This is a genomic window from Brevibacterium yomogidense, assembly GCF_900163715.1.
Classification (GTDB): Bacteria; Actinomycetota; Actinomycetes; order Actinomycetales; family Brevibacteriaceae; genus Brevibacterium; species Brevibacterium yomogidense_A.
The window spans coordinates 115343-173013 of record NZ_FWFF01000014.1; the positions used below are offsets into that span (position 1 = coordinate 115343).

Below are 57671 nucleotides of genomic sequence, written 5' to 3' on the forward strand. Positions count from 1 at the left end.
CCTCCGCTTCGTCCTGCTCGACGACGTGGGCGCACCGGTCGTGACGGAGGTCCCCGACGACGCGATCCTCTTCTCCGCGTACCAGGAGATCGGCGAGCAGTCGCCGACCACCACACTGGGTCCCGTGTCGCTCTGACCGGTTCCCCGCACGGTGGGCCCCACCCGCCTTGCTACACTCGATCCGCGCACGCGCGCGGCCCACGCTCTCAACGCAAAGGACACGATCTGTGGCTACGACCAACGACCTGAAGAACGGCATGGTTCTCAACCTCGACGGACAGCTCTGGCAGGTCCAGGAGTTCCTCCATGTGAAGCCCGGCAAGGGCCCGGCGTTCGTGCGCACGAAGATCAAGAACGTGATGAGCGGCAAGACCATCGACAAGACGTTCAACGCGGGCACGAAGGTCGAGACCGCGAACGTCGACCGCCGCGACATGCAGTACCTGTACCACGACGGCACCGACTACGTCTTCATGGATTCGTCCGACTACGAGCAGGTCATGCTCTCGCCGCAGCTCGTGGGCGATGCGTCGAACTACATCCTCGAGAACCAGGAGCTCCAGGTCGCCTTCCACGACGGCACCCCGCTGTACGTCGAGCTCCCCGCGGCCGTCGAGATGACCATCACGCACACGGAGCCGGGTCTGCAGGGCGACCGCTCGTCCGGCGGCACCAAGCCCGCCACCGTGGAGACCGGGCTGGAGATCCAGGTCCCGCTGTTCCTCGACGAGGGCGTGAAGGTCCGCGTCGACACCCGCAACGGCGACTACCTGGGCCGCGTCAAGGAGTGAGCGCGCGCACCCGCGCCCGCCGTCGGGCGCTCGAACTGCTCTTCGAATCGGAGGCGCGCAGCATCGAGATCGGTGATCTCGTGCCGCTGCGCTCCAGCGATCCCGATTACCCCATGAAGGCGTACGCCGTGGAGATCGTCGAGGGCGTGGGCTCGCACCGCGACGAGATCGACGAGCTGATCCGCACCTTCGCGCGCGGCTGGACGCTCGAGCGGATGCCCGCGGTCGACCGTGCGATCCTCAGGCTCGCGTCGTGGGAGATCCTGCACAATGCGGACATCGACACACCCGTCGCGATCAGTGAGGCCCAGGCGCTCGCGCGGGACTTCTCCACCGAGGAATCGGCCGGCTACGTGTCCGGCGTCCTGTCCCGCATCGCCGGGCTAGACTCGTAGGGCGTCCACAGCGAATCCTTTAACGCCGTCCGGAGAGACGGGGAAGGAACACACATGAAGCAGCGAACCGTGCTCGATGGACCTGAGATCCATCGCGCGCTCACACGCATCGCGCACGAAGTGCTCGAAGCCAACAAGGGGCCGGAGGGCCTCGTGCTCCTGGGCATCCCGACACGGGGCGTGCCGCTGGCCGCACGCCTTGCAGAGGCGATCGCCCGTATCGAGCCGAGCGCGGACGCGTCCGCTCTCGCCGGGGCACTCGACATCACGATGCACCGCGATGATCTGCGATCGGGCCGCCTCCGCTCCGCAGAGCCCACACGCATCCCCGGCGGCACGATCGACGGACGGACGGTCGTCCTCGTCGACGACGTCCTGTTCTCCGGCCGCTCCGTCCGCGCTGCGCTCGACGCGGTCTCCGCGATCGGACGCCCGGAGGCGGTGCGGCTCGCCGTGCTCGTGGACCGCGGTCACCGGCGGCTGCCGATCCGCGCGGATCATGTCGGGAAGAACATCCCCAGTGCACTCGACGAACGGGTCGGCGTGCTCGTGCAGGAGATCGACGGTGCGGACGCCGTGACGATCACCGGCCCGGATCCGGACGGCGCAGCGGACGGATCCGCACAGGGGGAGTCACGATGAAGCACCTGCTCTCCACCGCCGACCTCTCGCGCACCGAGGCGATCGACCTGCTCGACACCGCTGAGGAGATGAGCCTCGTCTCCACCCAGGAGGTGAAGAAGCTGCCGGTGCTGCGCGGCCTCACGGTGGTCAACCTCTTCTTCGAGGATTCGACCCGGACCCGGATCTCCTTCGAGGCCGCTGCGAAGCGGCTGTCGGCCGACGTCATCACCTTCTCCGCGAAGGGCTCGTCCGTGTCCAAGGGCGAAAGCCTGCAGGACACGGCTCAGACGCTCTCCGCGATGGGCGCGGACGGCGTCGTCATCCGCCACAGCGGCTCCGGCGCCCCGCACAGGCTCGCCACCTCAGGATGGATCGACGCACCCGTCGTGAACGCGGGGGACGGGACGCACGAGCACCCCACGCAGGCGCTCCTGGACGCGTTCACGCTCCGCAGGGTGCTCGCCGGACTGCCGGCATCGGGCCCGGCGGACGGCGCCCGGGGACTGGGACTGGACGGTGCGGTCGTGGGCATCGTCGGAGACATCCTCCACTCGCGCGTCGCACGCTCCAACGTGCACCTGCTCACGACCCTGGGCGCGCGGGTCGTGCTCATCGCGCCTCCGACCCTGCTGCCCATCGGGGCGGACAGCTGGGACTGCGACATCGCCTACGACCTCGACGAGGCCATCGCAGAGCACTCCTTCGACGCGCTCATGATGCTGCGCGTGCAGCAGGAGCGCATGCAGCAGGCGTTCTTCCCCACCGCACGGGAGTACGCGCGCCGCTGGGGACTCACGGACCTCCGCGTCCGCGCGCTCCCGTCGCACTGCGCGATCATGCATCCGGGCCCCATGAACCGCGGGTTCGAGATCGGCGCGGCGGCCGCCGACTCCCCACGGGCGGTCGTGCTGGACCAGGTCGCGAACGGCGTGAGCGTGCGCATGAGCGTGCTCTACCGCCTCCTCACAGGACAGTCGGCCGCCACGGGCGGTCGGGAAGGACAGTCGTGAACTCCACACTCATCCGTGCAGCGCGGATGCCGGACGGCACCCGCGCCGACATCGCGATCGTCGACGGCGTCTTCGCCGACCCCGCCGATGCGGCGTCCCCCTCCACGGTGGTCGACGCCGACGGGCTGCTCGCGCTGCCCGGCCTCGTCGACATGCACACGCACCTGCGGGAGCCCGGGCGGGAGGACGCGGAGACCATCCTCACCGGTTCCCGCGCCGCGGCGGCGGGCGGCTACACCGCCGTGCATGCCATGGCCAACACCTCGCCCGTCGCAGACACGGCCGGGGTCGTCGAGCAGGTCCACCGGCTGGGCCGCGCCGCGGGCTTCACCCAGGTCGTCCCCGTCGGCGCGGTCACCGTCGGACTCGCAGGCTCGACGCTCGCCGAGCTCGGTGCCATGGCGGACTCCGAGGCCCGTGTGCGGATGTTCTCCGATGACGGGCACTGCGTCTGGGATCCCCTCGTCATGCGCCGGGCCCTGGAGTACGTGAAGGCGTTCGACGGGATCATCGCGCAGCACGCGCAGGAGCCGCGGCTCACGGAGGGCGCGCAGATGAACGAGGGGGCCGTCAGCGCGCAGCTCGGACTTCCTGGCTGGCCTGCGGTGGCGGAGGAATCCATCATCGCCCGCGACGTCCTGCTCGCGGAGCACGTGGGCTCGCGCCTGCACGTCTGCCACGTCTCGACCGCCGGCAGCGTCGAACTCATCCGCTGGGCGAAGGCCCGCGGCATCCGGGTCACGGCGGAGGTGACGCCGCACCACCTGCTCCTCACGGATGAGGAGGTGCGCAGCTACGACCCCGTCTTCAAGGTGAATCCTCCGCTGCGCACGGATGAGGACGTCCGCGCACTGCGCGCCGCACTGGCGGACGGCACGATCGACGTGGTCGGCACCGACCACGCACCGCACCCGGCAGAGCACAAGTGCGTGGAATGGACCGCCGCGGCCATGGGGATGGTGGGGATGGAGACCGCGCTGCCCGTCGTCGCCCACGCGATGGCGGACCATGACTTCTCCGCAGCCGACCTCGCCCGCGTCATGAGTGCCCGCCCGGCGCAGATCGCAGGTCTCGCGCACCACGGCTCGCTGGAGATCGGCACCGGAGCCAACCTGGTCCTCGTCGACCCCGACGCGGCGCACACCGTGGATCCGGACGCGCACGCGACGATGGGGCGGAACAACCCGTTCCGGGGGCGGACCCTGGGCACGCGCATCGTGGACACCTTCCTCTTCGGCCGGCGCGTCTACGCGTCCGGGGCCCTCGGCACACCTCTCGAGTTCGCGGAAGCAGGGCCATGGAACGACTGATCCCAGCGGCCGCACTCCTGCTCGTCGTCATCGTCGTCTTCCTCCTCATGCGACGGGGCTGGAAGCAGAGGACCGCCTCGCAGGCGGGCGTGCCCGTGCCCGCGCGTCCGCTCGAGGGGACCCCCGTCATCCACGGACCGGTCGACGGCATGTACGTCGCGACCACCGCGGCCGGGGACCCGTACGATCGCATCGCGGTCCACGGTCTGGGCCTGCGCACCGCCGCAGACGTCGTCGTGACCGATGCGGGCATCGTCATCGACCGTGCCGGGACCGGCGACTTCCTGATCCCCTGGGCCGACGTCACCGGCGTCCGCAGCTCGCAGGGGATGATCGGCAAGTTCGTCGAGCCGGACGGCCTCGTGGTCATCGGCTGGACGCTGGGCGGCATAGCCCTCGAATCCGGCTTCCGCACCCGGGCCGCCGACACCCGCACGCCACTCATCACTTCCATCCGCCGCCAGATCGAGGAGGACTGACATGTCCCTGCTCTCACGTCCACCCGCGGTCCTCGTCCTCGAGGACGGCCGCACCTTCCGGGGCCGCGCATACGGCGCGTCGGGCCGAACCGTCGGCGAAGCGGTCTTCGCCACCGGCATGACCGGCTACCAGGAGACGCTCACCGACCCGTCCTACTACGGACAGATCGTCGTTCAGACCTCTCCCCACATCGGGAACACCGGAGTCAACGACGAGGACGACGAGTCGAACGGCTACTGGGTGAGCGGATACGTCGTCCGCGAGGCCTCCCGACGCGTGTCGAACTGGCGCGCGACGGAGAGCCTGGAGGACCGGCTGCGCCGCCGCGGCATCGTCGGCATCAGCGGTGTCGACACCCGTGCCCTCACACGCCACCTGCGCGATCGGGGAGCAATGCGCGCAGGGATCTTCTCCGGTGACGAGCTCCAGCTGGACGCAGCGGCGCAGCTGGTCGCGGTGCGTGACACGCCGCCCATGGCCGGATCGCGCCTCGTCGACCGGGTCACGACCGCCCAGGCGTACACCGTGCCGGCAGTGGGGGAGAAGCGGCTGACCGTCGTCGCCTACGACCTCGGCATCAAGTCGGCGACGCCCGAGCTGCTCGCAGCACGGGGCATCGAGGTGCGGGTCGTGCCCGCCTCCACCCCGTTCGAGGACGTCGAGGCGATGGATCCCGACGGCGTGTTCTTCTCCAACGGACCCGGCGACCCCGCAGCCTCCGATTACGAGGTCGACGTCATCCGCCAAGTGCTCGGCGCGGGGATCCCGTTCTTCGGCATCTGCTTCGGCAATCAGCTGCTGGGCCGAGCACTGGGCTTCGGGACGTTCAAGCTCGCCTTCGGCCACCGGGGTGCGAACCAGCCGGTGCTGGACGTCGCCACGGGGAAGGTCGAGATCACGTGCCAGAACCACGGCTTCGCGGTCGACGCTCCCATCGGCGATCCGGTCACCGCGCCGCAGGAGTCCTTCGGCCGCGTCCAGGTCAGTCACATCGCACTCAACGACCGTGTCGTCGAGGGCCTGCAATGCCTCGACATCCCGGCGTTCTCCGTCCAGTTCCACCCCGAATCCGCCGCCGGTCCCCATGATTCGCAGGGTCTGTTCGACCGCTTCGCGGACATGATGACCGGCCGCCGGACCGCTACCCGCGCCTGAGACGCACAAGGAGACCCGAGAAGTGCCCATCAGAGACGACCTCACATCAGTACTCGTCATCGGCTCAGGACCCATCGTCATCGGTCAGGCCTGCGAGTTCGACTACTCCGGGACGCAGGCCTGCCGCGTCCTCCGCGACGAGGGACTCCGCGTCATCCTCGTGAATTCCAACCCCGCGACGATCATGACCGATCCGGAGATCGCCGACGCCACCTACGTCGAGCCGATCGATCCCGACGTCATCGAGTCGATCATCGTGAAGGAGAGGCCCGACGCCCTCCTGCCGACCCTGGGCGGGCAGACCGCGCTCAACGCCGCGATCGCACTCCACGACTCGGGTGTCCTCGAGAAGTACGGCGTCGAGCTCATCGGCGCCGACGTCGAGGCGATCCAGCGCGGTGAGGACCGCCAGAAGTTCAAAGACGTCGTCGAATCCGTCGGCGGCGAGTCCGCGCGCTCGCTGATCTGCACGTCCATGGACGAGGTCATCGCGGGTGCGGAGGTCCTCGGCTATCCGCTCGTGGTCCGCCCGTCCTTCACGATGGGCGGACTGGGATCGGGCCTCGCCCACGACGAGGAGGACCTCCGTCGGATCGCGGGCGACGGACTGCACGACTCCATCACCAACGAGGTGCTGCTCGAGGAGAGCATCCTCGGCTGGAAGGAGTACGAGCTCGAGCTCATGCGCGACCGCAACGACAATGTGGTGGTCATCTGCTCGATCGAGAACGTCGACCCGGTCGGGGTGCACACCGGCGACTCGATCACCGTGGCCCCGTCGCTGACCCTCACGGACCGCGAGTACCAGCGGATGCGGGACATCGGCATCGCCGTCATCCGCGAGGTCGGAGTCGAGACCGGCGGCTGCAACATCCAGTACGCGGTCGACCCCGCCACAGGTCGGATCATCGTCATCGAGATGAATCCGCGCGTCTCCCGGTCGTCCGCCCTGGCCTCCAAGGCGACCGGCTTCCCGATCGCGAAGATCGCCGCGAAGCTCGCCGTGGGGTACACGCTGGACGAGATCCCCAACGACATCACCGAAGTGACTCCGGCCTCGTTCGAACCGGCACTCGACTACGTCGTCGTGAAGATCCCGCGCTTCGCGTTCGAGAAGTTCCCCGCAGCGGATCCCACCCTGACGACGACCATGAAGAGCGTCGGCGAGGTCATGGCACTGGGCCGCACCTTCGGACAGGCGCTGCTCAAGGCCATGCGGTCGCTCGAGCAGTCCGATGCGGAGTTCGACTTCTCGTCCCGCGTCGACCTGTCCGATGCGCAGGTGCGCGACGACCTCACGGCGAAGCTCGCCCACCCCACGGCGGACCGCATCCACTCCGTGCGCCTCGCCCTGGCCTCGGGGATGTCCATCGACGACGTGTTCGCGGCCAGCTGGATCGACCCGTGGTACCTCGACCAGATCCTCCAGCTCCAGGAGGTCGCCGACGAGGTCGCCGGCGCGGACGCGCTCACCCAGGAGCTCCTGGTGCTGGCCAAGGAGACCGGATTCTCCGATCACCAGATCGCCGTGCTGCGCTCCCTGGACGAGACGGTCGTCCGCGGCGTGCGCCACGCCCTGGCCGTGCGCCCGGTCTACAAGACGGTCGATACGTGCGCCGGTGAGTTCGAGGCCCGCACCCCGTACCACTACTCGACGTACGAGGAGGAGTCCGAGGTGCTGCCCCGCGAGCGCGAGGCGGTCATCATCCTGGGCTCCGGACCCAACCGGATCGGCCAGGGGATCGAGTTCGACTACTCGTGCGTCCACGCGACGATGGCCCTGGGCGAGGCCGGCTATGAGACGGTCATGGTCAACTGCAACCCGGAGACCGTCTCGACGGACTACGACACGGCCGACCGCCTGTACTTCGAGCCCCTCACGTTCGAGGACGTCATGGAGGTCTACGCCGCGGAATCCGCCGCGGGCCCCGTTGCAGGAGTGGTGTGCACCCTGGGCGGACAGACGCCGCTGGGACTGGCCGCCGATCTCAAGGCCGCGGGCGTGCCGGTGCTCGGCACGCAGCCCGAGGCCATCGATCTGGCCGAGGACCGCGGAGAGTTCGGACAGGTGCTCGCCGCTGCGGGCCTGCAGGCACCGCAGCACGGCACGGCCACGACGTACGCCGAGGCGGTGGAGATCGCGGACCGCATCGGATACCCCGTGCTGGTGCGCCCCTCCTACGTGCTCGGCGGCCGAGGCATGCAGATCGTCTACGACGCGGAGCAGCTCCTCGGCTACATGGAGACCGCGACGGAGGTGTCGACCGACAGGCCGGTGCTCGTCGACCGCTTCCTCGAGGACGCCATCGAGATCGACGTCGACGCGCTGTACGACGGCCATGAGGTCTTCATCGGCGGCATCATGGAGCACATCGAGGAGGCTGGGATCCACTCCGGCGACTCCGCGTGCGTCCTGCCTCCGCTGACCCTGGGCGAGGCGGTGCTCGAGCGCGTCCGCACGGCGACGGCCGGAATCGCCGAGGGCACCGGTGTGCGCGGCCTGCTGAACATCCAGTTCGCACTCGCGGCGGACGTGCTCTACGTGATCGAGGCGAACCCGCGCGCGTCGCGGACAGTGCCCTTCATCTCGAAGGGGACCGGCACGCAGCTCGCGAAGGCCGCAGCGCTCGTCGCGGTCGGCCGGACGATCGCTGACATGCGCGGAGGCCTGCTGCCGTCCGAGGGCGATGGCTCGCGCCTGCCCCTGGACCACCCCATCGCCGTCAAGGAGGCGGTCCTCCCGTTCCGCCGGTTCCGCACGGTCGACGGACGGTCGATCGATTCGATCCTCGGTCCGGAGATGCGCTCGACGGGAGAGGTCATGGGAGTCGACCGGGACTTCCCGCGCGCGTTCGCCAAGGCGATGCTCGGCGCATCCACCGCGCTGCCCACGTCGGGCACGGTGTTCGTGTCAGTCGCGGATCGGGACAAGCGCGCGCTGATCCTGCCGGTGAAGCTGCTCACGGACATGGGCTTCACGATCGTCGCGACGTCGGGCACCGCTGCGGTCCTGGCGCGGTACGGCATCGCGGCGGAGACCGTCCGCAAGCACTTCGAGACCGCGGGCGACGAGAAGTCGGCGCTCGATCGGATCGTGGAGCGCGAGTTCGACCTCGTGGTCAACGTGCCGGGCGGGCGGCAGGAGCGTGCGGACGGCTACGAGATCCGCGCTGCGGCCACCGTGTCGAACACCCCGCTCCTCACGACGGCCGACGAGCTGTCCGCGGCGGTGTCCGCGATCGAATCGCTCCAGTCGGAGACGATGGACGTCCGCTCCCTGCAGGACTGGGCGTGACATCGGCTCCTGAGCGGCTGCGCGCCGCTCTCGCCGCGAGCCCGCTCTGCGTGGGGATCGACCCCCACGCGGGCGAGCTCGCGGCGTGGGGCCTCGAGGACACGGCCGCGGGTGCCCGCGTGTTCGCCGACCGGATCCTCACCGCGGTCGCCGACTCCCCGGCTCGGATCGTGAAGCCGCAGGTCGCCCTCTTCGAGCGGTTCGGCTCTGCGGGCATCGCAGTCCTCGAAGAGATCCTGGCCGCGGCGAGGAGCGCCGGACTGTTCTCCATCGCGGATGCGAAGCGCGGAGACATCGGCTCGACGATGTCCGGGTACGCCGCCGCGTGGGTGCGGCAGGACTCGCCGCTGCGGGCGGACGCTGTGACCGTCTCGCCCTACCTGGGCTTCGGCTCGCTCACCCCGGTGCTCGACCTGCTCGAGGCCGAGGACGCGATCGCGTTCGTCCTGGCGCTGACGTCGAACCCGTCCGGTCCGGACGTCCAGCACGCCCGCGGCGCGGACGGAGAGTCCGTGGGCGGCGCGATCCTGCGGCACGCGGCGGAGGCATCGGCGACACGCCCGGGGCGCATCGGAGCCGTCGTCGGCGCGACGATCGGCTCTGCCGCGGCAGACCTCGGCATCGACCTCGGCTCCTTCCCGGGACCCATCCTCACCCCCGGGTACGGCGCGCAGGGGGCAGGGACCGCGGACCTGCTCGAGCTGTTCGGCCCGCACGCCCGCGGTCACCGCCTCCTGGTGAACGCGTCACGCGGCGTGAGCTCCGCCGGGCCGTCGCCCGAGGCCCTGACCGGGAGGATCGCAGAACTCACAGGTGAACTCCTGGGCGGCCTCGGCGTAGACTGAGCCGACGAGAGCTTCCAGGCGGGAGCTCACCGGACCCCCGGACGAGGAGACACTGCCGTGGCACTTCCGCAGCTGACCCCGCAGGAGAGGGAAGCCGCCCTCGACAAGGCGTTCGCAGCCAGACAGGCGCGCGCTGAAGTCAAGGCGGCCCTGAAGAACGGTGAGACGACGCTCGCCGCAGTGCTCGAGAGAGCCGCGGCAGACGAATCGCTCCGCAAGATGAAGGTCCACGACCTCCTGCGCTCCCTTCCGGGCGTGGGCGACCGTCGTGCCACAGCACTCATGGAGGAGTTCGGCATCGCAGCCTCACGTCGCATCAAGGGGCTGGGTGTGCACCAGCGCGCCGCTCTGCTGGACCGCTTCGCCGGATGAGCCGCCTCACCGTCCTCGCGGGTCCGACCGCCGTCGGCAAGGGCACAGTGAGTGCGCGCATCCGCGAGGCGTTCCCGGACGTCTGGTTCTCCGTGTCGGCGACGACGCGCGCTCCGCGCCCGGGGGAGGTGGACGGCGTGCACTACCGGTTCCTCAGCGACGAGCAGTTCGACCGGATGATCGCGGACGGAGAGCTGCTCGAGTATGCGGTCGTCCACGGGCGCAACCGCTACGGCACGCCGCGCGGTCCCGTCGACGAGCAGATCGCGGCCGGGGGATCGCCGCTCCTCGAGATCGACCTCCAGGGTGCTCGGCAGGTGCGCGAGGCGATGCCCGATGCGCTGTTCGTGTTCCTCGCTCCGCCCAGCTGGGACGAGCTGGTGCGCCGCCTCGTCGGTCGGGGCACGGAATCGGGTGAGGAGCAGGAGCGCAGGCTCGCGACCGCGAAGAGGGAACTCGCCGCCGAATCGGAGTTCGACGTCACCATCGTCAACCACGATGTGCACGCCGCAGCGGCGGAGCTAGTAGACTTGATGGGAGTCTCCCGACCCGCCTAGGGTCGGCACACCCATTCACCGCACGGCCCGATGGTCGTGCGCGCATCCGAACCAGAGGGAGAATCTGTGGCACACACACCCGAGGGAATCACGTTCCCGCCGATCGACGACCTGCTCGCCGTGACGGATTCGAAGTACGAGCTCGTCGTCCAGAGCTCGCGCCGTGCCCGCCAGATCAATTCGTACTACGCACAGCTGCAGGAGGGCCTGCTCGAGAACGTGGGGCCGCTCGTCACGCCTGAGGCGAACGAGAAGTCGCTGTCGATCGCGCTGCGCGAGATCCACGAGGGCAAGCTCATCATGCGTGAGCCCACGGAGGCCGACTTCGCTCCGGTGACGGACATCGAGTACCCGCACAACTTCGCCTACGACGAGGCATTCGGCGCAGACGCGTTCACCTCGCCGATCTCCGAGGAGCCCGCACCGGAGGCCGGCACCGAATGAGGATCGTCCTCGGTGTGACCGGGGGCATCGCGGCCTACAAGGCCGCACACGTGCTCCGGGGCCTGCGCGAGCGCGGCCACGCCGTGCGCGTCGTGCCGACGGAGGCCGCGCTGAGATTCGTGGGCGCTCCCACCTGGGAGGCGCTCAGCGGCGAACCCGTCTCCACGACCGTGTTCGAGGGCGTGGAGAACGTGGAGCACGTGCGCATCGGGCACGAGGCGGACCTGGTCGTCGTAGCACCGGCGACTGCGGACCTGCTGGCCCGCGCCCGTGCCGGCATGGCCGACGACCTCCTCACCGCCACCCTCCTCACAGCCACGTGCCCCGTGGTCGTCGCGCCCGCGATGCACACCGAGATGTGGTTCAACGCCGCGACGGTCGACAACGTCGCGACGCTGCGCGCCCGCGGCTGGACCGTCATCGAGCCGGCGTCCGGCCGCCTCACGGGTGCGGACACGGGCCCCGGTCGCCTGCCGGAGCCCGACGACATCATCCAGGCGGCGCTCGCGGCGACCGGTCGTTCGGCAGCACCCGACTCAGCCGACGCCTCCACGGTCACTCCAGTTGCTCCCGCCGATGACTCCCGGACAGACGAGTCCCGGGCAGACGGCGCACTGTCCGGCGCCTCGGTCATCGTGAGCGCAGGCGGAACGCGCGAACCCCTGGACCCCGTGCGCTTCCTGGGCAACCGCTCCTCCGGGAAGCAGGGGGCGGCTCTGGCGGCCGCAGCCGCGACTGCGGGCGCCCGCGTCACCCTCATCGCCGCGAACGTCGACTCCGATGTGCTCGCCTCGCTCCCCGCCGGCGTCGACATCGAGCATGTGAGCACCACGGCCGAACTCGAGGCGGCGTGCACGGCCCACGCGTCGAGTGCCGATGTGATCGTCATGGCCGCGGCCGTGTCCGACTACCGGCCCGCCGCCGCAGCCCAGCACAAGATGAAGAAGACCGGCGACGACCTCACGATCGCGCTGGTCGAGAATCCCGACATCCTCCGCGGGCTCGTCGAGCTCCGCGACGCGGGACGCACACGCACGGGCCAGCTGCTCGTCGGCTTCGCGGCGGAGACCGGTTCGCATGACACCTCCGCGGAGTCGCTCGCCCAGGCGAAGCTGCTCCGGAAGGGCTGCGACCTCCTTGTCTTCAACGACGTCTCGGGCGACCGCGCGTTCGGCCACGACGACAACGCCGTGGTCGTCTACCGCGCAGGTGCCGACGGTGCGGAGGAAGTGGCACGCAGCGAGGGCTCCAAGGCCCACGTGTCGAACGATGTCATCGCCGCAGTCGCGGCCGAACGCAGTCGATAGGATCAACAGGTGACTTCTCCTCAACTCCGCCACTTCACGTCCGAATCCGTCACCGAGGGCCATCCCGACAAGATCTGCGACCAGATCAGCGATGCGGTCCTCGACGAGCTCCTCCGGCAGGACCCGACCTCGAAGGTCGCCGTGGAGACGCTCGTGACGACGGGACTCGTCCACGTCGCGGGGGAGGTGACCTCATCCGCGTACGCGGATGTGGCGAACATCGTGCGGGACACGATCACCGGCATCGGCTACGACTCCTCCGACAAGGGCTTCGACGGCCACAGCTGCGGGGTCTCCGTGTCGATCGGCGCGCAGTCGTCGGACATCAGCGCAGGGATCACCACCTCGTTCGAGCGCCGGTCGGGTGCGTCCGACGACACCGACCACGGCACGTCCCTGGGCGCCGGCGACCAGGGCCTCATGTTCGGATACGCGGATGACTCCACCGACGTGCTGATGCCGCTGCCCATCCACCTCGCGCACCGCCTCTCGGAGCAGCTCGCCCAGGTCCGCAAGCAGGGTGTGCTGCCCCATCTGCGCCCCGACGGCAAGACACAGGTCACGATCGGCTACGACGGCGAATCGGCGGTGTCCCTGGAAGCCGTGGTGGTCTCCACCCAGCACTCGCGCGACTACACGCACGCCCAGCTGAGTGCGGACATGCACGAAGCGGTCATCGAGCCCGTGCTCGCCGACTTCTCGCTCGACAGCTCCGGGACGGAGTACTTCATCAACCCGGCCGGCGACTTCGTGATCGGCGGCCCGATGGGGGACGCGGGGCTCACGGGACGCAAGATCATCGTCGACACGTACGGCGGGTTCGCCCGTCACGGCGGCGGCGCGTTCTCCGGCAAGGACCCGTCGAAGGTCGACCGCTCCGCTGCGTACGCGATGCGCTGGGTGGCGAAGAACGTCGTCGCCGCAGGCCTCGCGAAGCGCGCAGAGGTCCAGGTCGCCTACGCGATCGGCCGCAGCGAACCGGTGGGCCTCTACGTGGAGACCTTCGGCACGGAGCAGGCGGATCCGGTGAAGATCGCGTCCGCGATCCGCGAGGTGTTCCCGCTGCGCCCCGCAGAGATCATCCGTGAACTGGATCTCATCCGTCCCATCTACTCGCAGACTGCGACGTACGGGCACTTCGGCCGCACGGGCGACGCGTTCACGTGGGAGCGCACCGACAAGGCGGAGGCCCTCGCGGCGCTCGTCGGCTGATGGACTCCCAGCCGTCGCTCCTGGGCGACGGAGAGCTCGCGGCGAGAGGCACGGGCATCAGGCTGCGAGGCGGTCTGACTCCCGCTGCGGCGCAGCCCGTCGCCCGCGTCATGCTCGAGACCGCGGTCCCGCACCTCGCACGCACCTTCGACTACGGCGTGACCCAGACGCAGGACGCCGAGGCGGTCCCCGGTGTCCGTGTCCGCGTGCGGTTCTCGGGCCGTCTCGTCTCCGGATTCCTCCTGTCCCGTGCGGAGGACACGGACGTGGCGGGGGAGATCGCACCGCTCGAGCGCGTGGTCTCACCGCTGCCGGTCGCCGACGAGCGGCTCATGCCGCTGGTCCGCGAGGTGGCCGACCGCTGGGCGGGAACCGTCCCGGACGTCCTGCGGCTCGCGGTGCCGCCCCGCCATGCTGCGGGCGAGCGCTCGGCCCTCACAGCAGTGACCCGGCATCATGCGGAGGCTCCTCCCGTGCCGGGACCCGACGAGTTTCCCACACCGTCCGGTGCGCCCGCGTCGTATGAGGCCTTCCTCGCGGCGCTCACGGAGTGGCTGAGCCCGGCAGACGACGGCGAGGACGGCCCTCGCGCCGCGTACGCACTGACGCCCGGGGGAGAACCGGGCACCGGGTGGATCAGCGCGGGCCTGCGGGCGGCGGCGATCACGATCGCGGCCGGCCGGTCAGTCCTCTGGCTGGTGCCGGACCACCGCGAGCTCAGCGCGCTCACCGCGCGGCTCGGCCCGCTGGCCCCGCACACCGTGCGGCTGTCGGCGGATCAGGGTCCGCAGGCTCGCTGGTCCGCGTGGGTCCGTGCCCACGGCGGTGCGGCCCGGTTGGTGATCGGCACGCGGGCCGCCGCGTTCGCACCGCTTGACGACCTGGGGCTCGTGCTCCTCATGGACGACGGCAGCGACCACTTCGCCGAGCAGCGGGCGCCCTACCCCCATGCCCGCGAGGTCTGCCTCGTCCGAGTCCGGCAGACGGGCGCGGCCCTTCTCCTGCTCGACCACACGCGCACCGTGGAAGTGCAGCGGCTGGTCGAGACCGGCTGGGTCGGATCGATCGACATGGCCCGTGAGGACCGCAGGGCCACGGCCCCGCTCGTCCTGCTGCCCCACGCGGACGGCGCCTACGAGCGCATGCCCCCGGAGGCGTTCGAGGTGCTGCGCGGCGCACTCGGCCGCAGCCGGCGCGAGACCGCGCACGGTCCCGTGCTGGTCCAGGTGCCGCGCGCCGGATACCTCCCCGTCGTCGCATGCGCACGGTGCGGTGACCTCCTGGACTGCCCGCGCTGCGGTCGGAGGCTGTCCGCGGCGGGGGCCGCAGGACCCTTCGCGTGCGCGGGCTGCGGACTGCGTGAGGAGCGGTGCCCGTGCCAGCGGTGCGGTGCGACCCGTGTCCGCGCGGTCGTCCGCGGTCTCGAGCGCACCGTCGAGGAACTGCAGCGCGCATTCGCCGAGGTGCCTGTCATCCGCTCCGGCGGCGAGGACATCGTGGGGTCGGTCGGCCCGGAGCAGGCCATCGTCGTCGCGACGACGGGGGCGGAGCCCTATGCGGAGGGAGGCTACGCGGCGGCCGTGCTGCTCGATTCGCTCTGGCCGGGACCCGGCCTCGACGGAGTGGGGAAGGCGATCGCCCGCCGGCTGAGGGCCCTCGCACTGGTCCGCGCATCCGCTGACGGCGGCCGCGCTCTGGTGCTCGATGACACGGACGTCGTCGTCCGGGTGCTCCAGACCTTCGACCCGGTCCGCTTCGCGCACGGCGAGCTCACGGACCGGCGGGCCACGCGACTGCCGCCCGTCGTGCGCACTCTGCGTCTCAGCGGTGCGCGCCGCGACGTCCTGGACGTGCTCGGCCGCCTGACCGCCGAGCTCGGAGAGGGCTTCCTCACGCCGCTCTTCGGTAACGACGGCGAGGACGACGTGCACACGCGGCTCCTGGCCTTCGAACTGACCGACTCGACCGCGGTCTCCGCAGCGCTGCGGGCGATCGCCGCGCACCGGTCCGCGTCGGGAGCGGCAGTGGTCAGGCACGTGTTGGACCCGCTCAGCGCGCTCTGAGGCCGCCGCGGCCCTAGACTGTCGGGCGTGAGAATCGTCTTCGCCGGCACCCCGCCCGCCGCAGTCCCGTCCTTGGAGGCCCTGCACGCCGATCACGACATCGTGAGCGTGCTGACACGGCCGGACGCCCCCGTCGGGCGCAAACGCGTCCTGACGCCCAGCCCCGTCAAGCGCCGCGCCCTGGAGCTGGGACTGCCGGTCCTGGAGGCGGCCCGCCTGCGCGGAGACGTGCTGGGACAGCTCGAAGCGCTCGACGCGGACGCGGTCGCAGTCGTCGCGTTCGGCGCGATCGCGGGCCCCCGCGCCCTGGCGACGTCGCGGCTGGGATGGTTCAACCTGCACTTCTCGCTGCTGCCCGAGTACCGCGGTGCGGCCCCCGTGCAGCGCGCGCTCATGGACGGGCGAACGCACTCCGGGCTCACCGTCTTCCGGATCGATGAGGGGATGGACACCGGGCCCGTGCTGCTGCAGCGCACGCTCGACCTGCCTGCCGCCGATGCCGGCGCGGTGCTCGCCTCCTACGCTCGCGAGGGCGCCGGGCTGCTCGCCGAGGCGTTCTCGCTGCTGGCCTCGGGTGACTGCGCACTGACCGACCAGGTCGGCGAGCCGAGCCACGCGGCGAAGATCGACCCGGAGGAGGCGCGCCTCGACCTCACCCGCCCCGCCGCCGAGGTCCTGGCCCGGTTCCGGGGCGTGTCTCCGTCCCCGGGCGCCTGGGCGACCATCGGGGGCCAGCGGACGAAGCTCGCGGGGCTGTCCGAGGCCGGGCCCGACGACGCAGTGCCCGGGCCGGGTCGTATCGCGGCGGTCCACGACGGGGTGGTCCTGGGAACGGGGGACGGCGCCGTGCGGGTCGCCGGCATCCAGCCCTTCGGCAAGCCGATGATGGACGCCGCGGACTTCCTGCGCGGCCGGCCGGACGCGGCGTTCGACATCCTCGACGACGATGAGCAGAGCGGAGAGAACGATGAGTGAGCGCAGGGGCGGGAGGCAGGGCGGGCCCGACCGACACGGCAGCAACGACCGGCAGGGCAGGAGCCCGCGGCAGGGCAGGAATCCGCAGCAGCGGGGATCCGGGGGAGGGCCTCGGGCGCGGGATGCCGTGCGGCAGTCCGCCCGGGACGTGGCCCTGAGCGTGCTGACGGAGGTCGATGAGGCGGACGCGTACGCGAACCTCCTGCTGCCCGCGCGCCTGCGGGACGCGGGGCTGGACGCGCGGGATGCGTCGCTGGCGACCGAACTGACCTACGGGACCCTGCGCGGCCTCGGCCTCTACGACGCGGTCGCGGAAGCGGCTGCGGACCGGCATCCGGCGGATCTGGACCCGCGCACCGCCTCGGCCGTGCGCATGGGCGTCCACCAGCTGCTGAACATGCGGGTGGCCGACCACGCGGCGGTCTCCGAGACCGTGGAGGCCCTGCGCAGGGCGGGCGGCGGACGCTCCAGCGGTCTGGTCAACGCCGTGCTGCGGAGGGTCTCCGCGCACGACGCGGACACCTGGATCGAGGAGCTCACCGCAGGCCGCGGAGCGGACGAGGCGCTCGCGCTGCGGACCTCGCACCCCGCGTGGATCGTGCGCGCCCTGCGGATGGCGCTGCGCGGCCACGGACGCGGGGGAGACGGGCTGGAGGCGGCACTGCGGGACGTGCTCGATGCGGACAACGCTCCGGCGAAGGTCAGCCTCGCCGCGCTGCCCGGGCTCGCGGACCGGGACGACCTCGCCGCTGCCGAGGACGCGCAGCTGACGCCAGCGGACCTCTCGCCGATCGGACTGGTGCTCGAGACCGGCGACCCGCGGGACGTCCCCGGCGTCGCGGACGCGCACGTGCGGGTCCAGGACCAGGGCTCGCAGCTCGTCGCGCTCGCGCTCACAGCGGCGGACACCGCTGCGAATCCGAGCTGGCTCGACCTCTGCGCGGGACCGGGCGGCAAGACCGCGGTGCTGGGTGCCGTCGCGGCAGGACGGAACGGCCGCGTGCATGCGGTCGATTCCTCCGAGCATCGGACGCGGCTCGTACGCGAGTCCACCGCCGGCAGCCCCGGCACCGTGGAGGCGGTCCACGCGGACGGCAGGACGGTCGGCCGCGACCAGGCGGGGATGTTCTCCGGCGTGCTGGTCGACGTGCCCTGCACGGGCCTCGGCGCCCTGCGCCGTCGCCCGGAGGCCCGGTGGCGCAGACGACCCGACGACGTGGCCGCCCTGGCACCCCTCCAGACGGAGCTGCTGCACTCCGCCATCGCGGCGGCGCGGCCGGGCGGGATCATCGCGTACTCGACCTGCTCACCGCACTGGGCGGAGACCGCCGGCATCGTCGACGACGTGCTCCCAGGCGGCGAGGTGGAGCTGCTCGATGCACCGGCGGTGCTGGCGGAGCTCACCGGTCGCCCTGCGGAGGCCTTCGCATCGGCGGCGCGCGGCGACGGGCGCTTCGCCCAGCTGTGGCCCGATGTCCACGGCACGGATGCCATGTTCCTGGCCCTGCTGGTGCGGCGCTAAGGTGGGCGCGTGGGCATACACATCAATCCGAGCATCCTCTCCGCCGACTTCGCCGACCTGGCCGGTGAACTGAGCCGCATCAGCAGTGCGGACATGGCGCACGTCGACGTCATGGACAACCACTTCGTGCCGAACCTCACGTTCGGCCCCCCGGTCGTCGAGCGCATCCGGGCCGTGTCGCCGATACCGATCGACGCGCACCTCATGATCGAGGACCCGGACACCTGGGCCCCCGTGTACGCGGAGATCGGGTGCGAGTCCGTGACCTTCCACGCCGAGGCCGCCGCCGCACCCGTGCGACTGGCCCGCGAACTGCGCCGGCTGGGCGCGCGCGCCAGCATCGCCGTGCGGCCCGGGACCCCGATCGAGCCGCTCATCGACCTCCTCCCCGAATTCGACCAGGTGCTCGTCATGACCGTCGAGCCCGGATTCGGCGGTCAGAAGTTCCTCGACGTCTGCCTGCCGAAGATCCGCCGGATGCGGAAGGCGATCAGCGCAGCCGGGCTGGACATCAAGCTGCAGGTCGACGGCGGCGTGTCCGCCTCGACGGTCGAGCGGGTCGTCGAGGCGGGGGCGAACGTGCTCGTCGCAGGCTCCGCCGTCTACGGCGCGGACGACGCGGACGCGGCGATTCGCTCACTGCGGACCGCGGCCGAAGCGGCCCGGCGGGACTGACGCGTGGGCTTCCTCGACCTCCTCAACACGCCGGTCTTCACGCTCGCGGGCGTCCCGGTCCCGTGGTCGGACCTCATCGGCAACATCTGCGCGATCGCGACGGTGTTCCTCGCGCTGCGCCGGTCGATCCTGTCCTGGCCCGTCCAGATCGTCGGGTCGATCCTCCTGCTGAGCGCGAGCATCGGCGCGGGCCTGGGCGGCAACGCGTCCCGCCAGGTCGTCATCATCGCCGCTGCGATCTGGGGCTGGACCCGCTGGCGGCAGGCGAAGCAGGAGTCCGGCGAGATCAAGGTCCGCTGGGGCACGTGGAAGGAGCGCATCGCGCTGCTCGGATTCCTCGCCGTCGGCACGGCCGTCTTCGGGACGGTGCTCGCGTGGGGCGGCTGGTCGTGGAACCCGTACCCCGACGCCTACATCTTCGTGGGATCGCTTGCGGCGATGGCCGCACAGGGCCGCGCGATCGTGGAGTTCTGGTTCGTGTGGCTGCTCGTCGACCTGGTCGGCATCCCGCTCGCGATCATGGGCGGACTGGTCTTCTCCGGGGCCGTCTATTTCGTCTTCCTCATCATGGTCGTCGTGGGCATCATCGACTGGAGCAGGCGCTCGCGGCAGCGGATCGCCTCACCCACCGACTTCTCGCCCGACGTCTCACGTCCGGACCCCGTATGACCGCGGGAACGGGACTGGACTACCCTGAACCTGTGAAGGACTTCGAGACCCTGTTCGCGGAACTGACCCAGAAGGCACAGACACGTCCGGCCGGTTCGTCCACCGTGGCGGAACTGGACGCGGGCATCCATCAGATCGGGAAGAAGATCGTGGAGGAGGCGGCCGAGGTGTGGATGGCCGCCGAATACCAGAGCGATGACGAACTCGCAGAGGAGATCTCGCAGGCGATCTACCACCTGCAGGTCATGATGATCGCCCGTGGACTCGCGCCGAGCGACGTCTACCGACATCTCTGAGCGGTCGCTACGCACCCACCCATCGCCGGTCATCCCACTCCCAGGAGCCCCATACCCATGCTTCGCATCGCGGTGCCCAACAAGGGCACGCTCTCCGAATCCGCCACCACCATGCTGCGCGAGGCGGGCTACCAGCTGCGCACGAACTCGAAGACGCTGGTCAGCCGCGACGACACGAACGGCATCGAGTTCTTCTACCTGCGTCCCCGCGACATCGCCGTGTACATCGGTGAGGGGATCCTGGACCTCGGTGTGACGGGGCGCGACCTCCTCCTCGAGTCGGAGGCCGGGGCGCTCGAGATCCTGCCGCTGGGATTCGGCCGCTCGCGGTTCCACTACGCGAGTACTGCCGGGACGTTCACGGATGTCGCGGACCTCGCCGGTCGCCGCATCGCCACGAGCTACCCCGTCCTCGTGGGGAAGGACCTCGAGGCACGCGGGATCGACGCACGGACCGTCAGCCTGGACGGCGCCGTCGAGGTGTCGATCGAGCTGGGCGTGGCCGACGCCATCGCAGACGTCGTCGAGACGGGCACCACGCTGCGCCAGGCCGGCCTCGAGACGTTCGGGGAGCCCCTCATGCGCTCCGAGGGGGTCCTCGTCGCACCGCAGGACCGCCCGCACCTGTCGGAGGCCGCCGCGGTCGTCGTCCGCCGGCTGGAGAGCGTCATGGTGGCCCGCAGCTACGTGATGCTGGACTACGACGTGCCCGTGGAGAAGCTCTCGGACGCTGTGGCGGTGACCCCGGGCTTCGAGAGCCCGACCGTCTCACCCATGCGGGACCCCGAATGGGTCGCCGTGCGGGCGATGGTGTCCGCGGACTCCCAGCACACGGTGATGGACCAGCTGTACACGGCCGGAGCCCGCGCGATCCTGGTGACGAATATTGCAGCCTGCCGCGTCTGACCCCGACGAGGTCGTCTTCCGCCCGCGGATGCTCCGCGCGGTGGGCCTGATCCTCGCTCCTGCGATCGTCGCGTCCTTCACCGCGCTGTCGATCGCACTCACCGTCATGGAGTGGCCGGGCTGGCAGCCGGAGATCGACACCATCTGGATGGTGGGCCTCGGCATCGTGTTCGGCCTCGTGCTGCTGCGCTTCGCCTCGATCTGCGCGAAGGCGGGCCCCGACGGACTCTTCGTCCGCAACATCGTCGCCTCGCAGCGCTACGAGTGGAGCCAGATCATCAGCGTCTCGTACTCCGAGGCCCTGGGCGACTCGTGGGCCACTCTCAGCCTCTCCGACGGCACCACGTCCGCGGTCATGGCGATCCAGGCGGCGGACGGGCCGCGCGCCCAGGAGGCGACAGACCGATTGCGTATCCTCGTAGACGAGCACACCCCACCCGGAGGCACCACGTGAACATCCCCCACACCCCCCGCAGCGCAGGCCCACTCGCGGGAAGCGTCGTCGTCGACCTGTCCCGCGCGCTGGCAGGCCCCCACGCCGGGCAGATGCTCGGCGACCTGGGCGCGCGCGTCATCAAGGTCGAGAACCCCGGATCCGGTGACGACTCCCGCAGCTGGGGTCCTCCCTTCGCAGGGCCCGACGACGACCCGCAGTCCACCTACTACCTCTCGTGCAACCGGAACAAGGAGTCGATCGCGCTCGACCTCAAGAGCGACGACGGTGCTCAGACCCTGCGCAGCCTCATCTCCCGCGCGGACGTGCTCATCGAGAACTTCCGCTCCGGCGTGCTCGACCGCCTGGGCTTCTCCACCGCCGCGATGACGGAGCTCAACCCCCGCCTCGTGGTCCTGTCGATCACCGGGTTCGGCCATGACGGACCCGAGGCGACCCGGGCGGGCTACGACCAGATCGCCCAGGGCGAGGGCGGCCTCATGTCGCTCACGGGATCCGGGCCGGACGACATGCAGAGGGTCGGCGTGCCGATCGCGGACCTGCTCGCAGGCATCCACGGCGCCTACGGCGTGCTCGCAGCACTGCTGGAGCGCGAGCGCACGGGCCGCGGGAAGGTCGTCCGCACCTCGCTCATCGCGGGGATGGTCGGCGTCCACGCGTTCCAGGGCACCCGCGCCACCATCGGCGGCATGGAGCCGCTGCCCGGCGGCAACCACCACGCCACACTCGCACCGTACGGACTCTTCGAGTGCCGGGACGGGGCAGTGCAGATCTCCGTGGGCAACGAGAAGATGTGGCTGCGCTTCTGCGAGGAGTTCGGCATCGACTCCGCGGATCCCCGCTTCGCGACCAACGGCGACCGCTTCGCGAACCGTGACGCGCTCATCGCCGCCATCGAGGACGCGTTCTCCGCGTACACGCCGGAACCGCTGCTGCAGAAGCTCTCCGACGCCGGCATCCCCGCAGGCGTCGTGCGGACGCTCCCGGAGGTCTACGCATGGGAGCAGGCGCTGTCGCAGGGCCTCAAGATCTCTGCGGCCCACCCGACGATCGGTGACATCGACCTGCCGGGACCGCCACTGCGGTTCTTCGACGCGGACGCGTCCGGCGAGACGGAGACGACGGTGACCGAGCACCTGGCTCCGCCGCGCCTCTCCGAGCAGGAGGCGACCATCCGCGAGTGGCTGGAGGGCTGAGATGGCGAAGCGACTGAGTGCACGCGAGCTCATCGAACGGGTCGTCGACGCCGGCAGCTTCTCATCCTGGGACACGACGCCCCTGGTCCCGGCCGGCGGCATCGGCGAATCCTATGAGGCGGAGCTCGCGGCCGCCCGGGAGAAGTCCGGGGTCGACGAGGCCGTCATCACCGGCGAGGGCCTCATCCACGGACGCCGCGTCGCGATCGTCGCGTGCGAGTTCCGGTTCCTCGCCGGGTCGATCGGCGTCGCGGCCGCCCACCGACTGGTCGAGGCGCTCGAGCGCGCGACGCTCGAGGGCCTTCCGGTGCTCGCCGGACCCTCGTCGGGGGGCACCCGGATGCAGGAGGGGACCGTCGCGTTCCTCTCCATGGTGAAGATCACCGCAGCCGTCGTCGCGCACAAGGCGGCCGGGCTGCCCTTCCTCGTCTACCTCCGCCACCCCACGACCGGCGGCGTCTTCGCCTCGTGGGGCTCGCTGGGGCACGTGACGGTGGCCGAACCGGATTCCCTCATCGGGTTCCTGGGGCCGCGGGTCTTCGAGCAGATCTACGACCGCGAATTCCCCGCCGGGGTGCAGTCGGGGGAGAACCTCCAGCGCCACGGCATCATCGACGCGGTGCTGGGGCCGGACCGCATCCACGACACGGTGGCACGGGTCCTCGACGTCCTCATGGGCGCCCGCGAGATCCCGGAGCGCGTCCCGGACCCCGATTCGCGCCCCTCGGACGTCGACGAGCGCTCGGCCTGGGACGTCATCACGGCCTCCCGCAGGCCGGAGCGCCCGGGTGTCCGGGACCTGCTGCGCCACGGCGCGACCCACGTGCTCCCCCTGCGCGGCACGGGTCAGGGGGAGAAGGACCCCGGTCTGCTGCTCGCGATCGCGAAGTTCGGCACCGCGCCCTGCATCGTGCTCGGACAGGACCGCTACCGCCAGGACTCCCGCGAGCCCATGGGTCCCGCAGCGCTCCGTGAGGCGCGCCGCGGGATGCGGCTGTCGGAGGAGCTCGGACTGCCGCTGGTCACGATCATCGACACCCCGGGCGCCGCGCTGTCCAAGGAGGCGGAGGAAGGCGGGCTCGCGGGAGAGATCGCCCGCAGCCTCGCAGACCTGATCGCACTGAAGTCTCCCAGCGTCTCCGTCATCATGGGCGAGGGCTCCGGCGGAGGCGCGCTCGCGCTGATCCCCGCCGATCGGGTCCTGTCGGCCCAGAACGGGTGGCTCTCCCCGCTGCCGCCCGAAGGCGCGTCCGCGATCGTGCACCGCGACACGGACCACGCCCCGGAGATGGCGCAGGCGCAGCGCGTCCAGTCGGCACAGCTGATGGCCGGAGGAATCGTCGACCGCGTCATCGCGGAGCCCGTCGATGCGTCGGACGACCCGTCGAGCTTCATCGCAGAGCTGTCGGCGACTCTGGAGCACGAGATCATCGAGCTCATGCGCACTCCCGCATACCTGCGGGAGGGAGCGCGCGTGGCTCGCTACAGGAAGTTGGGTCTGTGAGCACAGCCGTCCGCGTCATCCCGTGCCTCGACGTCGACGCCGGGCGCGTCGTCAAGGGCGTGAACTTCGCCGATCTGCGCGATGCGGGCGATCCCGTCGAACTCGCCCACCGCTACGACGCGCAGGGCGCCGATGAGCTCACGTTCCTCGACGTCACCGCGACGACGGGGGACCGCTCGACGACCCACGACATGGTCACCCGCTGCGCTGAGCAGCTCTTCATCCCACTCACCGTGGGCGGTGGTGTGCGGTCCGTCGAGGACGTCGACCGACTGCTGCGCAGCGGTGCGGACAAAGTGGGGGTCAACAGCGCCGCCGTCGCGCGCCCGGACCTGATCGGCGAGATCGCCAAGCGGTTCGGCAGCCAGGTACTCGTCCTGTCCGTGGACGCCCGGCGCGTGCCCGAGGGCCAGGCCCCGACCGCCTCGGGCTATGAGGTCACCACCCACGGCGGTCGACGCGGCACAGGTGTCTGCGCGGTCGCCTGGGCCGCGCGGGCCGCGGAGTCCGGTGCCGGCGAGATCCTTCTCAACAGCATCGACGCGGACGGGACGAAGGCGGGCTTCGACCTGCCCATGCTGCGCGATGTGCGGGCGGCCGTGAGCGTCCCGCTCATCGCCTCCGGCGGTGCCGGCGCCCCCGAGCACTTCCCGCCCGCCGTGGACGCCGGAGCGGACGCCGTGCTCGCCGCGAGCATCCTGCACTTCGGTGACACGACGATCGGAGCGATCAAGGAGGAGCTGGCCCGTGCCGGACACGAAGTGCGCTGAGAACGCAGCCGAGGACATCACCGCGGCCACCGCTGCGACCCCCGCTGCGACCGATCTCGTCTTCGACGAGCGGGGACTGCTGCCCGTCGTGGTCCAGGAGGCCGCAACGAAGGACGTCCTCATGCTCGCCTGGGCGAACGCCGAGGCCGTCGACCGCACGCTCACCACCGGACGGGCGACGTACTGGTCGCGCTCCCGCGGTCAGCTGTGGGTGAAGGGCGAGACGTCCGGCAACACCCAGCGGGTGGTCTCCGTGGCGACGGACTGCGACGGGGACACCCTCCTCTACACGGTCGAGCAGACCGGACCCGCATGCCACACTGGCACACAGACCTGCTTCAGCGGACGGGAGCTGTCATGAGGCTCACACCGACCCGCGAGGAGTTCCGCGCTCGCGGCTCCCACCACCGGATCGTCCCCGTGCACACGACCGTGCTGGCGGACACGGAGACGCCGCTGACCCTCTACCGCCGACTCGCAGAGGGGCGGCCGGGCGGCTTCCTCCTCGAATCGGCGTCGCAGGACAGGTGGAGCAGGTACTCGTTCGTGGGGCGCGGTCCGATCGCGACGCTGACGGAGGTCGAGGGCGAGGCGGTCTGGCTGGGCACACCGCCCGCGGGGCTGCCGACGGGAGGAGATCCCCACGCCGCCCTGGCGGAGGCCCTGCGCGTGCTTGCGACGGGTCCGCACGACAGCGGTCTGCCGCCGATGGTGTCCTCGTTCGTCGGCTACCTGGGATGGGACTCCGTGCGACGGTTCGAGGACCTCGGTCCCGGTCCGCTGCCCGAGCACCCGGTGCCGGAGCTCAGCATGTCCATCCCCGGCGACGTCGCGATCCTGGACCACTTCACGTCCCGTCTCACGCTCGTGGCGAACGCCGTGAACGTCGACGGCCGTCCCGACGGGATCGACGCCGCGTACGACACGGCCGTCGCCCGCATCGAGGCGATGCTGGACGACCTGTCCGCTCCGCTCGTCCCGTCTCTCGCAGTCCACGACGCTCCGGAGCCGGAGGTGAAGGCGCGCACCCATCCGGACGACTACCTGGAGGCCGTCGCCGCGGCGAAGCGGGACATCGTCGACGGCGAGATCTTCCAGGTCGTGCTCGGCCAGCGCTTCGACGCGCAGATCGACGCCTCCGCCACGGACGTCTACCGCATGCTGCGGGCGTCGAACCCCAGCCCGTACATGTACCTCCTCGATGTGCCGGTGGCCGAGGGGGCGCCGCTCACGATCATCGGATCGTCCCCCGAGGCCCTCGTGACGGTCTCCGACGGGACCATCACGACGCATCCGATCGCGGGCACCCGACCGCGCGGCGCCACCCCGGACGAGGATCGTGCACTCGCCGCCGAACTGCTCGCGGACCAGAAGGAGCGCGCCGAGCACCTCATGCTCGTCGATCTCGCCCGCAACGACGTGTCGAAGGTCAGTGCCCCGGGCTCCGTGGACGTCGTCGAGTTCATGGAGATCGAGCTGTACAGCCACGTCATGCACATCGTGTCGACCGTGACCGGCCATCTGCGCGAGGGCGCGGACGGACTCGACGTCCTGCGGGCGACGTTCCCCGCGGGGACGCTCTCCGGTGCACCGAAGCCGCGTGCGCTGCAGATCATCGACCGACTGGAGCCGACGGCCCGCGGCGTCTACGGGGGAGTGGTCGGGTACCTGTCCTTCACCGGCGACCTCGACGTCGCGATCGCGATCCGCACGGGGATCCTGCGCGACGGGCTCCTCACCGTGTCCGCCGGTGCCGGGATCGTGGCCGATTCCGACCCGCAGGCGGAGCTCGACGAATGCCACAGGAAGGCCGCTGCGGTCCTGCGGGCGGCCGCCGCAGCCCACACGCTCCGTTCGCCGGTCGACGCGACCGCGGCGGGGGACGGAGCGGAGGGATCCGCGTGACGAAGGGCAGAGCGGTCATCATCCTCCTGATCCTCGCGGGCGCCGTGTGGATCCTCGCCACCCGTCCCTGGGGCATCGACCCCGCCGGCGGCGGCACGGGTCCGTCCGGGGTCGCGGAGGTCGGCGGGGAGGAGGGCGCGTCCCATCCGCTCCTCACGGCGAGCGCGGCCGTCCTGGCCGTCGCCGCCCTGCTGCTCGCGATGCTCGGTCGGATCGGACGCATCGTCGTGTGCGTCCTCATCGGCGCCGTGGGCGTGGGAGTGGTGCTCACGGCGGTCTCCTCGCAGGCTCCGCCCGCCACGCTCATCCCGACGATCGCAGCGGGCGTCGGAGTGCTGGTCGCCGCAGTGTGGTCCGCCGTCGCGAGCCTCGGCTGGCAGGTCTCCGGCCGCTACGACCGCCAGACGCACACCGCCGCTCCGCACGCGGATGAGGACGACCCCGCAGCAGCATGGGACGCCCTGTCGCGGGGCGAGGACCCGAGCTGAGGGTCGCGTCGCGACATGCGATAATGCACCCGTAGGATCCGCAGGATCCCGAAACCCCAGCGGTGGACCCACACCGCGAACCCAGAGCCGGGCGGGCCCGCCCCCGCCAGATGAGGAGTGACATGTCCCAGGCAGTCCGCACCGGAGCCCCCGACCTCGACCGCGACGCGATCGACTACGAGAAGATCAAGGACCCCGGCCACGGCAACACGCCGGCGGCCTGGACCGGTGTGTTCCTCATGCTGCTCGGAGGCGTCATCCTCGCGGTCGGCTTCGTCATGGTCGTGGACGTCATCATCTACGCGGGCATCGCGGTCTTCGTCGCGGGTCCGATCATCGGTCTGATCATGCGCGCAGCCGGGAAGGGCAAGCCGCGTTCGTGACGGTCCTCGACGACATCATCGCGGGAGTCCGCGAGGACCTCGGACCACGCCGACGGGAGCGGTCCCTGCACGACGTCCGCGCAGCGGCCGCTGACGCCGCACCGGCGCGCCCCTTCCCGCCGGAGTCCGGCTTCGGCCTCATCTGCGAGGTGAAGCGCTCGTCGCCGTCGAAGGGCGCGCTCGCGGACATCGCCGATCCCGCCGCCCTGGCCACCGCCTATGCCGGGGGCGGGGCCGCCGCGATCAGCGTGCTGACGGAGCGACGTCGGTTCGGCGGCTCACTCGCAGACCTCGACGCAGTGCGCGCTGCGGTGGACATCCCCGTGCTGCGCAAGGACTTCATGGTCGACGAGTACCAGTTCTACGAAGCGCGCGCCCACGGTGCGGACATCGTCCTCCTCATCGTCGCCGCGCTCGATGACGCACAGCTGCAGGACCAGCTGGCGCTGGCCTCCGAGCTGGGCATGGCGGCGCTCGTGGAGACCCACACGGTCGACGAGCTCGAACGCGCGAGTGCGGTCGGCGCGAGCCTCGTGGGTGTCAACACCCGCAATCTCAAGGACCTGAGCGTCGACCCCGCGCGGTTCGCCGCGCTCGCACCGCACGCCCCGTCGGGCGCCGTGCTCGTCGCTGAGTCGGGCGTGAGCGATGCGGAGACCGTCGCCCAGTACGCACGCGCCGGCGCTCACCTGGGACTCGTCGGCGAGGCGCTCGTCATCGGCGGCGACCCCCAGTCCGCAGTCGCCGCATTCACCGAAGCAGGGCGGGCAGCGCGTCCGTGAGACGCGCGTGAGCGCCCGACCGCACCACGCCACGAGGAGCGACCACATGATCGAGCAGTTCTCCCGTCCCGACTCCGACCTTCCGCAGGGGCCGCGATTCGGCGAGTTCGGAGGGCGGTACATCCCCGAAGCACTCGTCCCCGCGTGCGAGGAGATCGAGGAGGCGTTCGGAAAGGCGGTCCTGGACGAGGAGTTCCGGGCCGAGTACCGCCGGCTGCTCGACGAGTACGTCGGCCGGCCCAGTCTGCTGAGCGAGGCCGCGCGGTTCTCCGAGCACGCGGGCGGTGCCCGCATCCTGCTCAAGCGCGAGGACCTCAACCACACCGGCAGCCACAAGATCAACAACGCGCTGGGCCAGGCGCTGCTCGCCAAGAGGCAGGGCAAGACCCGTCTCATCGCGGAGACCGGCGCGGGTCAGCACGGCGTCGCCACCGCGACCGCCGCCGCCCTCATGGGCATGGAGTGCCGGATCTACATGGGGGCCGTCGACGTGGAGCGCCAGGCTCTCAACGTCGCCCGGATGAACCTGCTGGGTGCTGAGGTGACCGCCGTGGACGCGGGATCCCGCACCCTCAAGGACGCGATCAACGAGACGTTCCGCGACTGGGTCGCATCCGTGGAGAGCACCCACTACGTGTTCGGCACGGTCGCCGGCCCGCACCCGTTCCCCGTCCTGGTGCGCGAGTTCCAGCGCATCATCGGGCTGGAGGCGCGCGGACAGGTGATCGAGCGGACCGGAGGTCTGCCGGACGCCGTCGTCGCCTGCGTGGGCGGGGGATCCAACGCCATCGGCGCATTCCACGCATTCATCCCGGACGAGGGCGTGCGGCTCGTCGGCTGTGAAGCCGCAGGCGACGGCATCGAGACGCCCCGTCATGCCGCGACCCTGACGAAGGGCTCCGTCGGAGTCCTCCACGGTGCGAAGTCGTACCAGCTGCAGGACGAGGACGGTCAGACGCAGGAGAGCCACTCGATCTCCGCTGGGCTGGACTACTCCGGGGTGGGTCCCGAGCACGCATGGCTGCACGCGAGCGGTCGGGGGGAGTACCGCCCGGTCACCGACGCGGAGGCGATGGACGCGTTCCGACTGCTCTGCCGCACAGAGGGGATCATCCCGGCGATCGAGAGCTCCCACGCGCTCGCGGGCGCCCTCGACCTGGGCCGGGAGCTCGGACCGGAAGCGACGATCCTCGTCTGCCTCTCCGGCCGCGGCGACAAGGACGTGACGACCGCCGGACGCTGGTTCGGCTACCTGGACTCGGAGGGGGAGACGGCATGAGCACGACGACGCGAGAGGACCGCGGCAGCGCGGCGGCACTGGCCGCGTGCAGGTCGGAGGGCCGCTCCGCCCTGATCGGCTACCTCCCCGTGGGGTATCCGGACGTCCCCGGGTCGGTGGATGCCGTCCGCGCACTGGTGGCCGGCGGTGCGGACATGGTCGAGATCGGGATGCCGTACACGGATCCGGGCCTCGATGGTCCGGTCATCGAAGCGGCCAGCGTCAAGGCACTGAGCGGCGGAGTCCGCGTGGCTGATGTCTTCACCGCGGTGCAGGCGGCAGCGGACGCGGGGGCGACCCCCGTCGTCATGAGCTACTGGAACCTCATCCTGCAGTACGGCGTCGACGCCTATGCGCGCGACCTCGCCGCAGCCGGCGGGGTCGGCATCGTCACCCCCGACCTCATCCCGGACGAGGCCGACGAATGGATCGCCGCCTCGGACGCCCACGACCTCGACCGGATCTTCCTCGTCGCGCCGTCCTCGTCCCCCGACCGGATCTCGGCGGTCGTCGAGGCGAGTCGCGGCTTCGTCTACGCGGCCTCGACGATGGGTGTGACCGGGACGCGTGCGGAGGTCGGCGGGAAGGCCGCGGGCCTCGTGGCCGATACGCGCGCCGCGGGCGCCCGGAACGTGTGCGTGGGCCTCGGCGTCTCGACTCGCGAGCACGCGGCAGAGGTCGCCTCCTACGCCGACGGCGTGATCGTAGGATCGGCCTTCGTCCGTGCGCTGACCGAGGGCGGCTCGGCCGCCGTCGGCCGTGCGGCAGAGCAGTTCGCGGAGGGCGTGCGTGACTGATCTCCTCGCATCCATCCCGTCGCCCGGCTGGAGCGGGTTCGACATCGGGCCGCTGCGCATCCACGCCTACGCACTGTGCATCCTCGTGGGCATCGTGCTGGCGCTGTGGCTCACGAACCGGCGCTGGCAGGCGCGGGGAGGGACCGAGGACGACCTGTGGACGCTCGCGATCTGGGCGATCCCGTCCGGCATCATCGGCGGTCGCATCTACCACGTCCTCTCCACCCCGGACCCCTATTTCGGGCCGGACGGCGACCCCGTCGCCGCGCTCTACATCTGGAACGGCGGGCTCGGCATCTGGGGAGCCGTCGCGCTGGGTGTGCTCGTGGTGCTGTTCGTGTGCCGCAGGCACGGGTTCCGCTTCACCTCGTTCCTCGATGCGGCCGCTCCGGGACTCATCCTCGCCCAGGCCGCGGGGAGGTGGGGCAACTGGTTCAACCAGGAGCTCTTCGGCGCGCCCACCGATCTGCCGTGGGGACTGGAGATCGACAGGACCAGTCCGACGTGGCCGGACCCCTCGCTTCCCGCGGACACGCTGTTCCACCCGACCTTCCTCTACGAATCGCTGTGGAACGTCATCGGCTGCTTCGTCCTGCTGTGGGCGGGCCGCCGCTTCTCGCTGTGGCGCGGCCAGGTGTTCTTCCTCTACCTCGCCTACTACACACTGGGGCGCGTGTGGATCGAGGCGCTGCGCATCGATGACGCGGAGCACATCCTCGGTCTGCGCCTGAACGTGTGGACCTCGATCGTGATCTTCCTGCTGGGCGTCGTGCTGCTGGTCGTCTCGCGGTCTCGCCACGGCGGTGGGGAGAACACCGCGTACACCGACGATCGGCCACGACCGGATGCGGACGGTTCCGCACCCGTGACCGGCAATGGATCCGGCTCCGGTTCCGGCTCGACCTCAGTGGACCGGACCGTCGCAGCAGACGGCACCACCGCAGCAGAGGGCACGAGCGCAGCCGGCGGCGCGAGGGACGGCGAGCAGCCGGCGCGTCGCGGAGGCTTCGGATTCTTCGGTGCCGTGACCTCGGCGATCTCCATCGTTCCGCAGCTGACCGGACGGTCTGAGCCGAAGGCGGACACGGACGCACGGGACACGGAGGAGCAGCAGGGACCACCGGATCCGAGGGGCACGACCGAGTCGTAGCGGCGGTCCGCGCCCGGACGGCGAGACCACTGTGAGAGAGGTCTCGCACGAGGACGCTGCGCGAGTGTCCGCACCGCGGTCCGATGCAGGTGCGGGACGCCGCCGGTCGACTAGGCTGACGGCATGAGGCATGCCAAGATCGTTGCGACACTCGGACCTGCACAGACTTCCTACGAAGACATGCGCGCGCTCCTCGATGAGGGGATGAACGTCGCGCGCTTCAACATGAGCCACGGCTCCCATGCAGACCACGAGCAGAGGCTCGCATGGCTGCGCCAGGCGTCGGAGGACGCCGCCCGTCCCGTCGCGGTGCTCGTCGACCTGCAGGGCCCGAAGATCCGCGTCGGCACATTCGCCGACGGGCAGAAGCCGACCCTGGTCGCCGGGGAGCAGTTCACCATCACCACCCGTCCGGTCGACGGCACGGACCGGATCGTGAGCACGTCGTACGCGGGCCTGCCCGGGGACGTGCAGCCGGGCGACCCGCTCCTCGTCGACGACGGACGCATCCAGCTGCGCGCCCGCGAGGTGACGGAGACGGACATCATCACGGAGGTGGAGATCCCCGGCCGGATCTCCGACCACAAGGGGATCAACCTCCCCGGCGTGGCCGTCTCCGTCCCCGCGATGACGGAGAAGGACCTCGAGGACCTCCGCTGGGGCCTGCGCGCGGGCGCGGACTGGGTCGCACTGAGCTTCGTCCGCGGGCCGGAGGACGTGCTCGACGTGCGCCGCATCATGGACGAGGAGGGCATCCGCGTCCCCGTCATGGCGAAGCTCGAGAAGCCGCAGGCCGTCGATCGTCTGCGCGACATCGTGGCGGCGTTCGACGGAATCATGGTCGCCCGTGGCGACCTGGGCGTCGAGCTGCCGCTGGAGCACGTGCCGCTCGTGCAGAAGCGGGCGATCGAGATCGCGCGCCGCCAGGCCAAGCCCGTCATCGTCGCGACCCAGATGCTCGAATCGATGATCGAGGCGCCCCGGCCCACCCGGGCGGAGGCCAGCGACTGCGCGAATGCCGTGCTCGACGGCGCAGACGCCCTCATGCTGTCGGGGGAGTCGTCCGTGGGCGCGTACTGGCTGGACTCGGTGCGCACCATGGCGCGGATCATCGAATCGACGGAGCGCGAGGGGCTCGATCGCATCCCCTCCCTGGGCAGCACGCCGCACACCCGCGGCGGTGCGATCACGGCCGCCGCGGCGCAGATCGCAGAGCAGCTGAACATCGACCTGCTGTGCACGTTCACGCAGTCGGGCGACTCCGTGAGGCGGATGTCGCGACTGCGCCAGCGCCGCCCGATCATCGCCTTCACCCCGGACCCCAGGGTGCGGAACCAGATGGAGCTCAGCTGGGGGGTCCGCAGCCACCTCGTGCGCTCCGTGCACCACACGGACCAGATGGCGCGCCAGGTCGACAAGGTGCTCCTGAGCTTCGGCGAGGGGGAGGACGGTCAGCTCTGCGTGATCGTCGCGGGCTCGCCTCCCGGGATCGTCGGATCGACGAATGCGCTGCGGGTGCACGTGCTCGGCGATGCCCTGCGCGGCACTGCGGCGGCGTACCGCGACGAGGTCGACGACGAAGGAGTCTGAGCAGCGCGGGCCCGTCCCACCGGGGAGCGCACCACGACGACGGCGAGGCGGTCGGTCCACATCTGCGGGATGTGGACCGACCGCCTCGCTGTGTGAGACACCGCACACTGAGACACCGCACACGGAGTCAGTGGTGCCGGATGAGGGACTCGAACCCTCACACCCGAAGGCGGCGCATTTTGAGTGCGCTGCGTCTACCGATTCCGCCAATCCGGCCCAAGGGAAGTGTAGACGACGGACACGCGCCCCGCGCGTCGAGGACGCCATCCGGAGCCACCGATCGTGCTCCCGCGGGCGACCGGCGGTACGATGGGGCGCGTGACCGATAACGAAGAGACCCCCAGCACCGAACAGGGACCCGTCCGGCGCGTCGTCGTGGCGGAGGACGAGGCCGTCATCCGGCTCGACATCGTGGAGATGCTCCGCGAAGTCGGCTACGACGTGGTCGGTGAGGCCGCGGACGGCGAATCAGCGATCCGCCTCGCGGAGGAGCTGCGTCCCGACCTCGTGGTGATGGACATCAAGATGCCCGTGCTCGACGGCATCTCCGCCGCAGAGCGGATCGCGAAGGCGCGGATCGCGCCCGTCGTCCTCCTGACCGCCTTCTCGCAGAAGGAGCTCGTCGAGCGCGCGCGCGACGCCGGTGCGATGGCGTACGTCGTGAAGCCCTTCAGCGCGAACGACCTGCTGCCGGCACTCGAGATCGCGCTGTCCCGCCACGCGGAGATCACGGCCCTCGAATCGGAGATCTCCGATCTCACGGATCGGTTCGAGACCCGCAAGCTCGTCGAGCGTGCGAAGGGCCTCCTCATCTCGTCGATGGGGCTCACGGAGCCGGAGGCGTTCCGCTGGATCCAGAAGACGTCGATGGACCGCCGGCTCACCATGCGCGAAGTCGCGGAGACGGTGCTCAACCAGATCGGCTCGGCGAAGAAGTGAGCACGGGCGGCGCAGCGCGCCGCCCGGTCCTCAGGACGGACACAGGTCCCTCAGGACGAACCCAGAACCATATTGGAGATGCGGACGATCGACAGGAGTCGGTCGTCCGCATCAGTCATCCTCACCTCGTGGTTGAACAGGCGCCGGCCGCCGTGCAGCACCTGGGCCCGGGCGTAGACGGTCCCGGACGTGATCGATCTGAGATGGGTCGCATTGAGGTCGACGCCGACCACCGGGGCGCCTGACCGCACTGCCGCGTGCATCGACGCGAGCGTCTCCGCGATGACCACGTACCCGCCGCCGTGGAAGAGGCCCGCCGGCTGGAGATTGCCCGCGACGGGGCAGGTTCCCTCGATCCAGTCCCAGCCGAGCCGTGCGACCTCGATCCCCATCCGTGCCACGAGGGTGTCGGACGGGATCTCCCACGCGTCGACGAGGCGCGCGTACTCCGCTTCCTCCATATCCGGTGACAGGGCGGGGAAGGTGGGGCTCTGACTCATCGTGTCTCCTGGTGGGCATGTCTGGTGGGTGTTCTCGGACGCTCGCACGTCCGGTCCCACTCTAGCGATCCGGTGCCCGGTACCCTGGGATCGTGAGCACACCGACCAGCCCCCAGACCGATCCATCGATCCTCCTCATCGACGGGCATTCGATGGCCTACCGGGCGTATCACGCCCTGCCGCCGGAGAAGTTCTCGACGGCGACGGGGCAGACGACGAACGCGGTGTTCGGGTTCGTCTCCATGCTGCTGACGGCTCTCGATGCAGAGGCTCCGACTCACATCGTCGTCGCGTTCGACCGCGGGCGACCCCAGTTCCGCCTTGATCAGCACCCCGGCTACAAGGCGGGCAGAGCGAAGACCCCGCCGGACTTCCACGGCCAGGTGGAGCTCATCGAGGACGTGCTCGCAGCGCTGCGCATCCCCGTGGTCGGGCTCGAGGCCGTCGAGGCCGATGACGTGCTCGCGACGCTCGCCCGTCTTGCGGAGGAGGCGGGCGTCGAGGCGCGGATCGCCTCCGGTGACAAGGATGCGTTCCAGCTCGTGCGCCCGGGGGTCACGGTCCTCTACCCGCGCAAGGGCATGACCGACCTCGTGCGCATGACCCCTGAGGCCGTGGAGGAGAAGTACGGAGTCACTCCCGCCCAGTACCGCGGTCACGCCGCGCTCGTGGGCGAGAAGGCGGACAACCTGCCGGGCGTGCCCGGGGTCGGCCCCAAGACCGCGGCGAAGTGGCTCACGACCTACGGGGACCTCGACGGGATCCTTGAGAACGCCGATGACATCAAGGGCAAGGCGGGGGAGAACCTGCGCGCCCATGTCGACGACGTCGCCCGCAACTACCGGCTGAACCGGCTGCTCGATGACGTGGAGCTGCCGCTGGGCATTGCCGACGCCGTCCGTCGCGAGCCGGACCGCGAGGCGCTGGGCACGCTGTTCGACCAGCTCGAGTTCGCGGTGCTGGGTCGCCGGGTCGAGGCGGTGCTCGGTGCCGGTGAGGGCACCGACGTCGCCGCAGCCGAGGTCCCGGAGCCCGTCCGGGTCGACTCCGGCTCCCTGCGGCACGAGCTGGACGCCGTGCGTGCGACGGACTGGGTCGCCGTCGCGACGGACGCCGCGTACGTGCTGGGCCAGGGGACTGTCGACCATCTGGCGCTGGCCGCGGGCGACCGGGTGTCGCTCATCGACCTCACCGACCTCGATGCGCCGGCGACCGACGCGCTGTCAGCGTTCCTCACCGACCATCCGCGGCTCGTGGCGCACGACGCCAAGCCCCAGCTCAAGGCGCTGTGGGATGCGGGGTTCACCGGTGCGCACGCGGACTGGGACACCCAGCTGGCCGGGTACCTCATCGAGCCGGACAAGCGCAGCCACGACCTCGGCGACCTCGCCTCGACCCACCTCGGCGGAGCACTGCCCGACGCACCGGACGATGCGCCGGCAGCGGACGTCGCCGCACGGGCCTGGGCCATCGCGCAGCTGCGTCCCGTCCTGGCCGAACAGCTCGACGCGCACGGGGCGACGGGGATCATGGAGCAGATCGAGGTCCCGGTGCTCGACATCCTCGCGCGCATGGAGACGCGGGGGATCGCAGTCGATCGCGACCGCCTCGATGCATTGGGCGGCGAGTTCCGCGAGCAGGCGGACGCCAGCGCTCAGGCCGCGTACGCGGCGATCGGGCACGAGGTGAATCTGGGATCGCCCAAGCAGCTGCAGGAAGTCCTGTTCGACGAACTGGACATGCCGAAGACGAAGAAGACGAAGACCGGCTACACGACGGACGCCGCGGCGCTCGCGGACCTGTTCGCGCGGACCGAGCACCCGTTCCTCCAGCACCTGCTGGCGCATCGCGATCGGACCAAGCTCAGCCAGACCGTCGTGGGGCTGGAGAAGACGCTCGCGGACGACGGACGCATCCACACGACCTACCTGCAGACGGTCGCCGCGACGGGGCGGCTGTCCTCGAAGGACCCGAACCTGCAGAACATCCCGGTGCGCACGGAGGCGGGCCGGCGGATCCGCGAGGTGTTCGTGCCCGGAGCGGGGGCCGACGCGCTCCTGACCGCCGACTACTCGCAGATCGAGATGCGCATCATGGCCCATCTGTCCGGCGACCCCTCTCTCATCAGCGCGTTCCTCGCGGGGGAGGACCTCCACGCCTTCGTCGGTGCCCAGGTGTTCGGCGTTCAGACGGCGGACGTGACGCCGGAGATGCGGGCGAAGGTCAAGGCGATGTCCTACGGTCTGGTCTACGGCCTCTCCGCCTACGGACTCGCACAGCAGCTCGCGATCGGAGTGGACGAGGCGCGCGGGCTGATGGACGGGTACTTCGCACGGTTCGGCGCGGTGCGCGACTACCTGTCGACCGTCGTGGAGGAAGCGCGCTCGCGCGGCTACACGGAGACCATGGACGGGCGCAGACGATACCTGCCCGCACTGCAGTCGGACCGTCGGCAGATGCGTGAGATGGCGGAGCGCGCAGCCCTCAACGCACCCATCCAGGGCAGTGCCGCAGACATCATGAAGACGGCGATGATCCGCGTGGACGGCGCGATGCGGGAGGCGGACCTCGGAAGCCGCGCGCTCCTGCAGGTCCATGACGAGATCATCGTCGAACTGATGCCGGACGAGCACGAGGCGGTCACGGACATCGTGCGTCGTGAGATGGCCGGCGCGGCGTCGCTCACCGTCCCCCTGGACGTGAATGTGGGCATCGGCTCCAGCTGGCAGGACGCGGCGCACTGAGGGAAGTCCCGGGCTGCTCTGCTCAGCTCTGCACGGAGCAGAGCTGAGCAGCCCTGCGGGGCTCAGGCGCGCAGGCGGGTGGAGAAGATGGTGGTGCCGGGCATGAGCCGTCCGCGCAGCGGGGACCAGCCGCCCCACGACAGCTCGTTGTCGTCGGGCCATTCCGGCTCCGTGAGTCCCGTGAGCTCGAAGCCCGCGTCGACCAGCAGGCGCACCCAGTCGCCCATCGTCCGGTGGTGCTCCGCGTAGACCGGCTGACCGCTGCCGTCGACCTCGACGTAGGGGGTGCGGTCGAAGTACGAGTACTCGACGGTCAGACCGGCCTCACCGGGGACGTCGGGGAACATCCACCGCAGGGGGTGGGTGACGGAGAACGCCCAGAGGCCGCCGGGACGCAGCACGCGCGCCGCCTCTGCCAGCACGGACTCCGCGTCCTTGACGAAGGGAAGCGCCCCGTAGGAGGAGAACGCGATGTCGAAGCTGCCCGATGGGAAGGGCAGCGACCGCGCGTCGGCCTGCAGGAAGGTGGGCGGCACCGCGTCGTCCGCCAGGGGCTGCTCCCGCTGGAGGCGCGAGGCCTGCTCGAGCATTCCGGACGACAGATCCACGCCGGTCGCCAGCGCGCCGTGCTCCGCCAGCCACCGCGAGCACTGGCCGGCACCGCAGCCGACCTCGAGGACCTGCTGCTTCACGACGTCACCGAGCAGGCGCACATCGTCCTCGCGCACGCCCTCCGGGCACCAGATGAACTCCGAGGCGCCCAGGAAGCTGCCGTGCTCCGCGAGGTAGTCCTCTGCGGATCCGTCCCAGTAGGACCGGTTCGCCCGGACGGACTCCTCTTCGCCGATCGCCAGATAGCCGCCGCTGATGATCTCCGGCGAATACTCTCCCTCGCTCACATGCACTCCCTGCTGGTCGAGTTCGGAAGCGTGCCCGGTCGATGCCGATCCGGTGCTGTCTCCGATGCTGGTCGGATGGGATGAGCACGTGCGCTGACACCCCTCGTGGTGCTAGCATATTGGACTGTATGCACTTCGCGCACAGAAACCACGCACCGCAGCCACGCTGCGGGTGGAGTTCGGGGTGCTGCGCACACACAATACCCATCACGAGACCGTGTCCCCGTTCCCCCGGGATCGCGGGCCACATTCCATCTACGGAGTCCCTTACCTAATGACCACCACCACGCCTGGCTCGGCGCAGCAGAAGCAGGTTGCCGTCAACGATATCGGCACCTCGGAAGACTTCCTCGCCGCCATCGACGAAACCATCAAGTACTTCAACGACGGCGACATCGTTGAAGGCACCGTCGTCAAGGTCGACCGCGACGAGGTGCTCGTCGACATCGGATACAAGACCGAAGGCGTCATCCTCTCCCGCGAGCTGTCGATCAAGCACGACGTCGAGCCCTCCGAGGTCGTCGAGGTCGGCGACGCGCTCGAAGCCCTCGTCCTCACCAAGGAAGACAAGGACGGACGGCTGATGCTGTCCAAGAAGCGCGCTCAGTACGAGCGCGCCTGGGGCGACATCGAGCGGATCAAGGACGAGGACGGAGTCGTCACCGGCACCGTCATCGAGGTCGTCAAGGGCGGTCTCATCGTCGACATCGGACTGCGCGGCTTCCTGCCGGCGTCCCTCGTCGAGATGCGCCGTGTGCGCGACCTCGCTCCGTACATCGGCCAGGAGGTCGAGGCGAAGATCATCGAGCTCGACAAGAACCGCAACAACGTCGTCCTGTCGCGCCGCGCATGGCTCGAGCAGACGCAGTCCGCGGTCCGCCACGACTTCCTGCAGACCCTCCAGAAGGGCCAGGTCCGTCCGGGCGTCGTCTCCTCGATCGTCAACTTCGGTGCCTTCGTGGACCTCGGCGGCGTGGACGGCCTCGTCCACGTGTCCGAACTGTCCTGGAAGCACATCGAGCACCCTTCCGAGGTCGTCGCCGTGGGCGACGAGGTCACGGTCGAGGTCCTGGACGTCGACATGGACCGCGAGCGCGTCTCGCTGTCGCTCAAGGCGACGCAGGAGGATCCGTGGCAGCACTTCGCACGGACCCACGTCATCGGTCAGATCGTGCCCGGCAAGGTCACGAAGCTGGTTCCGTTCGGCGCGTTCGTGCGCGTCGAGGACGGCATCGAGGGCCTCGTGCACATCTCCGAGCTCGCAGTGCGCCACATCGACCTGCCCGAGCAGGTCGTGGGCGTCGACGAGACGATCTACGTCAAGGTCATCGACATCGACCTGGACCGCCGCCGCATCTCGCTCTCGCTCAAGCAGGCGAACGAGGGCGTGGACCCGGAGGCCGAGGAGTTCCTCGACCCCGCGCTCTACGGCATGCTCCAGGAGTACGACGAGGACGGGAACTACAAGTACCCGGAGGGCTTCGACCCGGAGACCAACGAATGGCTCGAGGGCTACGAGACCCAGCGCGAAGAGTGGGAGCAGCAGTACGCTTCGGCTCAGGCGCACTGGGAAGAGCACAAGAAGCAGGTCGCGAAGGCCATCTCGGCCGACGCGGACGCCGCTGCCTCGACGTCCGTCAGCTCGGAGTCCGCTCCGGCTGCGAACTACGCCAGCGAAGCACCGGTCACCGATGCCGGTACCCTCGCCAGCGACGAAGCGCTCGCTGCTCTGCGTGAGAAGCTCGCCGGCAGCTGAGCTGCCGGACGACTGACTCATCGACTTTGAGCAGAACGCAGGAGAACTCCCGGACCACGGTCCGGGAGTTCTCTCCGTCTCAGGCCCGCACGACTCCGCTGCTGCGTGAGCGCCTGCGGCCGTGGCTGATCTTCGCCGCGGTCCTCATCGCACTCGCGCTCCTCACGTTCCGCGGCCTGCTCGCGGAGCCCGGGGGCCGCGTATATGCGGAGAACGATGACACGTCGCTCTTCGTGTGGTGGTTCGCGAACGGTGCGGACGCCGTCGCGTCCCTGTTCGGCGCAGGCTCCGGCGCCAGCGGATTCCTCTACACCGTCCAGATGAATTGGCCCGATGGGGTCAACGGCGCATGGAACACCGGCGCGCTCGGCCTCACGGTGCCGCTGGCCCCGATCACCTGGCTGTGGGGCCCCGTCGTCGCCTACAACGTGGCGATCATCGCCTCACCCGTGGCCGCATCGCTCGCGGCGGCGCTGTTCCTCACACGCTTCGCAGATCGCCTCCCCGCGTTCATCGGCGCTGCGCTCTACGGCTTGTCCCCGTACCTGATCGCACAGGCCGGGGGACACCTCAACCTGAGCTTCGCGGTCCTCCCTCCGCTGGTCGCGGCGTTCCTCTGGCAGGCGGCGGTCGGTCCCGGCGGAGGAGCCGCCCGCGCACGGGTCGCCGCGCTCGTGCCCTGGGGCGTGCTGCTGGGCGGAGCGATCGGCTGGCAGTTCTACATGTCCAGCGAGCTCCTCGCAGGGACCTTCCTCGCAGCGCTCACAGGTGTGCTCGCGATCGCCGCAGTGCTCCGTCGCAGGATCCTGCCCCGCCTCGTGCCGACCCTCGCCGCGAGCGGGGCGGCGGTCGTCACCGCCCTCCTGCTGGCGTCTCCTCTCCTCATGACGATGGCGAACGCACCGAACCGTCCGGACGGCGCGATCCGTCCCCACGGCGTCTGGAACAACGACCTCGCCGACCTCGTCGTTCCTCCCCTGTTCGCTCCGGGCCACGGCCTGGTCCCGGACATCCCCCGCGTGCTGCACATCGATCCGGCGGAGATCGGCGGATACGTGTCCGTCGCGTGGCTCGTCGTCGCGGTCTGGGCCGTCGTCCGGCACCGCCGCAGCGCGCGTCATGGGGGCCTCGTGCGCGTGCTCGCGGTCACCGTGGTCCTCATGTGGCTGCTGTCGATGGGGTCGCCGCTGCGGGTCTTCGGAGCCGAGGTGCCGACCCCGGGCCCGTTCCGCGTCATCGAGCACATACCCGTCCTCATGAACATCCTCCCGATGCGCCTGGCGGTGCACGTGGTGCTGTGCCTGAGTGCGCTGACCGCAGTGCTGCTGCACCATGCGCTGCGGGACGCGCACAGGCGCCGCGCGGCAGGTGAGCGCATCCGCGGTGCCGCGAGTCTGGGTCCCTTCGCCGCAGTGCTCCTGACCTGCGTGCTGATCGCTCCCGTCGCGGTCCCCACCCGCGACATCACCGTGCCGCGCTTCTTCACATCGGATGCGGTCACCGACACGATCCCCGCCGGAGCGGTGGTGAAGGCACTGCCCACCCCACGGGCGGTCGCAGAGGCGGACTACGCGCAGTCCATGGTGTGGCAGGCGGTGACGGGGATGCACTATCGGGAGACCGGCGGCTACTTCATCGGCGGCACCGACAGCCACGCGGTGACGTACCAGGCGCTGCTCGATCCGCTGGATCAGCTCCTGCGCGACGAGGAGCAGACCGCGGTCCGGGACTTCGACGAGGGCCGGACCGCCGAGGCCGTCCGCGGCATCCGCGCGGGCGGCACCGATTTCGTCCTCATCCCCGTCGATCCGCCTCTGCTGCACTGGCCCGCGGACGAACTCGCGGGCCTGCTCGCGCAGACGCCGGGTGCACGAGCGGAACTCGTCGCAGACGTCTGGGTCGTCGACCTCCGGAGGATCGACGACGCGTCGTAGGCTTGAGCCCATGACGGACTCTCAGCGCGCGCTCGGCCCCCTGCTCATCGGACTGACAGGGGGGATCGGCGCCGGAAAATCAACGGTGGCCTCCCTCTTCCGGTCCCGCGGTGCGGCGGTGGTGGATGCCGACGCGATCGCCCGCGAGGTCGTGGAGCCCGGAGAACCCGCTCTCCTTGCGCTCACGGAGGAGTTCGGAGACGGGATCCTCACGGAGGCGGGCGAGCTGGATCGGGCGGCGCTGGCCACGGCGGCCTTCGCCTCGGCGGATCGCACCGCGGCCCTGAACGCGATCATGCATCCGGCGATCGGTGACCGGACGCACGCGCGCATGGCCGAACTGGCCGACCACGGCGTCGTCGTCCACGACGTCCCGCTCCTCGTGGAGAACGGGATGACCGCGCGCTATCACCTGAGCGTCCTCGTCGACGTGTCGGAGGACATCCGCCTCGAGCGCCTCACGACGAGCCGGGGGCTCGACCGCGAGGACGCGCTGCGGCGCATCCGTGCACAGGCCGCTGACGAGCAGCGTCGCCGCGCCTGCGACGCGATCCTCGACAACTCGACCACCGAGCAGCAGCTCGAGGCGCGGTTCAGCACACTGTGGGAGGAGCGGATCGAACCGTTCCGCCGCCATCGTGCGGCGGGAACTCCCGCACAGCCGTCTGAGCTCGCGGCGGGGGAGACGTCCTCGGAGGCGCAGGAGGCGGCGGGGGCGCGCCTGGTCGCCCGGATCGAACGCGCCGCGTCCGCTGCCGGGATGACGTGCACGGCCACCCATGAGCCCGGGCCCCAGGGCGTGGAGATCGCTCTCTCGGTGGTGGACGGAGACACCGCGTCCCGCGTGCGCAGCGTTCTCGCCGATGTGGGGTTCGCACCCGTCGCGGAGGATGCAGCGCCGCACGCAGCGACGGAGCGGTACGCACACACCGATCCGGGGCGCCCGGCGTTCGTCTCCGTCAGCTGAGGTCGCTCCGGCTGAGGTCCGGCTGAGCCCTCCCCAGCCGGACCTCGCCAGCCCGACCTCAGCGCAGCGAGGCGGTGAGGTCGATCGAGACGCCCTTGAGGGCGCGGGAGACGGGGCAGTCCTTCTTCGCCTTCTGTGCGGCAGTGCGGAAGTCCTCCTCGGACAGGCCCGGTACGGCACCGACGACGTACAGATGGATACCGGTGATCCCGTTCGCGGGGGAGAAGCTGACATCCGCGCCGGTCGAGAGCTCTTCGGGAGGCGTTCCCTGCTGCGTGAGGGCGTTCGACAGCGCCATGGAGAAGCATGCGGAGTGAGCGGCACCGATCAGCTCCTCCGGCGTCGTCGCGCCGTTGGCGCCCTCTGCCCGCGCGGCCCACGTCACGCCGAGCGTGCCGGAGCCGGAGCTGTCCAGCGAGACGGATCCCGAGCCCTCGGGAAGCGTGCCGCGCCAGACCGTGTGCGCCTTCGAGACCGTGTCCATCGATTCCTCCTCATGAGTGGGTATGTCGTACCTCTCACGAGTCTAGGCCGATCTCACGAGTCTGGGCCGACCAGCGGTCGCTGCGGACGAGCGGAGTCCTCTCCCCGTGTCCGTGTGGCGCGCTATCGTGAACCGTATGACTGCGCAGCCACCCGACTCACGCCCCCAGGACGCTCCGCAGAGGCCCGTCCCGCGGGTGGGGCACCGTCCGGAGATCGTCCGCTCCGTCGCACCGTTCGACGTGGTGTCCGACTATCAGCCCTCCGGTGATCAGCCCGCTGCCATCGCGGACATGACGGAGAGGCTGGATCGGGGGGAGAAGGACGTCGTGCTGCTGGGTGCGACCGGCACGGGCAAGTCCGCGACGACCGCTTGGCTGATCGAGCGCATCCAGCGCCCCACGCTGATCATGGCCCACAACAAGACGCTCGCAGCGCAGCTCGCGAACGAGTTCCGCCAGCTGCTGCCGAACAACGCCGTCGAATACTTCGTCTCCTACTACGACTACTACCAGCCGGAGGCGTACGTCCCGCAGACGGACACCTTCATCGAGAAGGACTCGTCGATCAACGACGAAGTGGAGCGGCTGCGGCACTCGGCCACCAACTCCCTGCTCACCCGGCGCGACGTGGTCGTCGTGTCGACCGTCAGCTGCATCTACGGCCTGGGCACCCCGGAGGAGTACGTCGACCGCATGGTGTCGCTGAAGATCGGCGATGAACTCGATCGTGACGAACTGCTGAAGCGGTTCGTCTCGATGCAGTACTCGCGCAACGACATGGCGTTCACCCGGGGCACCTTCCGGGTGCGCGGCGACACGGTGGAGATCATCCCGCAGTACGAGGAGCTGGCGCTGCGCATCGAGTTCTTCGGCGATGAGATCGAGGCCCTCTACACCCTCCACCCGCTCACGGGCGAGATCGTGCGGCAGGAGGAGGTCGTCCACATCTTCCCGGCCAGCCACTACGTCGCCGGCGAAGAGCGGATGGGCCGTGCCATCACGGACATCGAGCAGGAGCTCGCGGACCGCCTCCAGGAGCTGGAGGGGCAGAACAAGCTGATCGAGGCCCAGCGGCTGCAGATGCGCACCACGTACGACCTCGAGATGATGCGGTCGATGGGCTTCACCTCCGGCATCGAGAACTACTCGCGGCACATCGACGGGCGCGCCGGCGGCACGGCGCCCAACTGCCTGCTCGACTACTTCCCGGAGGACTTCCTCCTGGTGATCGACGAATCCCATGCGACGATCCCGCAGATCGGCGGGATGTACGAGGGGGACATGTCGCGCAAGCGCACCCTCGTGGACCACGGGTTCCGGCTGCCCAGTGCGATGGACAACCGGCCGCTGAAGTTCAACGAGTTCCTCGAGCGGATCGGCCAGACCGTGTACCTCTCCGCGACCCCCGGCCCCTTCGAGCTGGAGCGCGCGAACGGCTACGTCGAGCAGATCATCCGTCCGACCGGACTCATCGACCCGAAGGTGACGGTGAAGCCCACCCGCGGGCAGATCGACGACCTGCTGGAGCAGATCCGGGTGCGCGTCGAGCGGAACGAGCGCGTGCTCGTCACGACTCTGACGAAGAAGATGGCTGAGGACCTCACGGACTACCTCCTCGAGCACGACGTGCGCGTCGAATACCTGCACTCCGATGTCGACACCCTCCGCAGGGTGGAGCTGCTCAGTGAGCTGCGGGCAGGCGACTTCGACGTGCTCGTCGGCATCAACCTCCTCCGCGAGGGCCTCGACCTCCCGGAGGTCTCCCTCGTGTCGATCCTGGACGCGGACAAGGAGGGCTTCCTGCGGTCCGCGACCTCACTCATCCAGACGATCGGACGCGCCGCGCGCAACCTGCACGGCGAAGTCCACATGTACGCGGACACGATCACACGGTCGATGCGGCAGGCGATCGATGAGACGGACCGACGGCGCGAGGTCCAGCGGAAGCACAACGAGGAGCACGGCATCGACCCGCAGCCGCTGGTGAAGAAGCTGTCCGACATCACGGAGCGCCTCCGCCGGGAGGACGCGGACACCCGCGAGATCCTCGCAGAATTCGACTACGGCAAGGGCAAGCGGGGCTTCAACGCGACGATCACGGACGAGCAGCGCGCCGCCTTCGAACGCAGCAAGTCCGACGGAGCCCCGCTGGCGCCGCCCGCGGAGGATCTGGTCGAGCTCATCGCCTCGCTGACCGACCAGATGCACGCCGCGGCGGCGGACCTGCAGTTCGAGCTCGCGGCGCGGCTGCGCGACGAACTGGGCGACCTCAAACGCGAACTGCGGCAGATGAAGGAGGCGGGCCACGCGTGAGACGTGTACGATGAGGCGTCGTTGAAGGGGAGTATCCCTCGCTCATCCACGTTCGTCATCACGATCGCAGCACGGCGCGATCCGGATGTGGAGCGGCCCGAACCGGGACCGTGGGAGAGACTTTCGACCGCATGATGCGCACCACTCCTCTGAAAGGCCCCCATGCAAGAGTTCTTCCAGGATCCCTATCACGTGTTCGAGGTCGTCTCGAGCGTCGTGCTCGTGCTGATCCTCGTCGCGGACCTCCTCCTCGTCGTCAAACGGCCGCACACGCCCTCCATGAAGGAGGCCTCTCTCTGGGTCGCCTTCTACGTGGCACTCGCGCTCGTCTTCGCCGGGATCCTCTTCGCGATGGGCGACGCGCAGCGCGGCGGTGAGTTCCTCGCCGGCTGGTTGACGGAGTACAGCCTCAGCATCGACAACCTGTTCGTCTTCGTCATCATCATGACCGGCTTCGCGGTGCCCAAGAAGTACCAGCAGCAGGTGCTCATGGTGGGCATCATCCTGGCGCTGATCTTCCGCGGCATCTTCATCCTCGCCGGCGCCGCGATCATCGAGAGCTTCATCGAGGTCTTCTTCATCTTCGGCGTCTTCCTCCTGTGGACCGCGTGGAAGCAGGCCTTCAGCGGTGACGACGACGAAGACGCGGAGAACGGCTTCATCCGCTTCCTCCGCAAGCGCATCAACATCACCGACGATTACCACGACAACAAGCTGCGCGTGACGATCGACGGGAAGAAGTTCTGGACCCCGATGCTCATCGTGTTCGTCGCGATCGGCACGACCGACATCATGTTCGCGCTCGATTCGATCCCCGCGATCTTCGGCATCACCCAGGACACCTTCCTCGTGTTCACGGCGAACGTTTTCGCGCTCATGGGCCTGCGCCAGCTCTACTTCCTGCTGGGTGGTCTGCTCGACAAGCTGCCCTACCTCCACTACGGCATCGCCGCGATCCTCGCGTTCATCGGCGTGAAGCTGTTCCTCCACGCCCTCCACGAGACGGACTGGCTGCCGGACGCCTTCACGTCGCAGGTGCCCGTCATCAACACGTGGATGTCGCTGGGCTTCATCGTCACAGCGATGCTGGTCGCCACGATCGCCAGCCTCATCGCGATGCGGCGCAACGAGGAGGCGTCCCTGCGCAGGGACTGACCTCCCCTCCCCAGACGCCGAGGCGCCGGTCACCCTCGTGGGTGACCGGCGCCTCGGCGTGCGTGCCCAGCGGCACGAGGAGCGTCAGGCCTCGAACGGCCCGAACACCGGCGTCCACGACCGCACGAGCGTCTCCGCGATGACGCCCGCGTCGTGGTAGGGATCCTGCGCCAGCAGCTGACTGATCTGGTCCTTCGACTCGCCCCGCATGATCAGGAGGCCCCCGGGCGTGAGCTCGTCCTCGAGCGGACCGGAGGCGAGCAGGGTGCCCGCCTCCAGCTGCGCTGCCTGCCACTCGCGGTGTGCGGGACGGATGCTCATCCGGGTGTCCGTGTCAGGACCGTACGTGTAGGTGACGGCGAAGACTGCCATGGCTCTCCTGTGTGTCGAGGTGGGACTGGTGGGATACTCGTAGCGGTGCGTGTGAGCGCATCGTGATCCGAGACTAACCCCGAAGACCCTCCAGGAGCCCCTCCGTGTCCCGACTCCCGCACATACCCGACGACTTCGCGGACGCCGACACCGTGTGGGACATGTTCGAAGCCCATACGAAGGAGCAGGGCCTGACGCTGTACCCGGCGCAGGAGGAGGCGATCCTCTCCGTCCTGGCCGGCGAGAACACGATCGTCGCCACACCGACCGGTTCGGGGAAGTCCATGGTCGCGCTCGCGGCGCTCTACTACGCGGTGTCCACCGGGCGCACCGCGTACTACACGGCTCCGCTCAAGGCACTGGTGAGCGAGAAGTTCTTCTCCCTCGTCGAGGCGCTGGGCCGGGAGAACGTCGGCATGGTGACGGGCGACAGCTCTGTGAACGCGGATGCCCCCGTCATCTGCGCGACGGCGGAGATCCTGGCCAACCACGCGCTGCGCGAAGGTGCCAATCTCGACGTCGCACTGGTCGTCATGGACGAGTTCCACTACTTCGGCGACCCCCAGCGCGGGTGGGCGTGGCAGGTGCCGCTGCTCGAGATGCCGCAGTCGCAGTTCGTGCTCATGTCCGCGACGCTGGGCGACACGACGGAGATCCAGCAGCGGCTCACCGACCTCACGGGCCGCGACACCGCGTACGTCGGTTCGGCGGAGCGCCCCGTCCCGCTCGAGTACGACTACTCCCGGACGGCGCTGTTGGAGAAGCTCGCACAGCTCGTGGCCGAGGACCGCGCACCGGTCTATGTCGTGTCCTTCGTCCAGGCCCGCACGATCGAGCTCGCGCAGTCCATCGTCGCCGCCAATCTCACGACGCGCGCCCAGCGGGATCTGATCGCCGAGGAGGTCCGGGGCTTCCGCTTCGGCAAGGGCTTCGGAGTCACGCTGCGCCGCCTGGTGCTCGCCGGCGTCGGCGTGCACCACGCGGGCATGCTGCCGCGGTACCGCAGGCTGGTCGAGCACCTCACGCTCAAGGGACTGCTGAGCGTCGTCTGCGGGACGGACACCCTGGGAGTGGGCATCAACGTGCCGATCCGCACGGTGCTGCTCACCTCGCTCACGAAGTTCGACGGCCGCCGCGTGCGGCAGCTGCAGGTCCGGGAGTTCCAGCAGATCTCCGGGCGGGCGGGACGCGCGGGCTTCGACGCGGTCGGCTACGTCGTCGTCCAGGCGCCGGAGCACGAGATCGAGAACGCCATCGCGGTCGCCAAGGCCGGTGACGACCCGAAGAAGCGGAAGAAGCTCAAGCGCAAGCAGGCGCCGGAGGGCTTCGTCGGCTGGTCGGAGCAGACGTTCGAGAACCTCATCCACGGCACGCCGGAGCAGCTGCGCTCGCACATGCGCATCACGCACTCGACGATCGTGAACCTGCTGGCGCGCCCGCGCGCCGGGATCGACACGATCAGGGACTTCCTCGAGCGCACGCACGAGACGCGGGATCGGAAGCTCGACCTCATGCTCCGCGCACTGCGGGTGGGGCGCAGCCTCATCGCCGGAGGGGTCGTCGAGCGCGTCGACGGCGGCGAGGGACGGAGCGAGTACCGGTTGAGCGAAGACCTCGGTCCCGACTTCGCGCTGAATCAGCCGCTCAGTCCCTTCGCGCTGGCCGCTCTGGATCTCTTCGACTCGGAGTCCGAGACGTGGGCCATGGACGCGCTGAGCGTCATCGAGGCGACGACGCAGATCCAGCACCACATCATCCGCGGGCAGCTGGACCGGGTGAAGGGCGACGAGCTCGCCGCACTCAAGGCGGACGGGGTCGAGTACACGGAGCGCATGGCCATCCTCGATGAGCTCGACGTGCCGCGGCCCAACGGCGAGGTCCTCGAAGCGGCGTTCGAGTCCTACGCGGAGGCCGCGCCGTGGGTGCGGGAGATCGGCATCGAGCCGAAGGCGATCGTCGCCGACATGATCGAGCAGTCGATGAACTTCTCGCAGTTCGTCGCCTACTACGGGATCAGCCGGGTGGAGGGGGGTCTGCTCCGCTACCTCCTCGACGTGTGGCGGGCACTGGTGCAGACCGTCCCGGTCGACCGGCGGGGCGAGGAGCTGGACGCGATCATCGAATGGCTGGGTGATCTGGTCGTCCGGGTCGATTCCAGCCTCGTCGAGGAGTGGGCGAAGCTCACGGAACCGGGGGAGGAGCTCCCGGACGTCGCGCTGAATGCGCTGGAGAGGACATTCACCTCCGATACCCGCCGCTTCACCGCCGCGGTGCGCAACGCACTCTTCCACCGCGTCCTCCTGGCGGAGCGCGCGGCCTATCGGGAGCTCGGTGCGCTCGACGCCGAATCGGGGTGGGGCACCCGCGAGTGGGAGGACGCGATCGAATCCTTCTACGACGAGTACGGAGAGCTGGGGATCGACGCGAACGCACGGTCCGCCGCGATGGTGAGGATCACGGAATCGGGACGCACCTGGTCCGTGCAGCAGACCCTCGCAGATCCGGACGGAGACCGCGATTGGGCGATCCGCGCGACCGTCGACCTCGACGCCAGCGACGAGGCGGGCGAGGCCGTGGTGCGGATCGACGGGGTGGGTCCGCTCACAGAGGCGTGAGCGTGTCCGTCCCGGTGACTAGAGTGGGGGCGTGACTCCGCAGAACTCCGTGAAGAAGACCACCGTGGCCCCGGCGCACACGTCGTCCCTCGACGACGATGCCCCGGTCATCCGCGTCGAGGGCGCTCGTGCCCACAACCTCAAGGACGCGTCGGTCACCATCCCGCGCGACTCGATGGTGGTGTTCACCGGGCTGAGCGGTTCCGGCAAGTCGTCCCTGGCGTTCGACACGATCTTCGCGGAGGGCCAGCGCAGGTACGTCGAATCCCTGTCCGCCTACGCGCGGCAGTTCCTGGGGCAGGTCGACAAGCCGGACGTCGACTTCATCGAGGGGCTGTCCCCGGCGGTCTCGATCGATCAGAAGTCGACATCGAAGAATCCGCGCTCGACCGTCGGCACGATCACGGAGGTCCATGACTTCCTCCGTCTCCTCTGGGCGCGCATCGGCGTCCCGCACTGCCCGACCTGCGGGGAGGTGATCGAGAAGCAGAGCCCCCAGCAGATCGTCGACCGCCTCCTCGAACTGCCCGAGCGCACCAAGCTGGTGGTGCTCGCACCGCTCGTCCGCGACCGGAAGGGCGAGTTCAAGGACCTCTTCCCGAAGCTCCTGGCCCAGGGGTACTCGCGGGCGATGGTCGACGGGGAGCAGATCCGCCTGGACGACCCGCCGGAGCTGAAGAAGCAGTACAAGCACTCGATCTCCGTGATCGTCGACCGCATCGTCGTCCGCGATGGCATCCGGCAGCGGCTGGCCGACTCCGTGGAGACGGGCCTGGCCCTCTCGGAGGGTCGGATCGACGTCGACCTCGTCGACGAAGGCACAGTGCGCACCTATTCGGAGAACCTCCGGTGCCCCAACGACCACCCCCTGGTCCTCGACGAGATCGAACCGCGCACCTTCTCGTTCAACTCTCCGTTCGGCGCCTGCCCGGCATGCGACGGGATCGGCACCAAGCTGAGCGTCGACGAATCGCTCGTCATCCCGGACGAGGACCTCTCGCTCACAGAGGGCGCGATCGCCCCGTGGGCCACCGGCAAGACGACGGCGCAGTACTTCCTGCGGATCGTCAAGGGGCTCGGCGATGAGCTGGGCTTCGACATGACGACTCCCTGGAAGGACCTGCCCTCATCCGCCCGCACCGCTCTGCTCGAGGGGAAGGACTACAAGGTCCAGGTCCGGTACCGGAACCGGTTCGGCCGGGAGCGCAAGTACTCGACGGGCTTCGAGGGCGTCTTCCAGTACATCCTCCGCAAGCACGAGGAGACGGAATCGGATGCCTCGCGCGAACGCTATGAGGCGTACATGCGGGAGATCCCGTGCGCCGTGTGCGCAGGCGCGCGGCTGCGGCCGGAGGTGCTCGCGGTGACGGTGGGCGACCGCTCGATCGCACAGGTCTCCGCCCTGCCCATCGATGAGGCGGCCGTGTTCCTCGACGGGCTCACCCTGTCGGAGCGCGACGCCGCGATCGCGGCGCAGGTCATGAAGGAGATCAGTGCTCGCCTCCGGTTCCTGCTCGATGTGGGCCTGGACTACCTGAGCCTCGACCGGACCGCCGGCACCCTGTCCGGCGGCGAAGCGCAGCGGATCCGGCTCGCGACGCAGATCGGATCGGGGCTCGTGGGGGTCCTCTACGTCCTCGACGAACCCAGCATCGGTCTGCACCAGAGGGACAACCGTCGCCTCATCGGGACGCTCGCGAAGCTGCGCGACCTCGGGAACACCCTCATCGTCGTCGAGCACGACGAGGAGACGATCGAATCCGCGGACTGGATGGTCGACATCGGTCCGCGCGCCGGTGAGCACGGCGGCGAGATCGTGTACTCGGGACCGGTCGCGGGCATCGTCGACGCGCCGCGGTCCATCACCGGCGACTACCTCTCCGGCCGCTCATTCATCCCGCTTCCGGCGGCGCGGCGCCCCGTGGACCCGGATCGTGTCGTCACCGTGGAACGGGCCCGGGAGAACAACCTCAAGGACGTGACGGTCGACTTCCCGCTGGGCGTATTCACCGCCATCACCGGCGTGTCCGGATCGGGCAAGTCCACCCTGGTCAACGACATCCTCTACACGGAGCTCGCGAACAGGCTCAACAAGGCTCGCCGGGTGCCCGGTCGACACAAGCGGATCACGGGTCTGGAGAACCTGGACAAGGTCATCCACGTCGACCAGTCGCCGATCGGACGCACACCGCGGTCCAACCCCGCCACCTACACCGGGGTGTTCGACCATGTCCGCAGGCTCTTCTCCGAGACAGAGGTCTCCCGTGTCCGCGGCTACCAGCCGGGCCGGTTCTCCTTCAACGTGAAGGGCGGCCGCTGCGAGAACTGCAAGGGCGACGGCACGATCAAGATCGAGATGAACTTCCTGCCGGACGTCTACGTCCCGTGCGAGGTCTGCGAAGGGGCCCGCTACAACCGGGAGACCCTCGAAGCCACGTTCAAGGGCAGGTCGATCGCAGAGGTCCTCGACATGCCGATCGACGAGGCCGCGGAGTTCTTCGAGGCGGTTCCGGCGATCTCCCGCCATCTGCGGACCCTCGTGGAGGTGGGGCTCGGCTACGTGCGCCTCGGACAGCCGGCGACGACGCTGTCCGGCGGTGAGGCGCAGCGCGTCAAGCTGGCCTCCGAACTGCAGAAGCGCACCCGCGGGCGCACCGTCTACGTCCTCGACGAGCCGACGACCGGCCTCCACTTCGAGGACATCTCCCGGCTGCTGGCCGTGCTCCAGGGTCTCGTGGACAAGGGCAACACGGTCCTCGTCATCGAGCACAACCTCGACGTCATCGGATCGGCGGACCATGTCATCGACATGGGTCCGGAGGGCGGCCGCGGCGGCGGCAGCGTGGTCGCTGAGGGCACGCCGGAGCAGGTCGCGCAGCAGGCGGACAGCCACACGGGCCAGTACATCGCGGAGCTGCTGCGCAGGAGGAGCGTCGGTGGACCCCAGTGAGTACCGGCCCGCGTCGGGGGAGATCCCGACACAGGCGGGGGTCTACCGCTTCCGCGACGAGGACCGACGGGTCCTCTACGTCGGGAAGGCGAAGAACCTCCGGCAGCGCCTGAACTCGTACTTCGCGGATCCGGCCGGACTGCACCCGCGCACGTTCCGCATGGTCCATTCCGCGTCGTCGGTCGAATGGACGGTCGTCACGACGGAGGTCGAGGCCCTCCAGCTCGAATGGACGTGGATCCGCGAGTTCTCCCCGCGGTTCAACGTCATGTTCCGCGACGACAAGTCGTACCCCTATCTGGCGATCACGACCCAGGACCGTGTCCCGCGGGTCTACGTGACACGGGGAAAACGCAGGAAGGGCGTCACCTACTTCGGCCCCTTCGGCCAGGCCTGGGCGATCCGCGAATCCCTCGATCAGCTGCTGCGCGTGTTCCCGGTCCGCACGTGCACCTCGGGCGTCTTCAAGCGCGCGGAGCGCAGCGGCAGGCCCTGCCTGCTGGGCTACATCGGGAAGTGCTCGGCCCCCTGCGTCGGCCGGGTGAGCGAAGACGAGCACCGCGACCTGATCCGCGGGATCACCGACTTCATGTCCGGTTCGACGGGCACGATGATCTCGTCCCGGAAGAAGGAGATGGCGGCTGCGGCCGCGGACCTCGACTACGAGCAGGCGGCACGGCTGCGGGACCAGATCCAGGCGCTGGAGACGGTGCTGGCGAAGAACGCCGTCGTCCTGTCCATGAATGTGGACTGCGACATCTTCGCCCTCCATCTGGACGAGCTCGAAGCGGCCGTCCAGGTGTTCCACGTGCGCGGCGGCCGGATCCGCGGTGAGCGCGGCTGGATCGTCGAACGCCTCGAGGGCACGACCCGCGGGGAACTCACCTCCGACTACCTCCGCCAGGCCTACGGCGAGGTCGACCCCCAGGCGGTTCCCCCCGAAGTGCTCGTCGACGTCGGTCCCGACGATCAGGCCGCGATGGAGGAGTGGCTGCGCGAACGGCGCGGCGGCGGTCGCGTGACGCTGCGGGTCCCGGAGCGGGGAGAGAAGAAGGCGCTGCTCGACACGGTCAGGCAGAACGCCGAGCAGTCGCTGGTGCTGCACCGCACCCGGAGGGCGTCGGACCTCACGACCCGCAGCGAGGCGCTGCGGGAGATCCACGACGTGCTCGGCCTCGACGAACCGCCGCTGCGGATCGAGTGCATCGACAACTCCCACACGCAGGGACAGGACGTCGTCGGCTCCCTGATCGTCTTCGAGGACGGCCTGCCGAAGAAGCGCGACTACCGGCACTTCTCCGTGCGCGGCGAGGCCGCTCGCGATGACACCTCTGCGATGTACGACGTCGTGTCCCGTCGCTTCTCCCGGTATCTCGAGAGTCTGGCCTCCGACGAACCGGATGAGCGCTTCGGATACCGTCCGTCCCTGCTGCTGGTCGATGGAGGACCGCCCCAGGTGTCCGCGGCCCGCAGGGCGCTGGACGATCTGGGACTCGCGGGCATCGCGGTGGCGGGCCTCGCGAAGAGGCTCGAGGAGGTGTGGCTGCCGGGCGATGACTACCCGACTGTGTTCGCCCGCAGCTCGGAGGGGCTCTACCTGCTGCAGCGGATCCGCGACGAGGCGCATCGCTTCGCGATCTCCTACCATCGGAAGAAGCGCGCCGCGACGGCGAAGGCCTCTGCACTCGACGCGATCCCCGGGCTGGGGCCCGCGCGGCGGAAGGCCCTGCTCAAGCAGTTCGGGTCCGTCGCACGGATCCGCAAGGCCTCGGTCGAGGACCTCCAGGAGGCGGACGGCGTCGGCGCAGCTCTGGCGGCTACGATTCACGAAGGACTGAAGGAAGGGGCTGCACAGGATGACAGCTGACACCGCCGCTCGGGGGCACCAACCCGAAGTCGTCCTCGTGACCGGGATGTCCGGCGCAGGCAAGACGACGGCCGCACGCGTCCTCGAGGACCTCGACTGGTTCGTGGTCGACAACCTTCCGGCCCAGATGATCCCTGCGCTGCTCGAACTCGTCGGTCGTGCCGAAGGGGCGCTGCCCAAGGTCGCGATCGTCACGGACATCCGCGGACGCGGCACGCAGCGGACGGACCTGTCGACGGCCGTCGACGAATACCTGCACCAGGGCGTCGCCCTGCGGGTCCTCTTCCTCGACGCCGGCGACGACATGCTGGTGCGGCGGTACGAATCCGTCCGGCGCCCTCATCCCATCCAGGGCGAGGGCACGCTGCTCGACGGGATCTCCGCAGAGCGCGCGGTGCTGGAGAACCTGCGCCACCGCGCCGACGTCGTCATCGACACCTCCGACCTCAACATCCACGAACTGGGCCGCGAGGTGCGCAGCGCCTTCGCCGACAACGGCGGCGACGCGCTGCGCATCACCGTCCTGAGCTTCGGTTTCAAGTACGGGATCCCGAAGGACGCGGACCATGTGGCGGACGTGCGGTTCCTGCCGAACCCCCACTGGGTCCCGCACCTGCGCCCGTTCAACGGCACGGATTCGGAAGTGGCGGACTACGTCTTCCAGAAGCCGAACGCCTCCGCATTCCTCGATGACTACACCCGCGCGCTGGCGACCGCGGTCGCCGGGTACCTGGACGAGGGACGTGCCTTCGCGACCGTCGCACTGGGCTGCACGGGCGGCAAGCACCGCTCCGTCGCGATGTCAGAAGAGCTCGCCCGCCGCCTGCGCCAGGCGACGGGCGTGCGGGTCTCGGTCCGGCATCGGGACCTCGGCAGTGAGTGAGGGATCATGAGCGCACACGGAGCACCTGACATGGGGCGGGCCCCCAGTACCGAAGAGCTGCCGCTGCTGCTGGGCGGCGTCTTCGGCCGCAAGCACGACGAGCACGGGCGCAGGGACGAGCCGCGCATCGTGAGCTTCGGCGGCGGTCACGGCCTCTACGCGGCGCTGCGCGCCTTCCGCCTCATCACGGAGAACCTCACCGCGGTGGTGACGGTCGCAGACGACGGCGGGTCATCGGGCCGGCTCCGCAGTGAACTGGGCGGTCTGCCGCCGGGAGATCTGCGGATGGCGCTCGCGGCGCTCTGCGACGACGGGGAGTGGGGACGCGTCTGGCGCGACGTGATCCAGCACCGCTTCACGTCTGCCGGTTCTCTCGAGGGGCATGCTGTGGGGAACCTCCTCATCGCGGCGCTGTGGCAGATCCACGACGACCATGTGGTCGGACTCGACTGGATCGCCCGACTGCTGCGCGCCCACGGCAGGGTCCTGCCCATGTCGTCGCTGCCGCTGACGATCGAGGCGGACGTCCAGTCCGCTCCGAACGAACCGACGACGGTCATCCGCGGTCAGTCCGTCCTGGCGGCGACGCCCGGCAGAGTGACCGAGGTGCGACTGGACCCCGGCTCCCCGCCGGCCCGCAGCGAGACGATCGCGGCCGTCCAGCAGGCCGACGTCCTCAACCTGGGGCCCGGCTCGTGGTACACATCGGTTATGCCGCACCTCCTGGTGCCGGATCTGGCCCGGGCGATCTGCGAATCGGACGCGCTGCGCACGCTCACGCTGAATCTGGGTGCCGCACCGGGGGAGACGGCGGATCTGTCCCTGGTCGATCACCTGCAGTCCCTGCACAACCATGCACCGGAGCTCAGACTCGACTACGTCCTCGTCGATGCGGTGGCCGCGGCGGGCGAGCCCGCGCTCGTCGACATCGCCGCGTCGCTTTTCGGGGCGACGGTGCGCACCCATCCGCTCACCTCACGGCGGCCCCGCCAGCACGACAGCCTCAAGCTGGCGGCCTGCTACCGTGACATGCTGCTGGACTCCGGGCTGCTCGCGGAGGAGCAGTGGTGACGGACGACAGAACGAAGGAGGCGGAGTGCCCATGGCACTGACCGCGCAGGTCAAGGACGAGGTCGCTCGGTTCGATGTGATGCGGGTGTCCGCCCGGAAGGCGGAGGTGTCGGCGATGCTCAGGTTCGCCGGGGCCCTGCACCTGTCGGGCGGATCCATCCTCATCGAGGCGGAGCTGGACACCGCCGCCGCCGCTCGGCGACTCCGCGGGGAGATCCACGATCTCTTCGGGCACGCATCGGAGATCATCGCGATCACGGGCAGCGGCCTGCGGCGGGGGAGCAGGTACATGGTCCGCGTGACCGCCAACGGCGCCGCACTCGCGCGGCAGGCGGGCCTGCTCGACGCCCGGGGCCGCCCCGTGCGCGGACTCCCGTCGACCATCGTCAACGGCGCGGTGGCCGACTGCGAGGCCGCGTGGCGGGGCGCCTTCCTCGCGCACGGATCCCTCACGGAACCGGGTCGCTCTGCGGCACTGGAGATCACCTGCCCCGGTCCGGAGGCGGCGCTCGCACTGGTGGGAGCCGCTCGTCGCCTCTCCATCACGGCGAAGGCGCGCGAGGTGCGCGGCACCGATCGCGTCGTCATCCGCGACGGCGACGCGATCGCGGCACTGCTGACCCGGATGGGTGCCCACGATGCTGTGCTGGTCTGGGAGGAGCGCCGCATGCGCCGCGAGGTGCGGGCGACCGCGAACCGCCTGGCGAACTTCGACGATGCGAACCTGCGCCGGTCGGCACGCGCCGCGGTGGCCGCCGGGGCGCGCGTCGAACGGGCGCTGGAGATCCTCGGCGACGACGTGGCAGAGCACCTCCGCTATGCGGGGACGCTGCGGCTCACCCACAAGCAGGCTTCTCTCGAGGAGCTCGGCCAGCTCGCGGATCCCGTCATGACGAAGGACGCGGTCGCCGGTCGCATCCGACGACTCCTCGCGACCGCGGACAAGCGGGCGGAGGAGATAGGCATCCCCGGCACGGACGCGCACCTCACATCGGAGATGCTCGAAGAGGAATGAGAGGA

At 69.9% G+C, this 57671-nt stretch carries 52 protein-coding genes and 1 tRNA gene (1 of these 53 cut by a window edge); 48 read left to right on the top strand and 5 right to left on the bottom strand.

Annotation, left to right across the window (positions count from 1 at the left end; genetic code table 11):
• The 35 genes from aroB to pyk form a co-directional block, all read left to right on the top strand.
• Positions 1–136 carry the end of a 3-dehydroquinate synthase gene (gene aroB, locus FM105_RS08460; RefSeq protein WP_087007254.1) on the top strand. It extends 983 nt beyond the left edge of the window, so the window shows 136 of its 1119 coding nt (coding positions 984–1119); the start codon falls outside the window, past its left edge; the stop codon is at positions 134–136.
• Between the two features lie 91 nt (positions 137–227).
• Positions 228–791: an elongation factor P gene (efp, locus tag FM105_RS08465; RefSeq protein ID WP_087007256.1), complete on the top strand. Its 564-nt coding sequence runs from the start codon at positions 228–230 to the stop codon at positions 789–791.
• Entirely contained in the window at positions 788–1186 is a 399-nt protein-coding gene (gene nusB, locus FM105_RS08470; RefSeq protein ID WP_087007258.1) for a transcription antitermination factor NusB, read from the top strand. Before efp ends, nusB begins: the two co-directional genes overlap by 4 nt.
• A gap of 54 nt (positions 1187–1240) precedes the next feature.
• On the top strand, positions 1241–1828 hold the full coding sequence (gene pyrR / locus FM105_RS08475) for a bifunctional pyr operon transcriptional regulator/uracil phosphoribosyltransferase PyrR (protein ID WP_087007261.1): 588 nt from the start codon (positions 1241–1243) through the stop codon (positions 1826–1828).
• Entirely contained in the window at positions 1825–2820 is a 996-nt protein-coding gene (locus FM105_RS08480; RefSeq protein WP_087007263.1) for an aspartate carbamoyltransferase catalytic subunit, read from the top strand. The genes pyrR and FM105_RS08480 overlap by 4 nt, the downstream gene beginning before the upstream one ends.
• Positions 2821–2846: 26 nt before the next feature.
• Complete coding sequence (locus FM105_RS08485) at positions 2847–4130, top strand: dihydroorotase (RefSeq protein WP_373404772.1); 1284 nt, start codon at positions 2847–2849, stop codon at positions 4128–4130.
• Positions 4118–4609, top strand: coding sequence for a PH-like domain-containing protein (locus FM105_RS08490; RefSeq protein WP_087007267.1), 492 nt, complete (start codon positions 4118–4120; stop codon positions 4607–4609). The genes FM105_RS08485 and FM105_RS08490 overlap by 13 nt, the downstream gene beginning before the upstream one ends.
• Position 4610: 1 nt before the next feature.
• Positions 4611–5765 carry a glutamine-hydrolyzing carbamoyl-phosphate synthase small subunit gene (carA, locus tag FM105_RS08495; RefSeq protein WP_087007269.1) on the top strand — a complete coding sequence of 385 codons (1155 nt, stop codon included), beginning with the start codon at positions 4611–4613 and terminating at the stop codon, positions 5763–5765.
• A gap of 22 nt (positions 5766–5787) precedes the next feature.
• A complete protein-coding gene (carB, locus tag FM105_RS08500; protein ID WP_087007271.1) occupies positions 5788–9060 on the top strand; it encodes a carbamoyl-phosphate synthase large subunit in 3273 nt (1090 codons plus the stop codon).
• Positions 9057–9905 carry an orotidine-5'-phosphate decarboxylase gene (gene pyrF / locus FM105_RS08505; protein WP_087007273.1) on the top strand — a complete coding sequence of 283 codons (849 nt, stop codon included), beginning with the start codon at positions 9057–9059 and terminating at the stop codon, positions 9903–9905. Before carB ends, pyrF begins: the two co-directional genes overlap by 4 nt.
• Before the next feature lie 57 nt (positions 9906–9962).
• Complete coding sequence (gene mihF / locus FM105_RS08510; protein WP_087007275.1) at positions 9963–10277, top strand: integration host factor, actinobacterial type; 315 nt, start codon at positions 9963–9965, stop codon at positions 10275–10277.
• Positions 10274–10834, top strand: coding sequence for a guanylate kinase (gene gmk / locus FM105_RS08515; RefSeq protein WP_087007277.1), 561 nt, complete (start codon positions 10274–10276; stop codon positions 10832–10834). Before mihF ends, gmk begins: the two co-directional genes overlap by 4 nt.
• A 66-nt stretch (positions 10835–10900) precedes the next feature.
• Entirely contained in the window at positions 10901–11278 is a 378-nt protein-coding gene (rpoZ, locus tag FM105_RS08520; RefSeq protein WP_256970309.1) for a DNA-directed RNA polymerase subunit omega, read from the top strand.
• Complete coding sequence (locus FM105_RS08525) at positions 11275–12585, top strand: bifunctional phosphopantothenoylcysteine decarboxylase/phosphopantothenate synthase (protein ID WP_087007280.1); 1311 nt, start codon at positions 11275–11277, stop codon at positions 12583–12585. The genes rpoZ and FM105_RS08525 overlap by 4 nt, the downstream gene beginning before the upstream one ends.
• Before the next feature lie 9 nt (positions 12586–12594).
• Positions 12595–13797, top strand: coding sequence for a methionine adenosyltransferase (metK, locus tag FM105_RS08530; RefSeq protein ID WP_087007282.1), 1203 nt, complete (start codon positions 12595–12597; stop codon positions 13795–13797).
• Complete coding sequence (locus FM105_RS08535; protein ID WP_087007284.1) at positions 13797–15860, top strand: hypothetical protein; 2064 nt, start codon at positions 13797–13799, stop codon at positions 15858–15860. The genes metK and FM105_RS08535 overlap by 1 nt, the downstream gene beginning before the upstream one ends.
• Before the next feature lie 27 nt (positions 15861–15887).
• Positions 15888–16835: a methionyl-tRNA formyltransferase gene (locus FM105_RS08540; RefSeq protein ID WP_087007286.1), complete on the top strand. Its 948-nt coding sequence runs from the start codon at positions 15888–15890 to the stop codon at positions 16833–16835.
• On the top strand, positions 16828–18357 hold the full coding sequence (locus FM105_RS08545; RefSeq protein WP_087007288.1) for an RsmB/NOP family class I SAM-dependent RNA methyltransferase: 1530 nt from the start codon (positions 16828–16830) through the stop codon (positions 18355–18357). Before FM105_RS08540 ends, FM105_RS08545 begins: the two co-directional genes overlap by 8 nt.
• Before the next feature lie 9 nt (positions 18358–18366).
• A complete protein-coding gene (gene rpe / locus FM105_RS08550; protein ID WP_087007290.1) occupies positions 18367–19032 on the top strand; it encodes a ribulose-phosphate 3-epimerase in 666 nt (221 codons plus the stop codon).
• A gap of 3 nt (positions 19033–19035) precedes the next feature.
• Positions 19036–19701, top strand: a complete 666-nt coding sequence (locus FM105_RS08555; RefSeq protein ID WP_087007292.1) for a nicotinamide mononucleotide transporter family protein — start codon at positions 19036–19038, stop codon at positions 19699–19701.
• 32 nt (positions 19702–19733) lie between these two features.
• Positions 19734–19997, top strand: a complete 264-nt coding sequence (locus FM105_RS08560) for a phosphoribosyl-ATP diphosphatase (protein WP_087007424.1) — start codon at positions 19734–19736, stop codon at positions 19995–19997.
• A gap of 57 nt (positions 19998–20054) precedes the next feature.
• Positions 20055–20903: an ATP phosphoribosyltransferase gene (gene hisG, locus FM105_RS08565; protein ID WP_087007294.1), complete on the top strand. Its 849-nt coding sequence runs from the start codon at positions 20055–20057 to the stop codon at positions 20901–20903.
• Positions 20884–21357, top strand: a complete 474-nt coding sequence (locus FM105_RS08570) for a PH domain-containing protein (protein WP_087007297.1) — start codon at positions 20884–20886, stop codon at positions 21355–21357. Before hisG ends, FM105_RS08570 begins: the two co-directional genes overlap by 20 nt.
• Positions 21354–22553 carry a CaiB/BaiF CoA transferase family protein gene (locus FM105_RS08575; protein ID WP_087007299.1) on the top strand — a complete coding sequence of 400 codons (1200 nt, stop codon included), beginning with the start codon at positions 21354–21356 and terminating at the stop codon, positions 22551–22553. Before FM105_RS08570 ends, FM105_RS08575 begins: the two co-directional genes overlap by 4 nt.
• Before the next feature lies 1 nt (position 22554).
• Positions 22555–24057, top strand: coding sequence for a carboxyl transferase domain-containing protein (locus FM105_RS08580; protein WP_087007301.1), 1503 nt, complete (start codon positions 22555–22557; stop codon positions 24055–24057).
• Positions 24054–24827 (top strand): imidazole glycerol phosphate synthase subunit HisF, encoded by a 774-nt coding sequence (gene hisF, locus FM105_RS08585; RefSeq protein ID WP_087007302.1) that lies wholly within the window; start codon positions 24054–24056, stop codon positions 24825–24827. The genes FM105_RS08580 and hisF overlap by 4 nt, the downstream gene beginning before the upstream one ends.
• Positions 24828–24843: 16 nt before the next feature.
• Complete coding sequence (hisI, locus tag FM105_RS08590; protein WP_087007426.1) at positions 24844–25188, top strand: phosphoribosyl-AMP cyclohydrolase; 345 nt, start codon at positions 24844–24846, stop codon at positions 25186–25188.
• A complete protein-coding gene (locus FM105_RS08595) occupies positions 25185–26732 on the top strand; it encodes an anthranilate synthase component I (RefSeq protein WP_087007304.1) in 1548 nt (515 codons plus the stop codon). Before hisI ends, FM105_RS08595 begins: the two co-directional genes overlap by 4 nt.
• Positions 26729–27220, top strand: a complete 492-nt coding sequence (locus FM105_RS08600; RefSeq protein ID WP_087007306.1) for a Trp biosynthesis-associated membrane protein — start codon at positions 26729–26731, stop codon at positions 27218–27220. Before FM105_RS08595 ends, FM105_RS08600 begins: the two co-directional genes overlap by 4 nt.
• 122 nt (positions 27221–27342) lie before the next feature.
• Positions 27343–27603, top strand: coding sequence for an HGxxPAAW family protein (locus FM105_RS08605; protein WP_087007307.1), 261 nt, complete (start codon positions 27343–27345; stop codon positions 27601–27603).
• On the top strand, positions 27600–28385 hold the full coding sequence (trpC, locus tag FM105_RS08610) for an indole-3-glycerol phosphate synthase TrpC (RefSeq protein WP_087007309.1): 786 nt from the start codon (positions 27600–27602) through the stop codon (positions 28383–28385). The genes FM105_RS08605 and trpC overlap by 4 nt, the downstream gene beginning before the upstream one ends.
• 46 nt (positions 28386–28431) lie before the next feature.
• Positions 28432–29664 (top strand): tryptophan synthase subunit beta, encoded by a 1233-nt coding sequence (gene trpB / locus FM105_RS08615; RefSeq protein WP_087007311.1) that lies wholly within the window; start codon positions 28432–28434, stop codon positions 29662–29664.
• A complete protein-coding gene (trpA, locus tag FM105_RS08620; RefSeq protein WP_087007313.1) occupies positions 29661–30461 on the top strand; it encodes a tryptophan synthase subunit alpha in 801 nt (266 codons plus the stop codon). Before trpB ends, trpA begins: the two co-directional genes overlap by 4 nt.
• On the top strand, positions 30454–31611 hold the full coding sequence (lgt, locus tag FM105_RS08625) for a prolipoprotein diacylglyceryl transferase (protein WP_087007315.1): 1158 nt from the start codon (positions 30454–30456) through the stop codon (positions 31609–31611). Before trpA ends, lgt begins: the two co-directional genes overlap by 8 nt.
• 123 nt (positions 31612–31734) lie before the next feature.
• Complete coding sequence (pyk, locus tag FM105_RS08630; protein ID WP_087007317.1) at positions 31735–33201, top strand: pyruvate kinase; 1467 nt, start codon at positions 31735–31737, stop codon at positions 33199–33201.
• Positions 33202–33332: 131 nt separating this feature from the next.
• Here the strand turns inward: pyk and FM105_RS08635 are convergent.
• Positions 33333–33417 (bottom strand) — tRNA-Leu (locus FM105_RS08635).
• Between the two features lie 93 nt (positions 33418–33510).
• On the opposite strand from FM105_RS08635, the gene FM105_RS08640 reads away from it, so the two are divergent.
• Entirely contained in the window at positions 33511–34140 is a 630-nt protein-coding gene (locus FM105_RS08640; protein ID WP_373270398.1) for an ANTAR domain-containing response regulator, read from the top strand.
• A gap of 50 nt (positions 34141–34190) precedes the next feature.
• Here FM105_RS08640 and FM105_RS08645 read toward each other — a convergent pair whose 3' ends face one another.
• Positions 34191–34640, bottom strand: a complete 450-nt coding sequence (locus FM105_RS08645; RefSeq protein ID WP_087007319.1) for a PaaI family thioesterase — start codon at positions 34638–34640, stop codon at positions 34191–34193.
• Between the two features lie 92 nt (positions 34641–34732).
• Here FM105_RS08645 and polA point away from each other — a divergent pair, with 92 nt between their 5' ends.
• The gene (polA, locus tag FM105_RS08650; RefSeq protein ID WP_256970310.1) at positions 34733–37384 is read left to right on the top strand and encodes a DNA polymerase I; all 2652 of its coding nucleotides are present in this window, start codon (positions 34733–34735) and stop codon (positions 37382–37384) included.
• Positions 37385–37446: 62 nt separating this feature from the next.
• On the opposite strand, the gene FM105_RS08655 is transcribed toward polA, so the two are convergent.
• The gene (locus FM105_RS08655; protein WP_087007321.1) at positions 37447–38283 is read right to left on the bottom strand and encodes a class I SAM-dependent methyltransferase; all 837 of its coding nucleotides are present in this window, start codon (positions 38281–38283) and stop codon (positions 37447–37449) included.
• Positions 38284–38557: 274 nt separating this feature from the next.
• Here FM105_RS08655 and rpsA point away from each other — a divergent pair, with 274 nt between their 5' ends.
• From rpsA to coaE, 3 genes are read left to right on the top strand one after another with little or no spacing between them, the layout of a single operon-like run.
• Positions 38558–40039, top strand: a complete 1482-nt coding sequence (rpsA, locus tag FM105_RS08660) for a 30S ribosomal protein S1 (RefSeq protein ID WP_087007323.1) — start codon at positions 38558–38560, stop codon at positions 40037–40039.
• Positions 40040–40065: 26 nt separating this feature from the next.
• Entirely contained in the window at positions 40066–41973 is a 1908-nt protein-coding gene (locus tag FM105_RS08665; RefSeq protein WP_087007325.1) for a hypothetical protein, read from the top strand.
• Positions 41974–41983: 10 nt separating this feature from the next.
• Positions 41984–42940 (top strand): dephospho-CoA kinase, encoded by a 957-nt coding sequence (gene coaE / locus FM105_RS08670; RefSeq protein WP_087007327.1) that lies wholly within the window; start codon positions 41984–41986, stop codon positions 42938–42940.
• 58 nt (positions 42941–42998) lie between these two features.
• On the opposite strand, the gene FM105_RS08675 is transcribed toward coaE, so the two are convergent.
• Complete coding sequence (locus FM105_RS08675) at positions 42999–43424, bottom strand: OsmC family peroxiredoxin (RefSeq protein WP_087007329.1); 426 nt, start codon at positions 43422–43424, stop codon at positions 42999–43001.
• A 136-nt stretch (positions 43425–43560) separates the two neighbouring features.
• On the opposite strand from FM105_RS08675, the gene uvrB reads away from it, so the two are divergent.
• Positions 43561–45738, top strand: a complete 2178-nt coding sequence (gene uvrB / locus FM105_RS08680) for an excinuclease ABC subunit UvrB (protein ID WP_246076002.1) — start codon at positions 43561–43563, stop codon at positions 45736–45738.
• A gap of 162 nt (positions 45739–45900) precedes the next feature.
• Positions 45901–46893 (top strand): TerC family protein, encoded by a 993-nt coding sequence (locus tag FM105_RS08685; RefSeq protein WP_087007333.1) that lies wholly within the window; start codon positions 45901–45903, stop codon positions 46891–46893.
• A gap of 84 nt (positions 46894–46977) precedes the next feature.
• Here FM105_RS08685 and FM105_RS08690 read toward each other — a convergent pair whose 3' ends face one another.
• Complete coding sequence (locus FM105_RS08690) at positions 46978–47265, bottom strand: YciI family protein (protein ID WP_087007335.1); 288 nt, start codon at positions 47263–47265, stop codon at positions 46978–46980.
• 104 nt (positions 47266–47369) lie between these two features.
• Here FM105_RS08690 and FM105_RS08695 point away from each other — a divergent pair, with 104 nt between their 5' ends.
• The 6 genes from FM105_RS08695 to whiA all read left to right on the top strand — a co-directional run bounded on the left by FM105_RS08695 (position 47370) and on the right by whiA (position 57666).
• Positions 47370–49880, top strand: coding sequence for a DEAD/DEAH box helicase (locus FM105_RS08695; protein WP_087007337.1), 2511 nt, complete (start codon positions 47370–47372; stop codon positions 49878–49880).
• Positions 49881–49944: 64 nt separating this feature from the next.
• Positions 49945–52830: an excinuclease ABC subunit UvrA gene (gene uvrA / locus FM105_RS08700; protein ID WP_218777931.1), complete on the top strand. Its 2886-nt coding sequence runs from the start codon at positions 49945–49947 to the stop codon at positions 52828–52830.
• Positions 52817–54697: an excinuclease ABC subunit UvrC gene (gene uvrC, locus FM105_RS08705; protein WP_218777930.1), complete on the top strand. Its 1881-nt coding sequence runs from the start codon at positions 52817–52819 to the stop codon at positions 54695–54697. Before uvrA ends, uvrC begins: the two co-directional genes overlap by 14 nt.
• Positions 54687–55580, top strand: coding sequence for an RNase adapter RapZ (rapZ, locus tag FM105_RS08710; protein ID WP_087007341.1), 894 nt, complete (start codon positions 54687–54689; stop codon positions 55578–55580). Before uvrC ends, rapZ begins: the two co-directional genes overlap by 11 nt.
• Positions 55581–55586: 6 nt before the next feature.
• Complete coding sequence (locus tag FM105_RS08715; RefSeq protein WP_087007343.1) at positions 55587–56651, top strand: gluconeogenesis factor YvcK family protein; 1065 nt, start codon at positions 55587–55589, stop codon at positions 56649–56651.
• A gap of 31 nt (positions 56652–56682) precedes the next feature.
• Positions 56683–57666 carry a DNA-binding protein WhiA gene (whiA, locus tag FM105_RS08720; RefSeq protein ID WP_087007345.1) on the top strand — a complete coding sequence of 328 codons (984 nt, stop codon included), beginning with the start codon at positions 56683–56685 and terminating at the stop codon, positions 57664–57666.
• The last annotated feature ends 5 nt before the right edge of the window (positions 57667–57671 follow it).

Excerpts from the sequence above, each read along its gene's own strand:
- pyrR (WP_087007261.1), top strand. The coding sequence starts at position 1,241 with ATGAAGCAGCGAACCGTGCTCGATGGACCTGAGATCCATCGCGCGCTC.
- FM105_RS08480 (WP_087007263.1), top strand. The coding sequence starts at position 1,825 with ATGAAGCACCTGCTCTCCACCGCCGACCTCTCGCGCACCGAGGCGATC.
- FM105_RS08485 (WP_373404772.1), top strand. The coding sequence starts at position 2,847 with ATGCCGGACGGCACCCGCGCCGACATCGCGATCGTCGACGGCGTCTTC.
- FM105_RS08490 (WP_087007267.1), top strand. The coding sequence starts at position 4,118 with ATGGAACGACTGATCCCAGCGGCCGCACTCCTGCTCGTCGTCATCGTC.
- carA (WP_087007269.1), top strand. The coding sequence starts at position 4,611 with ATGTCCCTGCTCTCACGTCCACCCGCGGTCCTCGTCCTCGAGGACGGC.
- gmk (WP_087007277.1), top strand. The coding sequence starts at position 10,274 with ATGAGCCGCCTCACCGTCCTCGCGGGTCCGACCGCCGTCGGCAAGGGC.
- FM105_RS08525 (WP_087007280.1), top strand. The coding sequence starts at position 11,275 with ATGAGGATCGTCCTCGGTGTGACCGGGGGCATCGCGGCCTACAAGGCC.
- FM105_RS08535 (WP_087007284.1), top strand. The coding sequence starts at position 13,797 with ATGGACTCCCAGCCGTCGCTCCTGGGCGACGGAGAGCTCGCGGCGAGA.
- FM105_RS08545 (WP_087007288.1), top strand. The coding sequence starts at position 16,828 with ATGAGTGAGCGCAGGGGCGGGAGGCAGGGCGGGCCCGACCGACACGGC.
- hisG (WP_087007294.1), top strand. The coding sequence starts at position 20,055 with ATGCTTCGCATCGCGGTGCCCAACAAGGGCACGCTCTCCGAATCCGCC.
- FM105_RS08580 (WP_087007301.1), top strand. The coding sequence starts at position 22,555 with ATGGCGAAGCGACTGAGTGCACGCGAGCTCATCGAACGGGTCGTCGAC.
- FM105_RS08595 (WP_087007304.1), top strand. The coding sequence starts at position 25,185 with ATGAGGCTCACACCGACCCGCGAGGAGTTCCGCGCTCGCGGCTCCCAC.
- FM105_RS08605 (WP_087007307.1), top strand. The coding sequence starts at position 27,343 with ATGTCCCAGGCAGTCCGCACCGGAGCCCCCGACCTCGACCGCGACGCG.
- trpB (WP_087007311.1), top strand. The coding sequence starts at position 28,432 with ATGATCGAGCAGTTCTCCCGTCCCGACTCCGACCTTCCGCAGGGGCCG.
- trpA (WP_087007313.1), top strand. The coding sequence starts at position 29,661 with ATGAGCACGACGACGCGAGAGGACCGCGGCAGCGCGGCGGCACTGGCC.
- pyk (WP_087007317.1), top strand. The coding sequence starts at position 31,735 with ATGAGGCATGCCAAGATCGTTGCGACACTCGGACCTGCACAGACTTCC.
- FM105_RS08640 (WP_373270398.1), top strand. The coding sequence starts at position 33,511 with ATGGGGCGCGTGACCGATAACGAAGAGACCCCCAGCACCGAACAGGGA.
- FM105_RS08645 (WP_087007319.1), bottom strand. The coding sequence starts at position 34,640 with ATGAGTCAGAGCCCCACCTTCCCCGCCCTGTCACCGGATATGGAGGAA.
- rpsA (WP_087007323.1), top strand. The coding sequence starts at position 38,558 with ATGACCACCACCACGCCTGGCTCGGCGCAGCAGAAGCAGGTTGCCGTC.
- coaE (WP_087007327.1), top strand. The coding sequence starts at position 41,984 with ATGACGGACTCTCAGCGCGCGCTCGGCCCCCTGCTCATCGGACTGACA.
- FM105_RS08675 (WP_087007329.1), bottom strand. The coding sequence starts at position 43,424 with ATGGACACGGTCTCGAAGGCGCACACGGTCTGGCGCGGCACGCTTCCC.
- uvrB (WP_246076002.1), top strand. The coding sequence starts at position 43,561 with ATGACTGCGCAGCCACCCGACTCACGCCCCCAGGACGCTCCGCAGAGG.
- FM105_RS08685 (WP_087007333.1), top strand. The coding sequence starts at position 45,901 with ATGCAAGAGTTCTTCCAGGATCCCTATCACGTGTTCGAGGTCGTCTCG.
- FM105_RS08690 (WP_087007335.1), bottom strand. The coding sequence starts at position 47,265 with ATGGCAGTCTTCGCCGTCACCTACACGTACGGTCCTGACACGGACACC.
- rapZ (WP_087007341.1), top strand. The coding sequence starts at position 54,687 with ATGACAGCTGACACCGCCGCTCGGGGGCACCAACCCGAAGTCGTCCTC.
- FM105_RS08715 (WP_087007343.1), top strand. The coding sequence starts at position 55,587 with ATGAGCGCACACGGAGCACCTGACATGGGGCGGGCCCCCAGTACCGAA.
- whiA (WP_087007345.1), top strand. The coding sequence starts at position 56,683 with ATGGCACTGACCGCGCAGGTCAAGGACGAGGTCGCTCGGTTCGATGTG.